The organism is Leclercia sp. M-A074-M (assembly GCF_965195605.1).
Taxonomy (GTDB): Bacteria; Pseudomonadota; Gammaproteobacteria; order Enterobacterales; family Enterobacteriaceae; genus Enterobacter.
Genome location: NZ_CBDAHM010000012.1, coordinates 1 through 57,671 on the forward strand (window position 1 = coordinate 1; position 57,671 = coordinate 57,671).

Consider the following 57,671-nt stretch of genomic DNA (forward strand, 5'->3'; position numbering starts at 1 on the left):
AAAAAACAGGGGCATCAATCTTGGTACTGAATTTGACAGGCAACAATATGCCTTAAAAAGTGGAACCCATCTGAGGTCTTACTCCAGCTTACCGGGTGATGCTTTTCCACCCAACCCCCTTGGTATCTACGACATGGCCGGAAACGGCTTCGAATGGGTCAGTGACTGGTATGATCCTGATTATTATAAAAACTCACCCACAAAGGATCCTCAGGGACCTGAAAAACCTGAGTTCAAATACAAAGGAAAGGGATATCAGAAAGTGGCGAGGTCTTCAGATACCTACAATGGAATAGTTGGTTCAACAGTGGGACGAACCTTTCGTTCACCGCGTGTTCCTGAAGACAGTATAGTTTTACCTAACCAAACAGCACGTTGTGTGGTCAACCTTTCTGAACCAGTCGAGCATTAATTTTGCAGGTAGATTTTTATGCATTCGTATTAATGACAAAACTCCCCTGGCGGAACCGTTCTTGAGCGAGTTCCGGTGTCAGGGACAGATCATTAAAAATTGTTTTATTAAACAGTGGTTTTTCTGGTTTATTAATCAGTTGCGCGAGCTGTGATCTGAGTCAATACCCGACAATCAAAGCGGGGATAAGTACAGGCCGAGTTGGTTTCAAGAAACAAGCGCAATGGGGAAGGCGCAAGGAGTTTAGTTTCGGAAAATCATGGGGAATAAAAACGGATGGTACGATTGGAGAACAACACTCTGATGAATTTAGTAACGCAGATAGAAAAAACCTGTTTTTGAGGTGATTAATAAATCCGGTTGGGGGATCGAAAAAAGCTTTGTTGGTAAGTATTGTTTCAATTTGGCTTGGTCGATTCTTATATTGATAGTCTTATTCGGGACGATGTATTTTCTGGCATAAGGAGGGATTATGCATGGTGTTATTCGTATTTATGATAAAACTACCCATGGTGGCACCGTACTTGAAGGTAGTTCCGGTGTGAAATTTATGGGGCTGGAAGTAGCCTGCCTAATGGATAAAGTATTCTGTCCCGTACATGGCAAGACTTATATTATAGAGGGTGATGAAGGCTCAAAGATTAATGGAAAGCCAGTTGCTCTGCATGGTCATCGTTGTGGCTGTGGTTGTACGTTGATTTCTTCATTACCCAATGCCGGAAAGCGCTAATTTATGCCAGTTGATCTTAAACAAAACCCGAAGATGAAGCAGCTACCTCTTCCTCCGGATAAGTCGCGCTGGTTAATCGTAATTGCATTATGTGTGGTTGCGGGGGCAACACTGGCGCTTTATCTCTGGCCCAGGGGGCTATCCACGCATTCTGCCTGGTTCTGGTACTGTACGCTGGTGACCCCTTTCGCTTTTGGGCTGGCAGGTTACATTATCCGGTTGCGGCACTATGAGAACAAACGCGATGGCATACTTTGGTGGAATCATTTACATCAGAAACAGTATGACGAGCAAATTATTCTGGGTCAACGAGCAGTTGGCGTACTGGGAATGAGCTATGTTACACCGATTGCCAGTAACAAACTTGTTGTAGCGCTTTTACGAGGTGGGACAGCCCTTCAGACACAGTATTCTCTGACCCACCAGTCTGTGCTGACTACGGCCTCACTTTCTCCTCCATTAACAATATTCCTTGAAACAGGATATCAGTCACGGCTTGAGTCATTACTTAAACATGTTGTCAGCCAACTGAATGCTGAGTTGCTTCAGTTTACCGGTAATCTGTCTGTCCGCCTTCTTCATGATGGCACGCTGGACAATGAACATATTCTCGATATCTGGCAAAAGATATTTCCGGCATCAGTTGCTGTACATAGAGTCAATATTGTTAAGCATAACGATGGAGTGATGTGGATAGATGAATGGCTTGACAGGAAAGATGCATCGCTTGTTCTTTCCATTGAGATCAATTTGTTTCTCCAGCCCCGCAATCAACAAGCGGAATCAGTATCTGCCCTATTGCTGGCATCTCCCTCATGGCTGGAGCGGCAGCACACAAAGCCGCAAATTTGGATACATCGTCCGGTTGTTGTTGATAGAAATGACGAATCTGTTACTGATGTGGCTTGCTGGGGAAAGATGACCCCCGATTCACCCTGGTATTTATGGCGCTCGCAGGTAAATGGCGATGTGCTGGTTAACCTTCTTCAATCAATGGATAAGCAGGACTATTTGAAAGGAAAGAAAGGAGAAATGATTTTGGATGATGTTTTTGGCAAACCGGGGACGGCTGTAGGCAACATCATGTTAATTTGCGCTTGTGAGCACGCTACTGTTTCAGGGTTGGCTCAATGGCTGATAGCTGACGCTAAAACCATACAAATGGTGATTGTCCGTCCCGCTTAATCTTACGCAAAGGAAAGCGATGTGAAAAAGAAAAAGCGCCTCAGTTCATGGTTAATTATCCTGCTGATTGTGGTCGTCGGTGGCTTTCTTATCTGGATTGAAAACCCTCTCGTTCATCTTATTACTACAGAGGAAAAACTGGCTTTATCGCTGGCTGTAGCTGGTGCTTGTTTATTTATTCTGTTCTTTGACGATGTATTTGCCCGGCTGGGGCAGTGGTTCATCTCACAGAGCTTTATCCAGCAACTCCGGGAATTGTCAGGCAAAAGACCTCATCGGGACGATTTATTATCTGCTCAAGTGGGCAAATACAATGAGGAGCTCAAGAGTATTCGTCTGTATCTTCGCCATATTTACGGTCGCACATGGTCACGCAAAACCCGTATTTTGCTCGTTACCGGAAGCGTGGCTGATATTGAGCGGCTCACCCCAAAACTCACGCAGGAACTCTGGCAGGAAGATCAGGGAACACTGTTGCTGTGGGGGGGTGATCCGGCGACCCATCTGGATTCCGACTGGCTGATTGCTCTACGTAAACTGCGCCGTCGCCCCGCGGACGGTATGGTTTGGGTGACGTCAGGTCTGGACAGACTGCCAGATATAGAGGGCAGCGCGAGTCCCGCACTCTCACTGGACACCATGGATTTACTATCCCATGCCCTGAGCCGCCGCTATGTAGTCTTGGGCTGGAAACTTCCCCTGTATGTCTGGTCGCTGCATTCCTGTTCCGGTGACCAGCCGGGACGCATCACTCAGCCAGTGGGCTGCCTGTTGCCCGCAAAATGCTCTCCGCAGACGCTCGCCGCACAACTGGCCGGATTGATACCGCACCTGACCGGGCAGGGGATACAGCAGGCATGCACTGACCCACAATATCATTTCCTGCTCAGCCTGGCCGATCAGCTTACCCGTAAACCGGAAACGGTAGCGGAGCCGTTATCAGTGCTGGTTAATCCGTACCGTCCGCTGCCGCTGGCCGGCGTGGTCTTCAGCCCGGCGACTGTCGGCGGTGAACGCAGCGTGAAACATCACTGGGGACGTGATAACCGCTGGGATATCATTCAGGATTCTGTTCTCTCTTTACCCGCTGGACTACAGGCGCAGAAAACGGGGTTTTCCTGGACGAAGGCATATGCCCTCACCGCTGCTGCTCTGCTCCTCCTTTGGGGCGCGTCGATGGCTGTCTCATTTATTGCAAACCGCAGTCTGGTGGCAACTGCACAGGAGCAACTGCAGAAGGCGTCGGCAGAAAAGCAGCCGCCGGTAGCACATTTGCAGGCCCTGACTGAACTACAGAAGACCCTTGCCCGGCTGGAATACCGCTCACGGCACGGCGTACCCTGGTACACCCGTGGCGGCCTGAGCCAGAACAATGCTCTGCTGTCGGCACTCTATCCGCGCTACGGGGAACTGGCACAGCCGCTATTGCGCGATGCGGCTGCAAAGCATCTTCACCAGGAGCTGTATGCATTCGTGCAACTCCCTCCAGAAAGCCCGCTGCGTGAAAGGCTGGCAAAATCCGCTTACGATCAGTTAAAGCTATACCTGATGCTCGCACGTCCGGAAAAAATGGACGCCGCGTGGTTCTCCGCCACGCTGATGCGTAACTGGCCGCAGCCTTCAGGCTCAACCAGCAGTATCTGGCAGGGCAGTGGGCGATCGTTGCTGGAATTTTACGGTGCCAGCCTTGCGTCACATCCTCAGTGGCGTTTGCATGCCGACGATATGCTGGTGAGCCAGGCTCGCACTCTGTTAATAGGCCAGATGGGGAGGCGCAACAGCGAGTCCACGCTCTACCAGAAGATGCTCGCTCAGGTGGCGAACCAGTATGCCGATATGCGTCTGGCGGACATGACCGGTGACACAGACGCCGAGCGCCTGTTCACCACCGATGAGGTGGTACCGGGCATGTTTACCCGACAGGCCTGGGACGAAGCGGTACTGCCCGCCATCGATAAGATAGTAAAGGAACGTCGCGAAGAAATGGACTGGGTGCTGAGTGACAGCCAGCAACGCATGACGCAGCAGGTCTCGCCGGAGGCGCTGAAACAACGCCTGACGGCACGCTATTTCGCGGATTACAGCGGCGCCTGGCTGGATTTTCTCAACAGCCTGCGGCTTCGAAAAGTAGCCACCCTGTCAGATGCTATTGATCAGCTTACTTTGATGGCTGATGTCCGTCAGTCTCCACTGGTGGCGCTGATGAATACTCTTAACGTTCAGGGACGCGCCGGAGAGACCGGTGAAGCGATAGCGGATTCACTGGTGAAATCCGCTAAACACCTTCTGGGCAGTGATAAACAGCCAGTCATTGACCAGAGCGGGGGTACGCACGGTCCACTGGATGCGACTTTCGGCCCCGTACTGGCATTGATGGTTAGCCGGGATGGTGGAACGCAAACCAGTAACCTGAATCTACAGACTTTTCTCACACGCGTTACCCAGGTTCGCCTGCGCCTTCAGCAGGTGACCAATGCTGCTGACCCGCAGGCGATGACCCAGGCACTGGCGCAGACCGTGTTTCAGGGTAAGGCGGTGGATTTAACCGAAACCCGCGATTACGGCAGTCTGGTGGCGGCGGGGCTCGGCCAGGAGTGGAGTGGTTTCGGGCAGACGGTATTTGTGCGTCCGATGGAGCAGGCCTGGCAACAGGTACTGACGCCTGCAGCAGAAAGCCTTAACTCGCAGTGGCAAAGTGCAGTGGTAAATGACTGGAATACGGCTTTTGGTGGACGATATCCGTTTAAAGATGCGAGCGGCGAGGTGTCGCTTCCTTTGTTGGCGAAATACCTTAATGCCGATTCCGGGCGTATCACCCGCTTTTTGCAGACCCGACTTAATGGCGTGCTCCATAAAGAGGGGAGTCACTGGGTACCGGACAGCATCAACGCTCAGGGCCTGACCTTTAATCCGGAATTCTTACAGGCAGTGGATACCCTGAGCCACATTTCTGATGTGGTGTTTACTCGAGGGGAGGCCGGGCTGTCGTTTGAGCTTCGCCCCGGTACGGCCGATGGCATTATGCAAACCACGCTGGTGATCGACAGCCAGAAGCTCACCTATATGAATCAGATGCCCACCTGGAAAAGGATTAACTGGCCTGCTGATACAGAGGGTCCAGGTGCGGCCCTCAGCTGGGTAAGCACCCAGGCCGGAACACGGCAGTATGCTGACATGTCCGGCGTCTGGGGTTGGATTCGCCTGCTTGATCAGGCCACCGTAAGTCGTTATGCCGGATCGGGAAGCAGCTGGAGTCTGAGCTGGCGAGCGCACGACGGCAGGCCGTTGAACTATACCCTGCGAACCGAGGCTGGCGAAGGGCCGTTGGCGCTGCTGAAGTTACGTAACTTCACTCTTCCGAAAGCCATATTCAGCGTCAGGGCATCAGTAACTGGTTTACAGACAGAATGGTAAACTGCCGCGGCAGGATATTTCCAGCCAGGTCACCGGCCCGATTCTGGAGCATCTTCACCATAATTTTGCCACGGCGTGGCGTAAAGAAACCGGTCAGGATCTGCTGACTATCCGTAATGCTGCCGTTGTGGCTAAAAATCTTAAACCAAGACCTGATTACGGCACTCCATTACTGGCACAGTTATTACGAACTCAGGTGCAGGCAGGGAAACAGGATATTGAGACGCTCTATCTGAAGGCGGTGAATAATGCGACACAATTTATCTATATCGAAAATCAGTATTTCCGCTGGCCGCCGCTGGCGGAACTGATTAATCAGATTGCGGAAAGACAGAGTAAAGCGGGACGCGAATTATATCTTTTTGTTGTGACTAACGTAACAGATGAAGGTATTGGCGCCGGAACCGTTAATACCCAGCGCATGCTGGAGACGCTCGGCCAGGCTAATACTATTCCTGAAGTGACCAGACTGCGTAAGGTCGGCCAACTTAGTAAAGAAAGGTTCAGTAGTGCGCCTGGGTATATCGACCCGGGCGAAATACATAAATATAACCGCGAGGTAAGTGAGAGAATTGCTGATTTTAAAAAGAGGGCGGATGAAATTCAAAACAGTGAGATACTGCCTGAAGAACGCCCCGGCTTGAAGGTTCATATCTGTTCATTAGTCGCACCAGACTCGCCGGCGGATGAATGGATGCCTGTTTATATTCATTCCAAATTAATGATTGTGAATGATGTGTTTACCACACATGGCTCAGCCAATATCAATACGCGCAGTATGCAGGTGGACAGTGAAATGAATATTGCTCATGAGTGGGCTAGCGTGACGCGGGATTTACGGCGGCGGTTATGGAATCTGCATACTAATGGGAAAGGGGGGCAGGATAATGCTGAAGATGCGTTTAAGGAATGGCAGAAATTTCTGGATGAAAATGAAAATCTACAGCGAAAAAAGCTGGTACCTGCTGCCTCACTAATTAAATTTTTGTACAAAAAATCGACACTGAGCGATCTGGACTGATGAAACGACTTTTACTTTTGTCCTGCCTGCTGCTGGTTGCCTGTGACCAGAACAATACCCACAAGGATGCACGCATGAACCCGTTGACCGATATTAACACCCGGCTGGCATTTACCTGTAAACACCAGATTATTCCTGAAGCAGATGCTGATGCAGATGTGCTGTTTAACTATGCCCGCTGGTTGCAGAAAAACAATCTGATTGATCGGGATAAAACCGTGGATGCGGAAATTGCGCGTCTGTACCGTATCGCGGCGGAAAACGGGCACTATAGAGCCAGTATCAACCTGCAGAACGGGGCACTGCGCGGGCGATTTTCGCTGAGCAGTCCTGAGCGCCTGCGCCTGAGCCAGCGGCTGATTGATGCAAAAATAGCGACCGGATACTACTTTATTGTCATCTATCTGGAGCACGGTGCGGCAGGACTGGCGCAGGATCCGGAGATGGCGCTGCGCTATTACCGCAAGGCGGCAGATGAGGGGAATCCCCTGGCCCAAGCTTATGTAGGTGAAAAACTGTCTCCGGCAAAAATGGCTCCGCAGGTAGCCATGCAGATGCTCAACTGTGCTGCTAAGCAGGGTGCAGGGAAAGCTGCTAAATCATTAGGAATAATGCTTGCAATTGATGATAAATATCCGGAAGCCGTTGAGGCATTCCAGCTAGGAGTTGCAGCAGGAGATTCAGGTTCAGCCAGTTTCATGGAGCACGGTTTTGCTGGCCCCGAACCAACAAATACTCTGTACTATCTGGGCCTGCCAAAAGACGACGAGCGTGCCCGGCGTTACGAGCAGATAGGCAAAGTGCTGGCAAAATACTCCTGGGCCCACCCTACGGTTCCGGAAATCAATGATATCGTACCTCTCCCCCCTGCGCCGCTCCCTGAGTGGGACGGAAAACTTAAATGGCTGGAAGCGTGGAAGGCCAATGTGCCACCGCCAAAACCCAGCGCGGCGCTGATAGCGGCGCTGGCGAAAGCGAAGCAGCTCAACCCGGAGACGGGCAGGCCGCTGCCCGAATCCCCGGATTTCGAGAAGGACAGCGTGGCGCAGCTGATGTGCCGCAGCGGTGAGCCGTGCCCCAAAAGCGGCTACTGGCAGCCGGCATGGATACCCCATGATGGCTCCGCTGATAACACTATCCGTTACTTCCGCGAGGGTACTGTGATGCCGACACAGGCGGTGGAGATGTTTCGTTCACGCCCCTGGCCGCTGCAGGATAAGTGGCTCCGGGAGGAAAGACCGGTGGACTGGCGTCTGGTGGGCGAGGCGTAAGACTCTTCCGGCAGCGAGTTATCGCTGGCGTTAATGCACTGACATTAGGGAAAGAGAGTGAGAGGGATGAAAAGGACAGTCATACAGACAGTGCTGGGCTGCCTGTTACTGGTCGCCTGTGACCAGAGCATTACCTACAGGAATGCGCCCATGAACCCGCTGACCGATATTAACCCCCGGCTGGCGTTTACCTGTAAACACCAGATTATTCCTGAAGCAGATGCTGATGCAGATGTGCTGTTTAACTATGCCCGCTGGTTGCAGAAAAACAACCTGATCAACCGGGATAAAGATTTGGATACGGAAATTGCGCGCCTGTATCGTATCGCGGCAGAAAACGGGCATTACAAAGCCAGTATCAACCTGCAGAACGGGGCACTGCGCGGGCGTTTTTCGCTGAGCAGTCCTGAGCGTCTGCGCCTGAGCCAGCAACTGATCGATGCAAAAATAGCGACCGGATACTACTTTATTGCCATCTATCTGGAGCACGGTGCGGCAGGACTGGCGCAGGATCCGGAGATGGCGCTGCGCTATTACCGCAAGGCGGCGGATGAGGGTAACCCTCAGGCACAGGCTTATATCGGTGAAAAACTTTCTCCGGCAAAAATGGCACCACAGATAGCCATGCAGATGCTCTACTGTGCTGCTAAGCAGGAAGAGGGGAAAGCGGCTAATTCATTAGGCAATATGCTTGCGATTGAGAAAAAATATCCGGAGGCAGTTGAGGCATTCCAGTTGGGGGTGAGAGCGGGAGACTCAGGTTCTGCGGGTTTCCTGGGGCACGGTTTTGCCGGCCCCGAACCAACGGACAGACTGTTCTATCTGGCGTTAGAAAAAGATTCGGAGCGTGCCCGGCGTTACGAGCAGATAGGCAAAGTGCTGGCAAAATACTCCTGGGCCCACCCTACGGTTCCGGAAATCAATGATATCGTACCTCTCCCCCCTGCGCCGCTCCCTGAGTGGGACGGAAAACTTAAATGGCTGGAAGCGTGGAAGGCCAATGTGCCACCGCCAAAACCCAGCGCGGCGCTGATAGCGGCGCTGGCGAAAGCGAAGCAGCTCAACCCGGAGACGGGCAGGCCGCTGCCCGAATCCCCTGATTTCGACTAAACCAGCCTAGCCCGGCTGCTGTGTCGCAGCGGCAAGTTGAGCTCCATAAGCGGCTATGCGTTTCTGCAGCTAATTGATTTTTATCCAAAACAAATGCATCACTTACTGCTCTTTATTATGAGCAGTAAGCGATCGCAGCGTTGTTAACGCAACTAAGGGGAGTAAACCCATGAAAGGAATCATTCGTATAGGCGATACGCATACCGGTGGAGGTAAAGTGCTAAGTGGCTCCCTTAATATGAAATTTGGGGGCATCGGCGTGGCGCGGTTGGGGGATCCTGTATTTTGCCCAATCATAGGTCATGGACAAAATGTTATTGCTGAAGGGCATCCCACTTTTATGGATCACGGTGTACCCGTTGCATTCCATGGCCACCGGTGCGCTTGTGGCTGCCAGTTAATTTCCAGCTTGCCACAAGCGGCGGTACGTTAAATATGCCTGTAAATCTGAAACAAATTCCTGCACCCGCTCCCCAGCCCGAATTGCCCAAATGGTGGCTATGGCTGTTATTACTGCTGGGCGGATGCCTGGTCGGTACGGCCTGGGCAATTCTGAACAACCAAGGGAAATCTGTAATTGATGCAGCAGAGTTTTGGGAAACGGCGCTTGTATTTCCAGCCCTGATTTGGATGAGCCTGCTGTTGGTACGCATCGTCTGGTATAGAGGAGTACAAGCAACGGCTGATGGGAGTAATGAAGTACGTGAACAAATTCTTCAACACCAAATCCAAAGGGGGCGACGTTGCCTGGCTGTTTTAGATGTCAGTCTGCGCACTGCTCTGCGTGAGCATGGCGATAGAGATGGCCAAATGCAAAGGAAGGCTCTGCAGGGTAAGAATCAGGCTTTAAGAACTCAAGCCTCCTGGCAAAGTGATGAAGGTAAACGTCATAGCCGGCTGGCTCTTATTGATGACGAGACGCCAGAACAGCTTTTGAGTAGAGAATTAAGTGATACCCTCGAGGAAATGAGTCACGCGCTCGCATCTGTTCCAGCCGATATACCCCTCACAGTGCTTGTGGAGAGCAACAGTCGATTGTCTCAACGTCAGATACAGTTAATCTGGCACCGGTGCTGGGCTGCAAGCCAGATCCGGCAACCAGTAACGTATATTGAAGGCAGAGGGCTTGAGGTGGTGGATGAATGGCTGGACGGTAATATGGATAGCCGGGCGATGTTATTGATCGTCGCAGTGCAGGTGGCTCCCGAAGAGATTGAAGGGACAGCAGAGGTTGTGGTTGGTTTATTGCTGAGAAGCCATCCACAGGAAGCTGATAGCCTGAAGCCGCTAGCTCTCTTACATCGCCCGGAGCGTATGCATGGGATGAGTAATGAAGATTTTCATTATGCGCTTGAACGCGCGTTAGATTGGGTTCCGATCCAGGCTAAAGACGTTTCAGTGGGCTGGCTGGTAGGGGTTAATGCGAAGTGGAGTCAGGCTATCGCTACAGGACTGATGGCCATGTCGAGCCCTGTAAACATAGGACAGGATTTGTACAATCTGGACACTAGCCTGGGCTATCCTGGTCCTGCTGCACCCTGGTCAGTGATTGCGTGTGCAGTTGAACACATTTCCGAGGGTAAACCGCAGCTTACTATAAGTGGCGAAGGCGTCGTTGACCGACCATTGTGGGTGACGATGGTGACATCTGCTTCTGAAATAAAGAGCTAAAAAATGGATGTCAGCAATTAATAACTATATCGACAGGCTGGCCTGAAACCACCAGCCTGTCACGGCTCTCTTTAGCCGCTTACTGCTGCAATACCTCAGCAAATTTTGCCAGCCACTGCGGATGGGCAGGCCAGGCGGGCGCAGTAACCAGATTGCCGTCGACGTGCGCCTGGTCGATGCCAATATCGGCATACTCGCCACCGCTGAGGCGGACCTCTGGCGCGCAGGCCGGGTAGGCGCTACAGGTTCGTCCTTTAAGAACGCCAGCGGCAGCCAGCAGCTGTGGGCCGTGGCAAACGGCGGCAATCGGCTTACCTGCCTTGTCAAAGGCCCGCACCAGTTCGAGTACCTTCTCATTCAGGCGTAAATATTCCGGCGCGCGTCCGCCGGGAATTAACAGGGCATCGTAATCTGCCTCTTTCGCCGTAGTAAAATCGGCATTGAGAACAAAGCGGTGGCCGGGCTTTTCGCTGTAGGTCTGGGCACCGTCAAAATCATGGATCGCCGTCATGATAAAATCGCCTTTAGCTTTATCAGGGCAGACCGCATCAACCTGATGGCCAATCATCTGCAAAGCCTGAAAGGGGACCATGGTTTCATAATCTTCCGCGTAATCGCCGACCAGCATCAGGATCTTCTTGCTCATCATCACCACTCCTCAAAAATAAAGTGAAAAACAGAGGACGCCAGCAGGCGCAGTTACGCCGCCAGCACTTTGTTACGACCATCATTTTTGGCGCGATAGAGCGCATCGTCCACGCGCTTAAACAGATCGTCGATACTCTCGTCCGGGTTATGCCGCGCAACGCCAATACTTACAGTAAAGCGGGGTAGACCGGGAATGGCAATGCGGGCGATTGCCGTGCGCAGTGTCTCTGCGATCTGCATGGCCGCATCCAGTGACGTGCGGGGCAGCAGCAGGACAAACTCCTCGCCGCCCCAGCGGAACACGTAATCATCTTTACGGCTACCGCTTTCCAGCATCCGCGCGAGGGCAATCAACACCTCATCGCCTTTCTGATGCCCAAACAGATCGTTGATACGCTTAAAATGATCGGTATCCACCAGCAACAGACTGAACTCCTGCTGTGCCGGCAGATGGTTTGGTGAGGTTTGATCGGTGAGGTGATAAAACTGGCGGCGGTTGAGCAGCCCGGTAAGCGAGTCGCGCAGTGCGGCGTGTTCCAGCTCCTGCTCAAGCCGTTTTTGCTCGGTGATATCATGAATGATGCAGAGCATCAGCTTATCGCCGTAGATCTCAATGGGGCCGGCATAGGTTTGTACGTGCCGGGTCGTTCCGTCGGCAAGGCGATGGATAAAGTTGAGCGGTTTATGGCCGCCGGGCAGGCGCGCGATCTCCATCATCACCGGCATAATATTGCGTCCCAGCGTGTTGATCTCCCAGGTGTGCTTGCTGCACATCTCTTCGTGGCTGTAGCCATAAAAATTGAGGGCTGCGAGATTCGCATCCACAATCAGGCCGTCGCGGGCAGGGTCGATTAACAGCATCGGGGCGCTGTTGGTCTGGAAAAAGCGGGCGTAGAAGCCCTGTTTCTTGCGCTGATAGGTGCCTGAGCGAGTGGCTTTAAGTCCCGTTACCGGCTGTCGGGCGACGCCTTCGAAGACAATCACCTCACCGATCGTGTCAAAAACGGCCAACGAGAGGTGACAGGTAAGGCTGGTTGGCTGGTCATCGACCCGCACGCTCCAGACTTCGACGATCTCCTGACGTGCCTTTAAATCGGGAACATACATCGCAAGCGTCGCCTGCGCATGGGCCGAGCAAACGCCTTTACGCAGGACATCCAGCGTCGCATTCTGCATGAGCATTTTGGCTGCCGTATTGGCGAACAGCACATCCTCCGTTATCGGGGATACCAACCATACGGGCGTTCTAAGCATGTCCAGTGCATCAAACCCTGAAGGCGACATAGGTCAGTCTCATTTATTGGCACTTCAAATACCTGAGGACCACGACGGAGCGGTACGCGTGGGCTTCTCTGAAACATACTCTAGTTCATCCGATCGGACAGGATTTTTTTGTGATATCCGTATGAATTTCGTATTAAATTTACCAACTGGTAAATTTTCATTCGCCGCTGTCACGTGAAACCAACTGTTTAATTCACTATCAGATCGCTGCTGTTAAAAGCATTAATACAATTTTTGTTATTCACGCTACGTTATTTAAGCATAGCTAAATATTCTCTGTCGAAACTGATTTGTGGCTTAAGTATAAAGGTTTAAATAGCGATACCAACCATTTGTAGCGCTAATGGTCATAAGAGCAGGCTGATTTTGAAAGCGTATTTGTTTACAGGAGTGTTTGTGAAATTAAGTTTCTCCCTAACGCAAATTATAAAATGTTAAATATTAAAACTTTGCCTCTGCGAAATCAGAGTGAAAAAATAAAAACTGAATGCTATATAGTGATTACCTTCTGAAAATACCGCTGTAGGATCTATTATGCTTAGAAATATAAGTGTGAGGACTTTTATTCTGAGTTATCTGCTAGTTGTGTTTATCGTTATTGATGGCCTGGTTATATTTTTAGCACCGCAAACATCTTTGTTAATTTTGCTAAACTCTTTATTTCTCGTCGCGTGGGTTTTTCTGTGGGTTTACATGACGCAATATCTGGTTGTGCCAATCAACACCGTGAAAAGGAGCATCGAAGAGGTTATCTCGGGCAACCTGGGGGTGAGCATCCCTGAGTTTGGTAATAACTGTGCAGGCCGGTTGATCCCGGGAATCAATACGTTGTCCAGCAATCTCGCTACGCTGGTGCGGGAGATCCGCTCTTCTTCCCATACCGCAATGACCCTGTCGGAACAGCTCGCCGCCCGCAGCACGGCGCTGGCCGCTAAAACCGAGCTACAGTCGGCGTCCCTGATTCAGACCTCCGCCAGCATGGAACAGATGGCCGCCACCACTAAAAATACGGCAGATAACACCCGACTGGCCAATGAAAAGGCCAGTGCCGCCACGCTTCAGGCAAAAAAAGGTGGCGCGCTGATGGGGCAGGTTGCCAACAACATGCACTCCATTACTGAGTGTGCCCAGCAGATGACGGAGATCATCACGCTGATTGATGGCATCGCCTTCCAGACCAACATTCTGGCGCTGAATGCCGCGGTTGAAGCCGCCCGCGCGGGGGATCATGGTAAAGGCTTCTCCGTCGTGGCGGGTGAGGTTCGTAGCCTGGCGCATCGCAGCGCCGAAGCGGCTAAAAATATCAAGTCACTCATTGACGTCACCAGCAGCAACGTCAGTCAGGGGGCGATGGTGGTAGCGGAGGCTGAGAAAAACATGCACGACATCGTCAGCGGCTCCGGGCAGGTCAGCAAACTGATGGATGAGATCTCCACCTCTACCGACGAGCAGGAAAAGGGCATCGTCCAGATCACCCAGGCGTTGAGCGACCTGGAGCAGATGACCCAGAGTAACGTGGTGATGGTTGAAGAGCTGTCGGGTTCATCAGCCGTGCTGAAAAATCAGGTTGTTGAACTGCAAACCCGTACCCGTAACTTCCGTCTGGAAGCGGCATCCACGGCGCCCCTGTACGAGGGTGGAGCCTTACCCGTACGAGCCTGATAATAAGCCTGGTTCGCCAGGCTTTCTCATCGTGTCCAGGGAACCGGATTAATCTCTTTTATGAATAAATTCAGCGCGATGCCGGGAGAAAATATTGCTTAAGCTGGCAGGGTGGCTAGACTGACAGCAAAGAAAGGCTACTGGCGGAGGCGCTGTGGAAGGCATAAAAGGATCGGAAGTTAACGTTCCTGACGCAGTATTTGCGTGGTTACTGGATGGAAAAGGCGGGGCGCGGCCGCTCACCGACGACGATACTATCGATCAGCAGCATCCCTGCTGGCTACATCTGAACTATACCCACCCGGAGAGCGCCAACTGGCTGGCCTCTACGCCGTTGTTACCCAATAACGTGCGCGACGCGCTGGCCGGGGAGAGCCTGCGGCCTCGCGTCACCCGCATGGGCGAGGGGACACTGATTACGCTGCGCTGCATTAACGGCAGCACCGATGAGCGCCCGGACCAGCTGGTGGCGATGCGCCTCTATATGGACGAGCGGCTTATTGTCTCGACCCGGCAGCGCAAAGTGCTGGCGCTGGATGATGTCGTCGGCGATTTAAAAGAGGGCACCGGTCCGCAAGATTGTGGAGGCTGGCTGGTGGACGTCTGCGACGCGCTGACCGATCATGCCAGCGAGTTTATCGAAGAGCTGCACGATAAGATTATCGATCTGGAAGATAATCTCATCGACCAGCAAATCCCCCCCCGCGGTTTTCTGGCGTTATTAAGAAAGCAGCTGATTGTTATGCGCCGCTATATGGCGCCTCAGCGGGATGTCTATGCCCGGCTGGCGAGCGAACGGTTTCCCTGGATGAGTGACGATCACCGTCGCAGAATGCAGGATATCGCCGAGCGACTGGGGCGCGGGCTGGATGAAATTGACGCCTGTATCGCACGAACGGCAGTCATGACCGATGAAATTTCGCAGGTGATGCAGGAGTCGCTCTCGCGCAGAACCTACACCATGTCGTTGATGGCGATGGTCTTTCTTCCCAGCACCTTCCTGACAGGCCTGTTTGGCGTCAACCTGGGGGGGATCCCCGGCGGCGATTTCCGCTTCGGCTTCTCACTGTTTTGCATCATGTTAGTCGTTTTGATTGGTGGTGTTGCATGGTGGTTGCATCGCAGTAAATGGTTGTAAATTTACATTTTTTCGACGCCATGAATTTCTTAAAACGCTATTTTAATTGAGCGAAGTCAAAAAACGATTTACCCATAAGGTGCAATATCTCTTCCGCAGGTGAATGCAACGTCAAGCGATGGGCGTTGCGCTCCATATTGTCTTACTTCCTTTTTTGAATTACTGCATAGCAAAATTGATTCGTACGACGCCGACTTAAATAAGTCGGCTTTTTTTTGCCTGCAACTCAGCAGCGACTAACCTAAAAGAGACAAACGCGTTCTTCTGGAGGGTTATATGGCCATGCTTTTATCACTGCTGCTGCAACCCCTGCGGCAATCGGACCCGGTGCCTACTGATCCGGTGCCGGTTCCCGATCCGATTCCACGCCCACAACCGATGCCGGATCCACCACCGGACGAAGTGCCGATTAAAATGTCGCATCAGAGGCGGAGATCTGCGAGGATACGCGCCTGCTGACTGTGAGTCTTTTACCGCGAGAATAACTGTGACTGCTTTTTCAACGCTGAACGTACTGCCTGCCGCCCAACTCGATAACCTGAACGAGTTGGGTTATCTGACCATGACCCCTGTACAGGCTGCCGCGCTGCCAGCGATCCTGGAAGGACGCGACGTCCGTGTACAGGCCAAAACCGGCAGCGGTAAAACGGCTGCCTTCGGTCTTGGGCTGTTACAGCAGATTGACGCCACGCTGTTCCAGACGCAGTCGCTGGTACTTTGCCCGACGCGCGAGCTGGCGGATCAGGTCGCAGGAGAGTTACGTCGTCTGGCGCGTTTTCTGCCAAACACCAAAATTTTGACCCTCTGCGGCGGACAGCCGTTCGGGGCACAGCGTGACTCTTTGCAGCATGCCCCGCACATTATTGTTGCTACGCCGGGGCGTTTGCTCGACCACCTGCAGAAAGGCACCGTCTCGCTTGATGCGCTGCAAACTCTGGTGCTGGATGAAGCCGACCGGATGCTCGACATGGGCTTTAGCGACGCCATTGATGAAGTGACCCGATTTGCGCCGCCAACGCGCCAGACGTTGCTCTTCTCCGCTACCTGGCCGGAGGCGATCGCCGCCATTAGCGGACGCGTGCAGCAAAATCCGCTCGCCATTGAAATTGATTCTGTGGACGCGCTGCCCGCCATTGAGCAGCAGTTTTTTGATACCACCCAGCGGGGCAAAATCCCGCTGCTGCAAAAACTGCTCAGCATTCACCAGCCTGCCTCCTGCGTGGTGTTCTGTAACACCAAAAAGGATTGCCAGGCGGTCTGCGATGCGCTGGCCGAGGCGGGACAGAGCGCCCTGGCGCTGCATGGCGATCTTGAGCAGCGCGACCGTGACCAGACCCTGGTACGTTTCGCCAACGGCAGTGCCCGCGTGCTGGTCGCCACCGACGTCGCCGCCCGCGGCCTGGACATTAAATCCCTGGAGCTGGTGGTGAACTTCGAGCTGGCCTGGGACCCGGAAGTACATGTTCATCGTATTGGCCGTACCGCGCGAGCCGGTAACAGCGGCCTGGCGATCAGTTTCTGCGCGCCGGAAGAGGCACAGCGTGCCAACATCCTGGCGGAAATGCTGCAAATCAAACTGAACTGGGTTGATGCCCCGGCTAACGTCACCATTACGCCGCTGGCGGCAGAGATGGCAACGCTCTGTATCGACGGCGGTAAAAAAGCCAAAATGCGTCCCGGCGATATACTGGGGGCGCTGACCGGTGATATCGGGCTGGACGGGGCAGACATTGGTAAAATCGCGGTGCATCCGGCGCACGTGTATGTGGCGGTGCGTCAGTCTGTGGCGCAGAAAGCGTGGAAACAGCTGCAAAACGGCAAGATTAAAGGCAAAAGCTGCCGGGTTCGTCTGCTGAAATAAGCGGGCGGGAAGCGTCTCAGCGCGGATGCTGAGACGCTTAAAAATCATTTCACTTCGATAACGTTCAGGCGCATCTCATCAAGCTGGGTGTCATCCTCTTCAGGCTGCCAGCCCGCCGGTTTCATCGGGATCTCTTCGCGGTCAAACGCCAGATCGCCGCCGTTTACCACTTCAGAACCGTGCTGAATTCCTTTGAAATCAAACAGGTTGATATCGCAGAGGTGCGAAGGCACCACATTCTGCATTGCGCTGAACATGGTTTCGATTCGGCCAGGATAGCGTTTATCCCAGTCACGCAGCATGTCGGCAATCACCTGACGCTGCAGGTTTGGCTGTGAGCCGCACAGGTTGCACGGAATGATCGGGAAGGCTTTGGCCTCGGCAAAACGTTCGATATCCTTTTCGCGGCAGTAGGCGAGCGGGCGGATCACAATGTGCTTCCCGTCGTCGCTCATCAGCTTCGGTGGCATACCCTTCATTTTGCCGCCGTAGAACATGTTCAGGAACAGCGTCTGTAAAATGTCATCGCGGTGGTGACCCAGAGCGATCTTGGTTGCACCCAGCTCGGTCGCGGTACGGTAAAGAATGCCGCGGCGCAGGCGAGAGCAGAGCGAGCAGGTGGTTTTCCCTTCCGGGATCTTCTCTTTAACGATGCCGTAGGTGTTCTCTTCAACAATCTTATATTCGACGCCCAGCTTCTCCAGATATTCCGGCAGGATATGCTCCGGGAAGCCCGGCTGCTTCTGATCCAGATTGACGGCCACTAACGAAAAATTGACCGGCGCGCTTTGCTGAAGATTGCGCAAAATTTCGAGCAAGGTGTAGCTGTCTTTGCCGCCAGACAGGCAGACCATGATGCGGTCGCCTTCTTCAATCATGTTGTAATCGGCAATGGCTTCACCCACATTGCGGCGAAGACGCTTCTGAAGCTTGTTAAGGTTATACTGTTCTTTCTTGGTAATATCTTGATTTTGCGACATTTAATAGTGGCTCAATTCGTTTGTGGCTAAAGCAGCTCAGGCGGCTCCCCCATTAAAAGGGGGGCAGCAGGTCAACATGAAAAAGTATGGCGTGTATGGTACGGATTACGGCGATGAATGTCAGCACGTTTTACAGCGCGTAATCATCCTGTTCCACGCGTTGGGTTTTTTTACCGTTTGCCGCCTGGCTGTATATTGGCAACCAACGCTATAGTAGTAGTCCATCCACAACAACGGGAGGTACTCATGCAGTATGTTGAAAAAGATGACCCGCGCGAGGCGCCGGAATCGGGTGATAAAAAACCCCAACCCGTCAAAAAAATAGCTGACCGTGAGTAATACCCGCGCCACCAGTATTTACTGGTGGCTTTTTTATCGCCTTTCCCCGTCACATACCTTCGCGACATGTCTCACTGCCGCTCAGTAACTCGTACTGTATCTGTGCCGTGCACTCACCAGAAAGAGGCATAGGCCATTAATAATTGACCCTGTACGATTGAGGAGTGCCAGGTAACAGAGACGATGGTGAGCAAAAACAGACTAATACGATGAGGTGATAACGATGGGCAAACAGTGGCAACTGATCGTGAGTATATTCATTTTAATCGCAATGTCTTCATTCGCCCGGGCGAACACCACCGCAATGGGGCTGACGTTAGGTAAAACCACGCTACAACAATTTATTAAAGCCTATCCCTCGTCCCTGCATGAAGGGCGCAGTAAGTGGAGCGACGGCGATATATTCTCCATTCCGAACCGGGAGCTGGGTTTAGAGGGGGTGAAAAATAACGCGGTGATCTTCAATAAGAGCGGAAAAATTACCGCCATTATGCTGGAGCTGGATAAGAGCCGTTTCGATGAAGTCGAAAGTATGCTGGCGCATAAATATGTGGTGGTGAAAAAACAGATCTCTTTCGCCGGTGATAAATACGCCAAATACCAGAATGACGAAGATTTAATAGAACTCGACGCCCCCTATTTATCGTCCGTCATGAAGCTCACCTATTCAGAACAGATTTTTCAGGAGGCGTATCTGAAAAAGAGCGCGGAGGAATATATCCGGCGCTGACGGGAAGCCTGGCGTACACTTAGCCAGGACGCGGCGTGCCGTCACGCCGCCTGTGAGGGCATGGTTAACGCAAGGAGCCTGTAATGTCGAATAGAGTTTCTGCTCAGTGTCACTGCGGTGCGGTCCGGTTCACCGTTGAGCTCTCTGACGGGTTCAATACTATCCGCCGCTGTAATTGTTCATTCTGCCGGATGCGTGGGGCGATTGCGGTCTCGGCGCCGTTATCCGGTATCACGATTATTCAGGGCGAGTCGCTGCTGACCGAGTATCGTTTCAACACCCAGACGGCTGTGCACTATTTTTGTTCTGTCTGCGGGATTTACACTTTCCACCAGCGTCGCTCAAATCCGGATCAGTATGGTGTTAACGTTGCCTGCATTGAAGGCGTCTCGCCGTTTGATTTCCCGGAGGTTCTGGTAATGGAAGGGCGCGTTCATCCCAATGATGGCGGCGGAGGGGTGGCCGGAGTGCTGCGCTATAGCGCAACGGGGAAAGCGGAGAAGTGATCGCTATACAGCAGAGAGGCCATTTATCTTGTCTCAGGTAGCCCGCGCCGTAACGCGGGCTCATTTCATCAGAACTGGTAAACCAGACCTAATGCGACGATGTCATCGGTGCTGATGCCATTGTCTTTGTAGAACTGGTCATCTTCATCCAGCAGGTTGATTTTATAATCCACATAGGTGGACATATTTTTGTTGAAGTAGTAAGTCGCACCCACTTCAGCATATTTAACCAGATCCTGATCGCCCTGGCCGTTATCGAGATCTTTACCTTTCGACTGCAGGTAAGAGACAACCGGACGCAGGCCAGAATCGAACTGGTATTGTGCGGTAACTTCAAAGTTCTGGGTTTTGTTGGCTACCGTGTTGGCTTTTTTACCGTCACCATAAGGGGTCATGTTACGGGTTTCAGAATACATGGCCGCCAGATAGATATTATTGGCGTCATATTTCAGGCCAGTGGTCCAGGCATCCGCTTTGTCGCCGCCCGCAGTCGTATTGCTCACCTGGTCGTTGGTACGGTCAGAAGAGGTGTAGGCCGCCGCTGCGCTGAGGCCCATGCCGAAGTCGTAGGAGGTAGAGATACCGAAGCCGTCACCGTTCTCATAACGCACGTCACGGCCGTTGTTGGTGCCTTCGTTACCGTTATTATCGCCTTCGTTGTTACCCTGGTACTGCAGGGCAAAGTTCAGACCTTCAACCATGCCAAAGAAATCGCTGTTACGGTAGGTTGCAACGCCGTTCGCACGGCCGGTCATGAAGTTATCGGCTTTGGTGTAGGAGTCGCCGCCGAACTCTGGCAGCATATCGGTCCAGCCTTCCACGTCGTACAGCACGCCGTAGTTACGGCCATAATCAAATGAACCGTAATCGCCGACTTTCAGACCGGCAAACGCCAGACGGGTCCAGGACTGATTGCCAGCGTCTTCCGTGTTGTTTGCCTGGACGTTGTATTCCCACTGACCGTAGCCGGTCAGGGTATCGTTAATCTGGGTTTCGCCCTTAATGCCCATACGGATATAGGTCTGGTCGCCGTCAGCACCGCTGTTGTCGGAGAAATAATGCAGACCGTCTACTTTACCGTACAGATCTAATTTATTGCCGTCTTTATTATAAACCTCTGCTGCATTTGCTGCGCCAGCCATTAAAAGAGCTGGAATCATGAGAGCCAGTACTTTTCTTTTCATTGTGACTAATCCTTACGCTATTTTTATTTAAATATTTTTAAACTTTCCACGGAACTTCCTGCGCTGGAAAGATGTCCCATGCTAAATCACTCTCTCTTTTAGCGATAAAACATAATTGTTACCAGGTAAGTAAAATCTAAAGAAATTACTGCTGTAGAAATGGTCATAATTTTGGTGAATGTGTTTAATTAATCCATATAAAACTAAAATTATCCATTCTCCCCTGAAACCAGTAAAATCAGCGGTGTTATATGCCTGTAGTTATTTTTCCGTTTATCGCATAAATAACTTTTTAATATAGGTACTGTTATTTATCGCTAAACAGGAGCCGCCCGCCAGACACTTTCTGGCGGGCTTTTTTTATCGGTAAAGAAAAGCCCGGACAGGCCGGGCTTCGGGTTATTCGCTGGCCGACTTTTCGGCTTTCCCGGCAAGCTGGGCCAGGAAGTCATAGCGTTTTTGCAGATCGGCGGCGGCGTCTTTCCACAGCTGCTCAGCCACCTCGGGCTGCTGAGCATTGAGACGGCGGAACCGCTGCTCCTGCATCAGCGTCTCTGCCAGCGCGTCAGACGGCGGGCGGGAATCCAGCGCCAGCGGCAGTTTGCCCTCGTCGGCACGACGCGGATCAAAGCGGTAGAGCGGCCAGAAGCCCGTCGCGGTCAACTGGCGCATCTGATCGTGGCTCAGCGCCAGATCGTATCCGTGCTCTTCGCAAGGGCTGTAGGCGATAATCAGCGACGGGCCAGGATAGGCCTCCGCCTCCTGAATCGCTTTCACCGTCTGGTTCAGCTGTGCCCCCAGCGAGATCTGCGCCACATAAACATGACCGTACATCATCATGCTGACGCCCAGGTCTTTACGCGCCTTGCGTTTGCCATGCTCGCCAAACTTGGTCACCGCCCCCAGAGGTGTCGCCTTCGAGGCCTGGCCCCCGGTATTGGAGTAACACTGGGTATCCAGCACCAGAATGTTCACGTTCTCGGTCAGGCTGAGAACATGGTCCAGACCGCCAAAGCCAATGTCATAGGCCCAGCCGTCGCCGCCAATCAGCCAGATCGATTTCTCGACCAGCGCATCGGCATCGGTTAACAGCTCTTCTGCACCTTCCACGCCCGCCAGCGCCTGACGCAGCTCGGCCACCTGCTGACGACGTACATCAGGCGTTGCCTCGCTGTGCAGGGCGCTGTTCAGCTCCGCCGGGATCGTATCGGCAAACTGTTCCAGCAGACGCATCACCCGTACGCGGTGTTGATCCACCGTCAGGCGGAAGCCGAGGCCAAATTCGGCGTTATCTTCGAACAGCGAGTTCGCCCACGCCGGGCCGCGCCCGTTGGCATCAGTGGTGTACGGCGTTGACGGCAGGTTGCCGCCATAGATCGACGAACAGCCGGTCGCATTGGCGATCAGCATCCGGTCGCCATAGAGCTGGGTCAGCAGCTTGATGTACGGCGTCTCCCCGCAGCCGGAACAGGCGCCGGAGTACTCGAAGAGCGGAGTAATCAGCTGCGAGGTGCGAATGTCGATGCGCTCGAGGCTGTTGCGATCGATCTCCGGCAGGTCGAGGAAGTAGTCGTAATTCACTTTCTCCTCTTCCACATGCTCAAGGCGCGACATCATGTTAATGGCCTTGATTTCCGGATTCTGTCTGTCTTTCGCCGGGCAGACCTCCACGCAGAGGTTACAGCCGGTGCAGTCTTCCGGGGCGACCTGCAGAACATATTTCTGGCCGCGCATGTCGCGGGATTTCACATCCAGCGAGTGCAGGCTGGCGGGGGCAGCTTCCATGGCCTCAGGGGAGACCACTTTGGCGCGGATAGCGGAGTGCGGGCAGGCCGCCACGCAGTGGTTACACTGGGTGCACAGCTCCTCTTTCCAGATTGGGATCGCTTCAGCGATATTGCGTTTTTCCCAGCGGGTGGTTCCCATCGGCCAGGTGCCGTCCGGCGGCAGGGCGGAGACGGGCAGAGCATCGCCCAGCCCGGCCAGCATCGCGGCGGTGACGGTTTTCACAAAGTCTGGTGCGGCGTCCGACACCACCGGCGGGCGGTTCGGGCTGTGGGCGTTGACCGGCTGCAGTGGCACTTCCGCCAGCGACTCCCGCGCCAGCGCCAGCGCCTGCCAGTTACGCTCCACCAGCTCCTGGCCCTTGCTTCTGTAGCTTTTGGCGATGGCCCCCTGCAGCTCCATCAGGGCGCTGTCGCCGGGCAGGATGTGGGTCAGATGGAAAAAGGCCATCTGCATAACGGTGTTAATCCGCGCCGCCAGGCCGCATTCACGGGCGATTTTCGCCGCATTAACGATCCAGAATTTCGCTTTTTTCTGGTTCAGCACCGCCTGCACTTCCTGCGGCAGGCGCGCCCAGACCTCATCGGCGCTGTAGGGGGTATTGAGCAGGAAAATCCCGCCCGGTTTGAGGCGCTCGGCCATCTGGTATTTGTCGATAAACTGCAGCTGGTGGCAGCCGACGAAATCTGCCTGCGACACCAGATATGCCGAACGGATCGGCTGTTCGCTGACGCGCAGATGGGATACCGTCAGCCCCCCGGCTTTTTTCGAGTCATAGACGAAATAGCCCTGGGCATACCACGGTGTGGAGTTACCGATGATCTTGATGTTGTTCTTGGTCGCCGACACGCTGCCGTCGCTACCCAGCCCGTAAAAGAGGGCTTCCAGCTTCGCGGTTGACGGCAGGGTATTTTCCGGTAACGACAGCGACAGATTGGTCACATCGTCATAGATACCAACGGTAAAGCGCGGCTTCGGCTTCGCGGCGCTCAGCTCGTTAAAGATGGCCAGCACGCAATCCGGGCCAAACTCTTTCGACGACAGCCCGTAGCGCCCGCCAATCACCCGTGGCAACGTCTCGCGCTCGCCGCCGTTAAAGGCTTCCGCCAGGGCGGTCATCACGTCCAGATAGAGCGGTTCGGCCTGCGCGCCGGGCTCTTTGGTACGGTCCAGCACCGCCACAGAACGTGCGCTTTCCGGCAGCACCGCCAGCAGATGTTTGGCCGAGAACGGACGGTAGAGACGCACCTTCAGCACGCCCACCTTCTCGCCCCGGCGCAGCAGTTCATCCACCACCTCTTCACAGGTGCCGATGGCGGACCCCATGATGACGATGACGCGTTCTGCCTGCGGGTGGCCGTAATACTCAAACGGCTTGTACTCACGCCCGGTGGCGGCGGCAAAGTCGGCCATCGCCTGGTCCACATGGTCATACACCGCGTCATACCACGGGTTGGTCGCCTCGCGGGACTGGAAGTAAGTATCCGGGTTAGCGGAGGTGCCGCGGATCACCGGATGCTCCGGGTTCAGCGCCCGGGCGCGGTGGGCATCGATCTCCGCCTGGGGAAGAAGGTTGCGGATCGTCTCATCTGAGAGCGAGACAATTTTATTAATCTCGTGGGAGGTGCGGAAGCCGTCGAAGAAGTGGATAAACGGCACGCGGCTTTTCAGCGTCGCCATATGTGAAATTAGCGCCAGATCCTGCGCCTCCTGCACGCTGCCAGAGCAGAGCAGGGCGCAACCGGTCTGGCGGACGGCCATCACGTCAGAGTGATCGCCAAAAATCGACAGGGCATGGGTGGCGATAGTGCGCGCCGCGACGTGCAGCACGAATGGCGTGAGTTGTCCCGCCAGCTTGTAGAGCGTCGGGATCATCAGCAGCAGACCCTGCGACGACGTAAACGAGGTGGAGAGCGCGCCGGTCTGCAGCGCGCCGTGGACGGTGGCAATCGCCCCGGCCTCCGACTGCATCTCAACCACGCGAGGGGTATCACCCCAGACGTTTTTCAGCCCGTTACCGGCCCAGGCATCGGCCTGTTCCGCCATGGTCGAGCTGGGTGTAATGGGGTAGATGGCGATCACTTCACTGGTGCGAAACGCGACGGACGCGACTGCGCCATTGCCGTCAATAGTTTGCATATGACACCCTTACATTGCGCAAAGAAAGAGGGACCCGTAACGCATCGGCGGGTCCTGTAATTATCTTGTGAGTTTAGCAAAGGGGCGCTGAAACGATTTTCGCTTTTGTGTCCTGCTTATTGACGCTACCAATGGCTCGATCAAACTTTTGCGTAAAAATAGCGAACAAAACGTTTTACAACGTGGAAAATCGTGGTTTCGCTCTCGACGGACGCGGACGGGGTGCCTATTATGCATAGGTTTTGCAATTCAACGAGGGGAGAGATTATGCGCGCAGCATTTTGGGTTGGGTGTGCCGCTTTGTTACTGTCGGCCTGCAGCAATGAACCTGTTCAGCAGGCAACCGCCGCGCACGTCGCGCCGGGGATGAAGACGGCGATGTCCAGTTCCGGCCAGGCGAATTGCGCCATGATTGGCGGTTCGCTGTCCGTTGCGCGTCAGCTGGATGGCTCCGCCATCGGCATGTGCGCGCTGCCCAACGGCAAACGCTGCAGTGAACAGTCGCTTGCCGTGGGATCGTGCGGCAGTTACTGATTATTCTGCGCGTTTGAAGACCAGCGTCGTCTCAGCCGTCGCCAGGGTTAATACATCTTCCGTCAGATCTACCTCTGTGCCGCTGCGCAGCATCGTTCCGATGGCGTGATCCAGTTCATTGAGCTGGGGTTCGGTGCAGAGCTTACGCGTCATGGCGAGATCGTTGACCTTCAGCTCGCCATCGGAGAGCTTGCCCTGGCCGCTGAAGCGGTTGCACATCACCCCTGAGACCGCCATTTTTTCGCCGAAGGTGATTTCCGGCGGCGTGGTGACCGGGGCGACGGCGGCGCCGTTGATGCTTTGCAGCACAAAGCGGTGCTGCTGGAGCTGTTCTTCCTGGACAGAGGCTTTCCCTGGGTTAACACAGCCTGTCAGCGCCATGCTGAGGAGCGTTACTGCGACGAACGTTTTCATGTTTCTTCTCAATATATTCACTTCGTAAATAGCTATTGGATAGTGTATTGCGGGGGATGAGATTGTCTTGCGGGTTAATCTGAAATGTGGGGGCTGGGTTTGGGGTTTGGGTTTTGTAGGCCCGTGCAAGCGAAGCGCCGCCGGGCGTGGCTCGGTGCCACCTGTGGCAGGTAACATGAGGCGGTGGAGGTGTTTCCGTTCACCTTGCGTTCGCTGCTTCTCTGTAAACCACGTCACCGGTGAACGTGTTAAGGGGGCTATCGCCGCCCCCTTAACAATCCCGGCTCCCGGCAAGAAAATCGCCGCTTCGCGGATTGTTCGCCCCATCCCTGGGGCTCATCCCTCCGGGGCCAGCGCAAGCGCTGTCCAAAATTGCTCCCGGCAATTTTGTCCTCAGCTTATTCCTCCAGGCTTTCGGGTCGGGCACCAGCCTGCATCCATGCAGGCTATGCCCTCTCGGCGCGTCCATGCGCCTCGCCCCGGCCTTCCGGAAACGCTTCGGCGATTTTCAGCCGGACCAGGGAGCCGCTGTAGGCTAATTATTCCCTTAAGGATATGAGCTGCTTTAAGTTAAAGGCTCTTTCCTCAGAACAACGCGTTCGGGCAGGCTTCGCCTTTCTCCAGCTGACTCAGGTTACCCAGCGTCGTCTCCGAAATGCTGATCAGCGCCTCGGCGGTCAGGAACGCCTGATGCCCGGTGAATAGCACGTTGTGGCAGGCGGAGAGGCGGCGGAAGACGTCATCCTGAATCACATCGTTGGATTTGTCTTCAAAGAAGAGATCGCGTTCGTTCTCGTAGACGTCCATCCCCAGCGCGCCGATTTTTTGCGTTTTCAGGGCTTCGATGGCGGCCTGAGAGTCAATCAGCCCACCGCGACTGGTGTTGATAATCATCACGCCATCTTTCATCTGGTCGAAGGCGCTCTGGTTCAGCAGATGGTAGTTGTCAGCGGTTAACGGGCAGTGCAGGGAGATCACGTCTGACTCTGCGTACAAGGTTGCCAGGTCAACATACTCTACCCCCAGATCCAGCGCGGCGGCGCTTGGGTACGGGTCAAACGCCAGCAGGCGCATACCAAACCCTTTCAGGATCCGCAGGGCCGCTACGCCAATTTTACCGGTGCCGATCACCCCGGCGGTTTTGCCGTACATGGTAAAACCGGTCAGCCCTTCCAGGGAGAAGTTGGCATCACGGGTGCGCTGATAAGCACGGTGAATACGGCGGTTTAAGGACATCATCATGCCGATGGCGTGTTCAGCCACCGCTTCCGGGGAGTAGGCGGGCACGCGCACCACCTGCAGACCCAGCTCTTTTGCCGCATCCAGATCCACATTATTAAAGCCCGCGCAGCGCAGGGCGATGTACTTCACACCCTGTTTTTTCAGCTCTTCCAGCACCGGACGACTGCCGTCGTCGTTAACGAAAATACAGACCGCGTCACACCCGTGGGCGGTTTTGGCTGTTTTTTCATTAAGCAGAAAGTCGAAAAATTCAAGTTCGAAGCCATACTCCTCGTTAACGTGCTGCAGATACTTTTTGTCGTATTGCTTTGTACTGTATACCGCGAGTTTCATAAGACTTTCTCCAGTGTGTTTTCAATTACGGTAGCATGATTAAAATAATCTTACAATTTATAAAATTTTATTGAATTCAATAAGTTCTATGGATAATTATGTAGCAACTATCCTTAAAAGTGGCGTTCGCTTCAACTGATCGGCTAAACATGCCACAATATTCGATACTGTCGGCTATTTTTTTCGCTAAATCAGGATATTAACTGCCCATGAGGGGTACATACAAAGCCGCGATCGCGCTACTGCTTCTGATCGTCCTTTTGCCGCTGACGCTACTACTGACGCTTGCGCAGTGGGTGCCTACGCTTGCCGGGATCTGGCTCCCCGCCGGGACCCGCATCGCCTTTGAAGAGAGCCCGCGCCTGACCCGCAGCGCGCTGGTCATCCCCGATCTGCGCTATCTGGTGGAGGAGTGCGAAATCGCCCGCGTCAAAGACGCTACCCTCAGCCACCCAAGCCGCTGGAAGCTTGACATCGGCGCGCTGGATCTCAACAGCGCCTGCCTGAGCAAAATCCCCGCCAGCGAGCCCACGCCCACCGCGCCGCGCTCCCTGGCCGAATGGCAAGCCCTGCTACCCAACACCTGGCTTAACATCGACCGCCTGACACTCTCCCCCTGGCAGGTGTGGGAGGGGAAATTAACCGCTTCGTTGACACCGTCCCTGCAAGAAATTGTCTACCACGGAGATAAGTTTAGCCTGCGGGGAAAACTACGCGGCCGCTCGCTGACGGTAAGCGATGTCACGCTTAACCTCCCCGATAATCCCCAGCCGGTAAAACTGGTGGGGGAATTTACTCTGCCGCTGGTGCCGGATGGCCTGCCGGTGCAGGGGCACACGGTGGCGACCTTTACCGTGCCGCAGATCTCAACCCTTGTGGATGCCGAGCTTGAGTGGCAGGACAACCAGGGCCAGCTGGTGATGATTGCCCGGGAGAGCGGCGAGCCGCTGCTGGATCTCCCCTGGCAGATCACCCCGGAACAGTTCACCATCAGCGACGGGCGCTGGCGTTGGGTTCAGGCCGGTGTTCCCCTGAGCGGACGGCTGGGGCTTAAGATCGATAACTGGCAACAGGGCACGGAGAAGGCTATCGTCAGCGGGCGAATGAACGTGCTGACTCAGGGCGATGCCGGGAAGGGCAACGCGGTGCTCACCTTCGGCCCCGGCAAGCTAAGCATGGACAACACCGCCATGCCGATGCAGCTCACCGGCATTGCCAAACAGAACGACCTGACGCTCTACGCGAAGCTACCCGCCACGCTGACCGGCAGCCTTGCCGAGCCCCGGCTGGCATTTGCCCCGGGGGCGCTGCTGCGCTCCCGGGGGCGGGTTATCGACTCCCTGAATATCGACGAGGTGCGCTGGCCGCTGGCTGGCGTGGCGCTCACCCTTAACGGCATCGATGGCCGCCTGCAGGCCATCTTACGCGCCCATGAACAGGAGATGGGGGATTTCACCCTGCACCTGGATGGCCGGGCCAGCAATTTTCTGCCGGATTACGGATTGTGGCAATGGCGCTACTGGGGGGAGGGCAACTTTACCCCGATGCAGGCCCGCTGGGACGTGGCGGGCAGGGGGGAGTGGCGCGACAGCGTGATTGAGCTGAGCGCGCTTTCCACCGGCTTCGATCAGCTGAAATATGGCACCCTGCATGCCAGCGCACCGCGCATGGTGCTTGAGCGCCCAATCCGCTGGCAGCGCGACCCTGCCGATCCGCACTTCAGCGGCGCGCTCTCCTTCGATGCCGGAGAGACCACCTTTACCGGCGGCAGTGTATTACCCCCCTCAACGATCAAATTCAGCGTGGAGGGTAGCGATCCAACATTTTTCCAGTACAAAGGCACCCTTAACGCCAGAGCCATCGGCCCGGTGCAGCTGAACGGGCGCTGGGACGGGGAGCGTCTGCGCGGCCAGGCCTGGTGGCCGAAGCAATCCCTGACCGTTTTTCAGCCGCTGATCCCACCGGACTGGAAGATGACCCTCAGGGAGGGGGAGCTTTATGCCCAGGTGGCTTATTCCGCAGCGGCGGATCAGGGCTTTGAGGCCGGAGGCCACGGCGTGCTGAAGAGCGGTAGCGTCTGGATGCCGGACAACAAAATCAACGGGGTCGACTTTGTCCTGCCGTTCCGCTTCAGCCAGGGCACCTGGTCGCTGGGAACCCGCGGTCCGGTGACGCTGCGCATTGGCGAGGTGAAAAACCAGGTCACGGCCCGCAACATCACCGCCGATCTGCAGGGCGATTACCCCTGGAGCGATGCCAGTCCGCTGCTGCTGAGCGACGTCAGCGTCGATCTGTTGGGCGGTAAAGTGACCCTGCAGCAGCTGCGCATGCCCCAGCACGATGCGGCCCTGCTGCGGGTGCAGAATCTCTCCGCCAGCGAGCTTATCAGTGCGATAAATCCCAAACAGTTTGCCCTGTCCGGGCCGTTCAGCGGGGCGCTGCCCTTGTGGCTGGACAACGACAAGTGGATCATCAAAGATGGCTGGCTGACCAACGCGGGTCCGATGACGTTGCGTCTCGATAAAGAGACTGCCGATGCGCTGGTGAAAGAGAACGGGGCGGCGGGCGGCGCGATTAACTGGCTTCGCTATATGGAAATTTCGCAGTCGTGGACGAAACTCAATTTAGATAATCTGGGTGAATTAACCCTGGCGTCGACCTTGCGTGGCGCCAGCCGCGTGGAGGGCCAGACACAGGCCGTCAACCTCAACTATACCCATCAGGAGAACGTGTTTACCCTCTGGCGCAGCCTGCGTTTTGGCGACAAGCTGCAGACGTGGCTGGAGGAGCACGCGGCACTACCGGATAACCGCTGTCCGACAGGCAAGGAATGTAAGGAACAACCATGAAAAAGCTGGCCGGTGGCTTCACCGCGATTGTGATACTGACGCTGACAGGCTGCACGCCGAGGATAGAAGTGGCGGCGTCGAAGGAGCCCATCACCATCAACATGAACGTCAAAATTGAACATGAAATCCACATCAAAGTGGATAAAGATGTGGAATCGCTGCTGAAATCGCGCAGCGATCTCTTCTGAGGCCGCCATGAGAAAATACTTCACGCTCATTCTGCTGACGCTGGGGCTTTGTGCGCCCGCGTTCGCCCTGACCCTCAACGAAGCCCGCACCGAGGGGCGCGTGGGGGAAACGCTGAGCGGCTATATCGCCCCGCGCAGCCAGGATCGCGAAACCCTGGCGCTGGTGGAGCAGATCAACAAGGCTCGTACCGAGAGTTATCAGCGGCTTGCTGACAGCAATAACCTTCCGGTCGATGAGGTGGCCAAAATGGCGGGAAGCAAACTGGTTGCCCGCGCCCGCCCCGGCGAGTATGTCCAGGGCGTCAACGGCAGATGGTTACAGAAGTGATTAGCGGTGGCGTTTGCGGTATTCGCCAGGGGAGATCCCAAAGCGCTGCTTAAATGCCGTGGAGAAGTGGCTATGGTCGGTAAAGCCCCAGCTGTAGCCAATGCCCGCCAGTTTCTCATCGTCACGAGCGCTACGTAGCATCTGCGCGCAGAGATCCAGCCGACGGTTCTTGATGTACTGCGCCACCACCAGCCCTTTCTCGGCAAACATCCGGTACAGGCTACGCACCGACATCCCGCACTCCGCCGCAATCCACTCCGGTCGCAAATGTTCCGCCTGAATATGATCGTCGATGAGCGTCAGAACGTGGCTGAACTGGCGCGCCTTGCGCGGCTGCACGCTTTCACGCTGCTGCAATACCGGGCGCAGCAGACAGACCATCGCCTCCAGCGCGGCTTCGCTCTCGGTTTCACTCAATCGCGGATTGTTCATGCTCTCCTGCAGCAGACGATAGCTGAGCTGGACGGTAGGCAGGCTGTGGGAGAGTTTTTGCGCGCAGCTCACTTCCTGAAAACGAAAGTGCTGCTCAAGGATCTGGCGCGGGAGCAGCAATGAGATCTGCCGGGATTTTTCCGGCCAGTAGATCGAGCAGGGGCGGGAGGCGTCGATCAGGGTGATATCTCCCGCGTTGAGCATAATTTGCCGGTCGTCCTGCTCCAGTCCCGCTTCACCTTCCAGCTGAAAGACAGTGTAGAACCAGGCATCGTTGCTGGTCTTAATCTCCTGGCGGGTACGAAACAGATTCACGCCGCCAGCGGTGACGGTGCTGAGCTTCAGGGTGCCGGTCCAGGTGGATTCCAGCTCGCCGTAAAACTCGCCGCTCATGGGCCGGGCCGCAAAACTTCCGCAAGCCTGATTAATCTGCGCCAGCCACTGCTGATAATTGTCCGTTTCCTTTGCACTCGCCATCGTCTGACCTGCTACGTCGTGAATGTTTAAACATTGTTGCATTTATGTTTCTAATTACCCGTGACATGGGGCGAAATATAGGCAAGAACACCACGGTGTAACAGAGCGAAACGGCACTATTGTCGCGTTTTGCGGCACCTGTCACAGGGGGCAAAGCGAATGTCACAGAGATAAAAGCGCACTGCGCAAACCCATCTTAGACTGCGATGACACCCTGCGAATAATAAGGAATCGCTATGTCTGATACACAGGTCGCAGTACTGCACAGCGTGCAGCAATTTCTGGATCGCCAACATGGCCTCTGGATCGAGGGACAACCGTCCGCCTCCGACAGCGAAAAGCGTCTGGATATCTTTAACCCGGCAACCGGTCAGGTGATTGCCTCTACCGCCGATGCCAGCGCGAAAGATGTGGATCGCGCGGTGATGTCCGGCTGGCGCGCCTTTGTGGCCCGCAGCTGGTCCGGCAAACTGCCGGCGGAGCGCGAACGTATTCTGCTGCGCTTCGCCGATCTGGTGGAGCAGCACACCGAGGAGCTGGCCCAGCTCGAAACCCTGGAGCAGGGTAAATCCATTAACATCTCCCGCGCCTTTGAAGTGGGCTGCACTCTGAACTGGATGCGCTACACCGCGGGGCTGACCACCAAAATCGCCGGTAAGACGCTGGATCTCTCTATTCCGATGCCGCAGGGAGCGCGCTACCAGGCGTGGACGCGCAAAGAGCCGATTGGCGTGGTGGCCGGGATCGTGCCGTGGAACTTCCCGCTGCTGATTGGCATGTGGAAAGTGATGCCCGCCCTGGCGGCCGGCTGCTCTATCGTGATCAAACCGTCCGAAACCACGCCCCTGACCCTGCTGCGCGTGGCGGAGCTGGCAACCGAGGCCGGGGTCCCGGACGGCGTCTTTAACGTAGTGACCGGCAGCGGGGCGGTGTGTGGCGCTGCGCTCACCAACCATCCGCATATCGCCAGGGTGAGCTTTACCGGTTCTACCGCCACCGGGAAACAGATTGCGCGCGCCGCCGCCGATCGCCTGATGGGGGTGACGCTGGAGCTGGGCGGTAAAAACCCGGCGATTGTCCTGAAAGATGCCGATCCGGCATGGGTGATCGAAGGCCTGATGACCGGCAGCTTCCTGAACCAGGGCCAGGTGTGCGCCGCCAGCTCGCGTATTTACGTCGAAGCGCCGCTGTTTGATACCGTGGTGAGCGGTTTTGAGCAGGCGGTGAAATCCCTCAGCGTCGGGCCGGGGATGTCCCAGGAGGCGCACATCAACCCGCTGGTTTCCCGCGCCCACTGCGACAAAGTGCAGACCTTCCTTGATGAAGCGCAGTCGCGCCAGGCGGAGCTGATTACCGGCAACCGTGGTCCGAACGATCAGGGTTACTACGTGTCGCCGACGCTGGTGGTGAACCCGGACGCCAGCCTGCGCCTGACCCGCGAAGAGGTGTTTGGTCCGGTGGTCAACCTGGTGCGCGTCGCTGACGGCGAAGAGGCGCTGCGCCTGGCGAACGATACCGAATATGGCCTGACCGCCAGCGTCTGGACGCAAAACATCAGCAAAGCGCTGGAGTACACCGACCGCCTGCAGGCGGGAACCGTGTGGGTGAACAGCCATACCCTGATCGACGCCAACCTGCCGTTTGGCGGGATGAAGCAGTCCGGCACAGGCCGTGATTTCGGCCCGGACTGGCTGGATGGCTGGTGTGAAACCAAATCGGTGTGCGTGCGCTACTGACGCCCGGCGGCGCTGCGCTTGCACGGGCCTACGGTCTGGTCGGTTTGCCGCACCGCACCGTAGGTCCGGTTAAGCAGAGCCGCCACCCGACATCAGACCGCACCGTGCCAACAAAACCGCACCCTTAGCAGGACCAGCGATTTCGTCCTGCATTTTTTGCCCGGTAGAGCGCGGCATCGGCCTGGGCGATCACCTCGCTGGCCGTCTGACCAGCGGTCAGCGAGGCGATCCCCATGCTGACCGTAACGCTGTCGCTGACCGTTGAGGCAGCATGCGGAATAGCCGCAGCGCGCAGGCTCTCCTGAATGCGCGCCGCCACCTGTTCCGCCACTTTTTCCGTCGCATCAAACAGGATCAGCAGAAACTCCTCGCCACCGTAGCGTGAGACCACATCGTCCGGGCTGCGCACCACCTGTTTCAGCGCCTGCGCCACCGCCGCCAGACACTCATCCCCGGCCTGATGCCCGTAACGATCGTTGTAGCGTTTGAACTCATCGACATCGAGCATAATCAGCGCAAAATTGTTCCCCTGTTTGACCGCGTTTTCCAGCACGTTCTCCATCGCCCGGCGGTTAGCGGTACCGGTGAGCGGATCCTGGTGCGCAAGGGCATCCAGCCGGGCAATCAGCGCCTGGTTCTGCTGCTGACGCAGCCAGGCTTCATCAAACCAGCGCACTAAAATAAACCGCCCGTAAACCAGCACTACCGTAAAGATAAGCCACACCACGACGAAACGCAGGCTGATGCCCTCGTTCAGCACCAGGCTGGCAGCCGGCATCGCCGCCCACAGCGGCAGCGCATAGCTCATCAGCCCAACCGGAAAAAAATAGAGCCCTGCCAGCGCCGTCAGGAGCAGGGTGGTGCAGAGCGGCCAGGCGAAGGGCAGTTTCAGATGGGCGATAAACCAGACGGCGCAGCAGGCCCAGATCAGGCCTGCCAGCAGCAACAGCAGGCTCAGCCCGCGTTTTTTTTGCCAGACCAGCAGCAGGGAGAGGCTAAACAGAACAATGACCGCCAGCATCAGCCAATCGATCATCCTGGCGCTGAAGGCGTTCACCTGATACAGCGCGTCAATGCCGTCGAACAGCCCATTACGCAATAAGACCATCAGCGCAAAGCCGATGTTGACGAGCGCCAGCCACGGCATGCTGAGAGTCAGTCCGCGGGTGACCATATCCCTGCGGGCGAAAGGCTCCGCCCGCAGGCTGGTGGGTTTACGGTGTAACAATGTTGAACCAGAACTCAAATTTATCCATATAGCCCAGCATGGTATCAAGTTTTGCCCCGTCACCGGTAACCTTCACCGCGCCGCTCTCCTCAGCCTGTTTCAGGGTGGTTTCCTTGAGGATGATTTTATTCAGCGTGTCGCGGCTCAGGGTGATGGTGGCGTCGGCGTCGGTCGCTTCGGCATTGGCGGTGTGGTTCAGCACCCCATTTTCCAGCTCGAGCTTGTACTTGCCGCCGTCGCTGCCGAGGTCGATGTTAAACACCGATTTCGCGGTTCCGGCTTTTTCACCGTTAATGTGAACCGCCAGATAGTCGAAGAACATCTCCGGGGTCATCGCCCGCACCGTATCCGGGCTGGCGGTGTTCGGGGTCGGCCCTTTCACCACGCCGTTACGCAGCTCCTGCGCGCCGGTGAGGTAGAAGTTACGCCACGGGCCCGATTCCGCCTGATAGCCTAACTGCTCAAGCGCGTCCGCCTCCAGGTTACGGGCCGCCTGGTTGTTCGGATCGGCAAAGACCACCTTGCTCACCACCTGCGCCACCCAGCGATAGTTACCCTGGTCGAAGTCGGTTTTGGCCTTCTGCAGAATGGCGTCGGCGCCGCCCATATAGTCTACATATTTCTTCGCAGCCTCTTCCGGCGGCAGCTCATCCAGGGTCGCCGGGTTGCCGTCGAACCAGCCGAGATAGAGCACGTAGGTGGCTTTCACGTCGTGACTTACCGACCCGTAGTAGCCCCGGTTAGCCCAGGTGTGCGCCAGCGAATCCGGCAGCCTGAAGTTTGCCGCAATTTCATCCCGGGTCATGCCCTGGTTCGCCATGCGCAGGGTCTGGTCGTTGATGTAGCGATACAGGTCTCGCTGGCTTTTCAACAATTTATTGACGTTTTCATTGCCCCAGGTTGGCCAGTGGTGCTGAGCCATCAGCACTTCGGCTTTATCACCCCAGCGCACAATGGCTTCGTTGATATATTTTGACCACGGCAGCGGCTCGCGGATCTTCGCCCCGCGCAGGGAGTAGGTGTTATGCAGGGTGTGGGTGACATCCTCGGCGGATTCGATCAGTTTTTTCTCTTCGATGTACCAGAGCATTTCGGACGGCGCTTCTGAGCCCGGCGCCAGCATAAAGTCATAGGTCAGGCCGTCGATGGTCTCTTTCTGTCCATCTTTTTCGATGATATTGGTCGGCGCAAGCAGGGTTACGGTCCCGGCGGAGGTCGTGGTGCCAAGCCCCGCGCCCACCTGACCTTTAGGATCCGGCTTCAGCAGGTTGCCATACATATAGCTGGCGCGGCGGCTCATGACGTTCCCGGCCATAATGTTTTCTGCCACGGCGGCTTCCATAAAGCCGGCCGGGGCGTAGATTTTGACTTTCCCGGCTTTGACATCGGCCTCATCCACCACGCCGCGCACGCCGCCGTAGTGGTCAACGTGGCTGTGGGTGTAGATCACCGCTACCACCGGTTTCTGCCCGCGGTTTTTGTAATAGAGATCCATCCCGACTTTTGCCGTTTCAGCAGAGACCAGCGGGTCGACCACGGTGATACCGGTCGCCCCTTCGATAATGGTCATGTTTGACAGGTCAAGGTTTCGGATCTGATAGACCCCATCCGTGACCTCAAACAGACCGCTGATATTAATCAGCTGCGCCTGACGCCATAAGCTTGGGTTGACGGTATCCGGCGCTTTGTCCCCCTCTTTAATAAAGGCGTACTGCTGGGGATCCCAGACCACATTGCCCTGTTCGCCTTTGATCACCTCGGTCGGAAGTGCAGCGATAAAGCCTTTATGGGCATCGGTGAAATCGGCATTGTCGGAGAAGGGCAGCTGGCTGAAGAGGGCATTATTGGCTTGCTGAGTGGCGGCGGCAGCCTCTTTTGGCGCTTCTGCGGCAAATGCAGGAGTGCCGGCAGAGATAAAAACGCCTGCAAGCGCAAGGCTTCTTGCTATCAAGTTGAATCTCATCCTAAAAACCTCTCAATGTTCATACAACGACGTAAGGGAGAACTTCGTGTGATGTCCATAAAAAACGTTTTAAGAAAGGCAACCCGGACGGCATGGGTATGATTAACTATAAGCAAGGAAAGCTGTTCAGAAAATAAACGACTTAAACTAAATTCAATAGCGGTGTAGGTCGGGTAAGCGCAGCGCCACCCGACAATGCCCGGCGGCGCTGCGCTTGCACGGGCCTACGGTCCCGTAGGTCGGGTAAGGCGCAGCCGCCACCCGACATCAAACCGCACCGACAAGAAAAAGCCGGGCAATATGCCCGGCTGTTTATCACTGCCCCTCTTTCTTCTTGCCGAGCGACGGCGTCTCGTCAAAGAAGTTCCACGGTTTGAGCAGGGCATGCACCCACTCGGTTGGCATGATCGGCCACTCTTCGGCGCGGGCCACGTGGGTGGTACCGGTGGTGATCCACACCACGTTATCCTGGTTATTCAGCGACTCGTTATCCTTACTGAACTGGCCCAGCCCCTGGTCATGGGAGGAGCGGTTCGGGAATTTGCCCTCCGGGTACATCTCGTTCGGATGGTAGCGGGTCACCCACAGCTGTTTATCCATAAAGCTCAGGCGGTGATAGATCCACTCATCCGGGGCGAATTTCGCGCCGGTTGCCACCGGGTGCGTACCGCCCGCATAGGGGATGATCTGGTAAGAGACCGGGTTGCCCATGCGGTTCTCTTTGCTGGTGTTGCTCAGTAGACGAATGGTGCCCGGGTCAAATTTCTGTGCCGCCTGCTGCTCGCTGTCGATGTTGTACTGGTTAACCTGCATGGTGCTGGTGCGCGGGCCGCCAGCGGTGTTCGGCTTCACCTCCGGATCCATCGCCACCAGGCTGTTGCTGGTGCCATCCACATCCAGATCCAGACGGAAGTTGTAGATGTGCTGGTGGGTGGTGCCGACAATGTTGTGATCAATCAGGGTGCCGTACTTCGTATCCTCTTTGGCGCTCGGGTCATGCATGGTTTTCGCCATCACCCCTTTTACCGCTTCGATACCGGTTGCCCCAGCATCGATGCCGATGGTGCCGTTTTCGTGGAAGATCCAGTCGAAGATGTAGTCATAGTTGCCCACGGTGCTGATCCAGCGCACCACCAGCTCGCGGCGTTCGGTGCTGACGTTCGGCTGATTCATCTCCTGGTGCTTATACTCCGGCCCGGCGTAGCGTTCAAAAATCGCCATCGCCCGCGGGATTTCCATCGGCGCACCGGTGTAATCCGGGATGGTCTGATTCAGCAGCACGGCGTTGGAGGGCACATCTTTACCGCGCACCAGCGGCGAGGTGAGGGTGCCCATGCCGTAGTCGCCGGAGTCCAGATAGGCTTTGAAGTACCAGCCCACGTCCGGGTCGCCGTAAGGGACAATCATCCCGCCCAGCGATCCCTCGTACATCACCTGGCGTTTTTTGCCGTTGTCGTTAAAGGTGACGGTGGAGATGATCGGCCCGACGCGGGAGTCGAGGCTCAGGTGGAAATCCCAGTTCTGCCAGTGGATCATATTGCCGGTAATGGTGTAGTTCTTGCCTTCCGGCTCCACAATCTCCAGCGGTTTGTGCACCACCGGTTCGCGGTCGCGGCCATCATAGGGGCGGGACTGCATCGGCACCGGTACGACAGCGCCTTCTTCAATTTTGACGATCTTCTTCTCGATCAGATCGACCACCGCCACCAGGTTCTCAATCGGGTGCGCCCAGTAGTTGCCGTCGCCGGTATCCAGGTAGCTCACCACCTTCAGCAGGCGATCTTCCTGCTTCAGACCATCCTTACCGTCAAAGTAGCCGACGGTCAGCGGGGTGGTCATCACCTTTGCCGGGTCGTTGATGCCGCGTTTTTTCAGCGCCTCGGCATACTCCGGGCTGCCGGTGACGATCTTCTGCACCGCCATAAAGTCATCCAGCAGCACCATGCCGTGGGCGTCTTTGATCGGCTCCCAGTGCAGGATTTTCTTCTCCTGCAGATCCACTAGCGCTTCAACGATAAATTTGCCGTCCAGCAGGGTGATATTGGCCTGACGCGGCGCATCTACCGCCGTGCCGTTCAGCACGAAATCCCACACTTTGGCTTTGTCCGGCTCGGCCAGCGCGATCTGCGTGAAGCGGGTATTCGGTTTAAAGTCCGGCGAGGCTTTCACAATCCCGACGGCCTCTTTGATCTCATCCGCGGAGAGGGCGTTCAGCGGGTGCGGGGTCTTCTCGACCTGGAAGGTCTGGTCAAGGCCGGACTGGAACACATCGTTAACAAAGGTATCGGCGATCCAGGCCTTATTGTCTTTCATGACCACCGGCGCCTGCAGGGTGAGCGGTTTACCGTTGACCATAGCGGTTGTGGCACCCGGCTTCACTTTGATAAAGGCCCCATCTTTGCTGATGGTGAACATCTGGGCATAGTCGTCCCATTTCACATCAGCGCCAAATTCGGTCAGGGTTTTATCCATTTCGACCATATGTGCTGCACCACCGTGCGCCAGCACCTGGCCGGAAAAGAGACAGGCAACGGCCAACGCCAGCACCGTTTTACGTGGAGAAAAAATGGAGGAGCTTCCCATGATTAACCTCTGTTGTATGTGTTGTTATCCACTCGGGACCGCTGTTCTGCGCGCGGTTTATTCATTGCCAACATAGCAATAACGCGTTAAGTACCGTTTGCCTGCATTTGCCAGATGTTTTGTCAGATGTGCCAGAAGCCGGGTAACGTGCGCGACGTTACCCGGATGGAGGGGGATCAGGCGTCAAAATCTCCGCGCTGACGGGAGACGAGGGTCAGGATCGAGTAGAGCGCCACCGGCTGCTGGTGCTGGTTGAAAATCTCAACCGCCCATTCCACCACGCCGGTCGGTTTCTCGTCCGCCGTGCGCTGTTTCTTCAGCGTCTTGCGCTTACAGGTCAGACGCACCTGGATGGTGTCGCCCGGCTTCACCGGCTCAATAAAGCGCAGGTTCTCCATACCGTAGTTGGCAATCACCGGCCCGACGCCCGCATCGACGAACAGACCCGCCGCAGCGGAGATCAGGAAGTAGCCGTGCACCACGCGTTCGCCGAAAATCGACTCCGCCGCGCCGATCTTGTCCATATGGGCGTAGAAATGATCCCCGCTCAGGCAGGCAAAGTTAACGATGTCGGTTTCGGTCAGGGTACGGCGCGGGGTCAGGAGGCTGTCGCCCGGCTGTAACTCCTCGAAGTATTTGCGGAACGGATGAACGCGATCCTCCTGCACCTGCGCGCCGCGTACCCACTGCTGGCTGATGGCGGCCAGCATGCTCGGGCTGCCCTGGATGGCGGTGCGTTGCAGGTAGTGTTTTACCGCCCGCAGGCCGCCCAGCTCCTCACCACCCCCGGCGCGGCCCGGGCCGCCGTGCACCAGCTGCGGCAGCGGGGAGCCGTGGCCGGTGGACTCTTTGGCCGACTCTTCGTTGAGGATCTGGATACGGCCGTGGGCGCGGGCGGCGTCGGCGATAAACTGACGCGCAAGGCGCAGATCGGCGGTGACCAGCGTCCCGGCGAGACTGCCTTCCCCGGCGCGGGCAAGGGCCATGGCGTGCTCGCGATCCTGATACGGCATCAGAGTGGCGACCGGGCCAAAGGCTTCGGTGGCATGGACGGCAGGGGTTTCATCCGGCTGCGGGCAGAACAGCAGCGTCGGCGGGAAGAAGGCCCCGGCAGCGTTCAGGTCGGCTTTCCCGCCCAGACGAATCTGGCAGCCCGCCGTGACTAAAGTATCCACTTTCTCCTGCACGTCAGCGCGCTGCTCGGCGTTGACCAGTGAGCCCATTTTGATCCCTTCCTGAGCCGGGTCGCCGACAGCCACTTTTTCCAGCCGGGCGATCAGCGCCTGGCTGACAGCCTCCACCTGCGCCTGCGGAACGATGATGCGGCGGATCGCGGTACATTTCTGCCCGGCTTTCGCGGTCATCTCCCGCACCACTTCGCGAATGAAAAGGGCAAACTCCGGCTGCTCCGGGGTGACGTCATCCCCCAGCACGCAGCAGTTCAGGGAGTCCGCTTCCATGGTGAAGGGAATTGATTTTGCCACGATGTTCGGATGGACGCGCAGCTTCTGGCCAGTGTCGGCGGAGCCGGTAAAGGTCACCACGTCCTGGCTGTCGAGCTGGTCGAGCAGATCCCCCGCGCCGCCGCAGATCAGGCTGATGGCGCCCTCCGGCACCAGGCCGCTGTCGACGATCGCTTTCACCATCGCCTGGGTCACCTGGGCGGTGGCGGTGGCCGGTTTAATAATGGCAGGCATCCCCGCCAGCCAGGTCGGGGCCAGCTTTTCCAGCATTCCCCAGCAGGGGAAGTTGAACGCATTGATGTGGACGGCCACGCCGGACTTCGAGGTCAGCACGTGGCGCGCGGCAAATCCGCCCTCTTTTGAAAGCGGGATCAGCTCATCTTCCGGCCACAGGGTATCGTCCGGCAGTTCGCGGCTGCCCAGGCTGGCGAAGGTAAAGAGGGTGCCGATCCCGCCCTCGATATCCACCCAGCTGTCGGCGCGGGTCGCCCCGGTCTGTGCCGACAGCGCATAAAAGGTCTCTTTCTGGCTCAGCAGATGTTTCGCCACCGCTTTCAGCATGGCGGCACGTTCGATAAAGGTCATGGCATGAAGCGCTTCGCCGCCTTTCTCAATGGCGTAGCGACGTGCGGCGGCCATATCCAGCCCTTCGCTGGTAACGGACCAGAGGGATTCACCGCTGATGGCGTGTTGAATGGTGCGCTCACGGCCCCGGCCTGACTGCCAGGTACCGGACAAGAAGCTGGCTAACTGCTGCATCTTTCTCTCCAGATGGTTCGTGATTTCACTATAAATAGTTCGTTTGTGAATCATAAAAAGCAAGTGACTTGTTAATGTTTTATTAACATTGTGATCTCGCTTAATCTTCTTAACTCCCGGAGGCCGCGTCGTATCTGGGGTGTGGAAATCTCTTGCGAGCCTCATCACAAAACGAATAAACGATTCTTGGGTTATCCATTAACCTTTGTGTAACTTTTATAAAACAAAGTGATTCATCATTGAATGATATTTAGCAGTTAAACGAATCAAAAGGGTGATGACGTGACGGAAGAACAACGCTTTGAGCAGCGCATCGCGCAAGAGACGGCCATCGAGCCGCAGGACTGGATGCCTGACGCGTACCGTAAAACGCTGATCCGCCAGATTGGTCAGCATGCGCACTCCGAAATTGTCGGCATGCTGCCGGAAGGGAACTGGATCACCCGCGCCCCGACGCTGCGCCGTAAGGCCATCCTGCTGGCGAAAGTGCAGGACGAGGCGGGGCACGGGCTCTACCTCTACAGCGCGGCGGAAACGCTGGGCTGCGCCCGGGAAGATATCTACCAGAAGATGCTCGACGGCAAGATGAAATACTCCTCCATCTTCAACTACCCGACCCTGAGCTGGGCGGATATCGGCGTGATCGGCTGGCTGGTGGATGGCGCGGCCATCGTTAACCAGGTGGCGCTGTGCCGGACCTCCTACGGCCCCTATGCCCGGGCGATGGTGAAAATCTGTAAAGAAGAGAGCTTCCACCAGCGTCAGGGCTTTGAGGCCTGCATGGCCCTGGCCCAGGGTAGCGAAGCCCAGCGCCAGATGTTGCAGGACGCCATCAACCGCTTCTGGTGGCCAGCGCTGATGATGTTTGGCCCGAACGACGACAACTCACCGAACAGCGCCCGCAGCCTGGCCTGGAAGATCAAACGTTTTGGCAATGACGAGCTGCGTCAGCGCTTTGTCGACAACACCGTGCCGCAGGTGGAAATGCTCGGCATGACTGTGCCGGATGCGGATCTACAGTTCGATGCCGAAAGCGGTCACTACCGTTTTGGCGAGATCGACTGGCAGGAGTTTGACGAGGTGATTAACGGGCGCGGCGTCTGCAATCACGAACGTCTGGCCGCCAAGCGTAAAGCCTGGGAAGAGGGAACGTGGGTGCGCGAAGCCGCACTGGCGCACGCCGAAAAACAACACGCCCGCAAGGTCGCATAAGGGGAATCAAGATGAGCAAAACATACTGGCCGTTGTACGAAGTCTTTGTCCGCAGCAAGCAGGGATTATCCCACCGTCACGTGGGCAGCCTGCATGCCGCCGATGACCGTATGGCGCTGGAAAACGCGCGCGACGCCTACACCCGCCGTAATGAAGGCTGTTCCATCTGGGTGGTGAAGGCGAGCGAAATCGTCGCCTCCCAGCCAGAAGAGCGCGGTGAGTTTTTCGACCCGGCGGAGAGCAAGGTCTACCGCCATCCGACCTTCTACACCATCCCTGATGGCATCGAGCACATGTGAGGCCACGGATGAAAACGTTAACGCAATATGCTCTGCGCCTAGGTGATAACGGGCTGGTGCTCTCCCAGCGTCTGGGAGCGTGGTGTGGTCACGCCCCGGAGCTGGAGATTGACCTCGCGCTGGCCAATATCGGCCTCGACCTGCTGGGCCAGGCGCGCAACTTCTTAACCTACGCCGCCGAGCTGGAAGGCGAGGGCGACGAAGACACGCTGGCCTTTCAGCGCGACGAGCGCCAGTTCAGCAACCTTCTGCTGGTGGAGCAGCCCAACGGCAACTTCGCCGACACCATCGCCCGTCAGTACTTTATCGACGCCTGGCACGTGGCGCTCTTTACCCGTCTGACCCAGAGCCGCGACGGTCAGCTTGCCGCCATCGCCGCGAAATCCATCAAAGAAGCCCGCTACCACCTGCGCTTCAGCCGCGGCTGGCTGGAACGCCTGGGCAACGGCACGGAGATCTCTGCGCAAAAAATGCAGCAGGCGGTCAATGACCTGTGGCGTTTCACCGCCGAGCTGTTCGAGGCGGACGAGATTGACCTGACGTTGGCTGCCGAAGGTATCGCCGTCGATCCGCGCAGCCTGCGCGACGCGTGGGAAGCGGAAGTCTTCTCTGGGCTGAACGAGGCGACGCTGAGCGTGCCGGGCGAGTCCGCCTACCGCACCGGTGGCCGTAAAGGGCTGCACACCGAACATCTGGGTCCGATGCTGGCAGAGATGCAATATCTGCAGCGCGTCTATCCCGGCCAGCAGTGGTAATCCAGGAGAGCGCCATGCAACACGCCGTCCAACTCACCCCCGCCGCCGTCCCGCAGATCTGGTCTCTGTTAAGCCAGATCCCGGACCCGGAGATCCCGGTACTGACCATCACCGACTTAGGGATGGTGCGCAGCGTGACGCCGCAGGATGAGGGCTGGGCCATCGGTTTTACGCCGACCTATTCCGGCTGTCCGGCCACCGATCATCTGATGGGGGCGATCCGCGACACCCTGACCGCCCACGGCTACGGACCGGTGCAGATCACCCTTCAGCTCGACCCGGCGTGGACCACCGACTGGATGACCCCGGACGCCCGGGAGCGTCTGCGCCAGTACGGCATCAGCCCACCGGCCGGGCACAGCTGCCATGCGCATCTGCCGGCTGAAGTGACCTGTCCGCGCTGCGCCAGTACCCGCACCACGCTGATCAGTGAATTTGGTTCCACGGCCTGCAAAGCGCTCTGGCGCTGCGACAGCTGCCGCGAACCCTTCGACTATTTCAAATGTATCTGAGGTCGCCATGACAACGTTTCATTCCTTAACGGTGGCAAAAGTGGAACCCGAAACCCGCGATGCGGTGACCATTACCTTCGCGGTTCCCCAGCCTTTGCAGGAAGCGTATCGCTTCCGTCCGGGCCAGCATCTGACCCTGAAAGCCCATTTAGCGGGCGAAGAGCTGCGCCGCTGCTACTCCATCTGCCGCAGCGTTCAGCCGGGCGAAATCAGCGTGGCGGTAAAAGCCATCGACGGCGGGCGCTTCTCGCGCTATGCCCGGGATGAGATCAAGCAGGGGATGGCGCTCGAAGTGATGGTGCCGCAGGGGCATTTTGGCTATCAGCCGCTGGCAGAGCGGGAAGGCTGCTATCTGGCGATTGCCGCCGGTTCCGGCATCACCCCGATGCTGGCGATCATCTCCAGCACTCTGAAAACCGAACCGAAAAGCCAGTTCACCCTCATCTACGGCAACCGCAGCAGCCAGAGCATGATGTTCCGCCAGGCGCTGGCCGATCTGAAAGACAGCTATCCGACCCGCCTGCAGGTGGTCAACATCTTCAGCCAGGAGACGCTGGACAGCGAGCTACTGCACGGGCGCATCGACGGCGAAAAACTGCAGGCGCTGGCGAAGCACTTAATTGACTTCAGCCAGTTTGATGAAGCCTTTATCTGCGGCCCGGCGGCGATGATGGACCAGGCGGAACAGACCCTTAAGGCGCTGGGGATGCCGGAGAAATCGCTGCATCTTGAGCGCTTCAACACGCCGGGCACAACCATTAAACGCACCCATTCGGTACAGACCGGGGGGCAAAAGGTGACGGTGCGCCAGGACGGGCGCGACCGCGAGATCACCCTCACCGCCGAAGACGAAAGCATTCTGGATGCCGCGCTGCGCCAGGGGGCGGACCTGCCTTACGCCTGTAAAGGCGGGGTCTGCGCCACCTGCAAATGCAAAGTGGTGCGCGGCAAGGTGGATATGGTGACCAACTACAGTCTGGAGCCGGATGAACTGGCGGCAGGCTACGTGCTGAGCTGCCAGGCCCTGCCGCTGACCGGCGACGTGGTGGTGGACTTTGATGCGAAGGGGATGGCATGAGCGACCTGATTGTCACCCGTCACGGTCGGGTATTGCTCCTGACCCTTAACCGCCCGGCGGCCCGTAACGCCCTGAACAATGGCCTGCTGAGCGAGCTGGCAACCGCCCTGGAAGCTGCCGCCGTAGACAGCGAGATTTCGGTGTGCGTGATTACCGGCAACGCACGCTTCTTTGCCGCCGGGGCCGATCTGAACGAGATGGCGGAAAAAGATCTGGCCGCCACCCTCAACGACATTCGCCCGCAGCTGTGGGCGCGCATCAACGCCTTCAGTAAGCCGCTTATTGCCGCCGTCAATGGCTACGCCCTGGGCGCAGGGTGCGAGCTGGCGCTGCTCTGCGATGTGGCGATTGCCGGGGAAAACGCCCGCTTCGGCCTGCCGGAAATCAACTTAGGCATTATGCCGGGCGCGGGCGGCACGCAACGGCTGATCCGCAGCGTCGGCAAATCCCTTGCCAGCAAAATGGTGCTGACCGGGGAAAGTATCACCGCCCGTCAGGCGCTGGCGGCCGGGGTGGTAAGCGATGTACATCCCGAAGACCTGACCCTCGAATATGCTCTCAAGCAGGCGGCGCTGATGGCGCGCCACTCCCCGCTGGCGTTGCAGGCGGCGAAGCAGGCGCTACGCCAGTCCCAGGAGGTGGCCCTCACCGCCGGGCTGGCCCAGGAGCGTCAGCTCTTCACCCTGCTGGCGGCCACCGAGGATCGCCGGGAAGGGATCGACGCCTTCCTGCAAAAACGCACCCCTGAATTTAAAGGACGCTAACCATGGATTTTATTCTGAGTCACGTTGAGCAGGGGGTCATGACCCTAACCCTGAACCGCCCGGAGCGGCTCAACAGCTTCAATGAGGAGATGCACCAGCAGCTGGCGGCGTGCCTGACCCAGGCCGAGCGCGACGAGAGCGTGCGTTGTCTGCTGATTACCGGCGCCGGACGCGGTTTTTGTGCCGGGCAGGATCTTAACGACCGTAACGTCGACCCGAACAGCCCGGCGCCGGATCTCGGCATGTCGGTGGAGAAATTTTACAACCCGCTGGTACGCCGTCTGGCAAAACTGCCCAAGCCGGTGATCTGCGCGGTGAACGGCGTGGCCGCCGGAGCGGGGGCGACCCTGGCGCTGGGCTGCGATATCGTTATCGCCGCCCGTTCGGTGAACTTTGTGATGGCCTTCAGCAAGCTCGGTCTGGTGCCGGATTCCGGCGGTACCTGGCTGCTGCCGCGTCTGACCGGGCGCGCCCGGGCGATGGGCCTGGCCCTGCTGGGGGAGAAGATCAGCGCTGAGCAGGCACACGCCTGGGGGATGATCTGGCAGGTCGTGGATGATGCCGAACTGACCGACACCGCCCGTCAGCTGGCCGTGCATCTCGCCTCCCAGCCGACCTTTGGCCTGGGGTTGATTAAGCAGGCGATCAATGCCGCCGAAACCAATACCCTGGACGCGCAGCTGGATCTGGAGCGCGACTATCAGCGTCTGGCCGGGCGCAGCGCCGACTACCGGGAAGGGGTCAGCGCCTTCCTCAACAAACGCGCGCCGCAGTTTACGGGGAAATAAGATGACGACAATTCATACCGTGGCGGTGATTGGCAGCGGCATCATGGGAGCCGGGATCGCCGAAGTGGCGGCGAGCAACGGCCACCCGGTGCTGATCTATGACATCAACGCTGAGGCCATCTCCCGCGCCATTGACGCCATTCGCAGCCGTCTCGAATCCCGCGTGGCGCGCGGCAAGCTCGCCCCGCATGACGCCGAACAGACGCTCCAGCGCCTGGTGCCCGTTACCGACATCCACGCGCTGGCGAAGGCTGATCTGGTGATTGAAGCCGCCTCTGAGCAGATGGCCGTTAAAAAGGCGCTCTTCGCCCAGCTGGCGGAGATCTGCCCGGCTAACACGCTTTTAACCAGCAACACATCCTCAATTTCTATTACCGCCATTGCCGCCGACCTGCGCCATCCTGAGCGCGTGGCGGGGCTGCACTTCTTTAACCCGGCCCCGGTGATGAAGCTGGTGGAAGTGGTAAGCGGCCTGGCGACCTCCGGGGAAGTGGTCGAACAGCTGAGCGAACTGGCGACGCGCTGGGGCAAACAGCCGGTGCGCTGCCAGTCAACGCCGGGCTTTATCGTTAACCGCGTGGCGCGTCCGTACTATGCCGAAGCCTGGCGGGCGCTGGAAGAGCAGGTTGCCGCCCCGGAAGTCATCGACGCGGCGCTGCGCGAAGGCGCAGGCTTCCCGATGGGGCCGCTGGAGCTGACCGATATGATCGGCCAGGACGTCAACTTCGCCGTGACCTGCTCAGTATTTAACGCCTTCTGGCAGGAGCGACGTTTCCTGCCGTCACTGGTGCAGCAGGAGCTGGTGCTGGGTGGGCGTCTCGGCAAGAAGAGCGGGCAGGGCGTTTACAACTGGCGTAACGAAAAGCCAGCGGTGAGCTGGCTGGCAGAGGTGAACGATAGTTACAGTGTCACGCATCAGCAGAAAAAAAGTGACGGTGTCACTGAAATTGACGGCGTACTGCTGATCGAAACCCGGGGTGAGACCGCCCAGGCGCTGGCGAACCGCTACGCACAGCCGGTGGTGGTGTTCGACAGACAGGAGAGCGATGTGGCGGTGATTGCCGCCGCGGCCAGCAACCCGACAGCCGCGACACGGAAAGCGGTGCGCTACTTCCAACAGCAGGGCAAGCGCGTGCTGCAGGTGGCGGATTATCCCGGCCTGCTGATCTGGCGCACGGTGGCGATGATTATCAACGAAGCCCTCGACGCCCTGCAAAAAGGGGTCGCCAGTGAAGAGGATATCGATACCGCCATGCGCCTCGGGGTGAACTACCCGCGCGGCCCGCTGGCCTGGGGAGAACAGCTTGGCTGGCAGCGTCTGCTGTGCCTGCTGGAAAACCTGCAACGCCATTACGGCGAAGAGCGTTACCGTCCTTCATCCCTGCTGCGCCAGCGCGCGCTTCTGGAGAGTAGCTATGAGTCATAACGCCTGGCGCAACGCCCGCGCCATGTATGAAAACGATGCCTGCGCCCAGGCTTATGGCATCGACATTATTGAGATGGATGACGGCGTCGCCGTGTTGACCATGACCGTCACGCCGCAGATGCTCAACGGCCACAAGAGCTGTCACGGCGGACAGCTGTTTACCCTCGCCGATACCGCTTTCGCCTACGCCTGCAACAGCCAGGGGCTGGCGGCGGTGGCCTCGGGCTGCACCATTGATTTTGTCCGTCCGGCGTTTGCCCACGATAAGCTCACCGCCACGGCGCAGGTGCGCCATCAGGGGAAACAGACCGGCGTATACGACATTGAAATCGTTAATCAACAACAGAAAACGGTTGCCCTGTTCCGTGGGAAATCCCACCGCATCGGCGGCACTGTGACAGGAGAAGCATGATGCGTGACGCCTTTATCTGTGACGGGATCAGAACCCCAATCGGTCGCTATGCCGGTGCGCTGTCCGGTGTGCGCGCGGACGACCTGGGCGCCATCCCGCTGCGCGAACTGCTGGCGCGTAACCCGGGTCTGGATGCGGAGCGCATCGACGATGTGATCTTTGGCTGCGCGAACCAGGCGGGGGAAGACAACCGTAACGTGGCGCGAATGTCCCTGCTGTTAGCCGGGCTGCCGCAGACCGTCTCCGGCACTACCCTGAACCGCCTTTGCGGCTCCGGTCTGGATGCGCTGGGCTTTGCTGCCCGCGCGATTCGCGCCGGTGATGGCGACCTGATGATTGCCGGGGGTGTGGAGTCGATGTCCCGCGCGCCTTTCGTGATGGGCAAAGCGACCAGCGCCTTCCAGCGGCAGAATGAAATTTTCGATACCACTATCGGCTGGCGTTTTGTGAACCCGCTCATGGCGCAGCAATTTGGTTCTGACAGCATGCCGGAAACGGCAGAGAATGTAGCGGAATTGTTAAAGATTTCCCGTGAGGATCAGGACGCCTTCGCCCTGCGCAGCCAGCAGCGTACCGCTCAGGCCCAGGCTAACGGTATTCTGGCGCAGGAGATCGTGCCGGTCGTCATTAAAGGCAAAAAAGGGGAGGTCACCGAAGTGGTGCATGACGAGCATCTGCGCCCGGACACCACCCTCGAAATGCTGGCCGGGCTGAAAGCCCCTTTCCGGGCGGGCGGTGTGGTTACCGCCGGTAACGCTTCCGGCGTGAACGATGGCGCTGCGGCGCTGATTGTCGCCAGCGAGAAGATGGCGGCAGCCCAGGGCCTGATCCCGCGTACCCGCATCGTGGCGATGGCGACCGCTGGCGTTGAGCCGCGTCTGATGGGGCTGGGCCCGGTGCCTGCCACCCGTCGGGTGCTGGAGCGCGCCGGGCTGAGCATCAACGACATGGACGTTATCGAGCTGAACGAAGCCTTCGCCTCCCAGGCGCTGGGGGTGCTGCGTGAGCTGGGGCTGCCGGATGATGCGCCGCACGTTAACCCCAACGGCGGGGCAATTGCCTTAGGCCATCCGCTGGGTATGAGCGGGGCCCGCCTGGCGCTGGCCGCCAGCAACGAGCTGCATCGTCGTAAAGGGCGCTATGCGCTCTGTACGATGTGCATTGGTGTCGGTCAGGGCATTGCCATGATCCTTGAGCGTGTCTGAACAATTATAAAAAGCGAGTACCCTACGATGACTACGACAATGATAAATACAGCGACAACCGCAACGTCAACTGCAACCACGACGGCAACGCATCTTGACCCCATCGAAACTGCCTCCCTTGATGAGCTGCAGGCCCTGCAAACCGAGCGTATGAAGTGGACGTTAGAACACGCTTATAACAACGTCCCCATGTACAAACGCAAGTTTGATGCGGCGGGCGTGCATCCTGACGATTTCAAAGAGTTAGCGGATATCCGCAAGTTCCCGTGCACCACCAAGCAGGATCTGCGTGACAACTATCCGTTTGATACCTTTGCGGTGCCGATGGAACAGGTGGTGCGTATTCACGCCTCTTCGGGCACCACCGGTAAACCCACCGTGGTCGGCTACACGCAGAACGACATTGATAACTGGGCCAACATCGTGGCCCGCTCGCTGCGCGCCGCGGGGGGCAGCGCGAAGGACAAAATTCATGTCGCCTACGGCTATGGCCTGTTCACTGGCGGGCTGGGCGCCCACTACGGCGCCGAGCGTTTAGGCGCCACGGTGATCCCGATGTCCGGCGGCCAGACCGAAAAACAGGCCCAGCTGATCCGCGATTTTCAGCCAGACATGATCATGGTGACGCCTTCTTACTGCCTCAACCTGATCGAAGAGCTTGAGCGCCAGATGGGGGGTGATGCCAGCCAGTGCTCCCTGCGCGTGGGCGTTTTTGGCGCTGAGCCCTGGACCCTGGCGATGCGCCGGGAAATTGAAAAACGCCTCGGTATTACCGCTCTGGATATCTATGGGCTCTCCGAAGTGATGGGGCCGGGGGTGGCGATGGAGTGCATCGAAACCGCCGACGGACCGACCATCTGGGAAGATCACTTCTACCCGGAGATCGTCAACCCGAACGACGGCACGCCGCTGGCCGATGGTGAGCAGGGGGAACTGCTCTTCACCACCCTCACCAAAGAGGCGCTGCCGGTGATCCGCTACCGCACCCGCGACCTGACCCGCCTGCTGCCGGGCACCGCCCGCACCATGCGCCGCATGGACAGGATCAGCGGCCGCAGCGACGATATGCTGATTATCCGCGGCGTCAACGTCTTCCCGTCCCAGCTGGAAGAGGAGATCGTCAAGTTTGAGCACCTGTCGCCGCACTACCAGCTGGAGGTGAACCGTCGGGGCCATCTTGATTCACTTTCGGTGAAGGTGGAGCTGAAAGAGAGCAGCCTGTCGCTGACCCACGAACAGCGCTGCAACGTCTGCCACCAGCTGCGCCACCGCATTAAGTCGATGGTGGGGATCTCTACCGACGTGACGATCGTCAACTGCGGTAGCATTCCGCGTTCCGAAGGCAAAGCCTGCCGCGTCTTCGATCTGCGTAAGGCCGCAGCCAACAGCTAAGGCCGTCCGCGACCCTCTGCGTATTAGGGAGGGTCGCGCTTTTAGCGCTATGCTATGATTCATCCGCGAAAATAATCACAACAGAATGAATCACATGAGTAAACTCGACGCCTTTATCCAGCACGCTGTCAGCTCCGTTCCCGTCAGCGGCACCTCGCTGATCTCCTCCCTGTACGGTGATGCCCTGTCCCATCGCGGCGGTGAAGTCTGGCTGGGAAGCCTGGCGGCCCTGCTGGAGGGGATGGGATTCGGCGAGCGCTTCGTGCGTACCGCGCTGTTCCGTCTTAATAAAGAGGGCTGGCTGGATGTGGTTCGCATCGGCAGACGCAGCTTCTACCGCCTGAGCGACAAAGGATTGCGTTTAACCCGCCGGGCCGAAACCAAAATTTATCGCGCAGAGCTACCGGCCTGGGACGGCAAATGGCTGCTGCTGCTCTCTGAAGGAATGGACAAAACCACGCTGGCGGATGTGAAAAAGCAGCTGATCTGGCAGGGCTTCGGCACCCTGGCGCCGAGCCTGATGGCCTCGCCGTCGCAACAGCTGGCAGACGTACAGACCCTGTTGCATGAAGCGGGCGTGGCGGAAAACGTCATCTGCTTTGAGGCGCATTCGCCGCTGGCGCTTTCCCGCGCCGCGCTGCGCGCCCGGGTGGAGGAGTGCTGGCAGCTCAGCGAGCAGAACCTGATGTATGAAACCTTTATCGACTCGTTCCGGCCCCTGCTGCCCCTGCTGCGGGAGGCCACGCCGGAGGAGCTGACGCCGGCGCGCTGTTTCCATATCCAGCTCTTGCTGATCCATTTTTATCGCCGGGTGGTGCTTAAGGATCCGCTCCTGCCGGAAGAGTTACTCCCGTCGCACTGGGCAGGCCAGACGGCCCGCCAGCTGTGCATTAACATTTATCAGCGCGTCGCGCCGGGTGCGCTGGCGTTTGTCAGTGAGAAAGGGGAGACCTCGGTCGGCGAACTGCCGTCGCCGGGCTCCTCCTACTGGCAGCGCTTCGGCGGCCTGACGCCCGCGTAACGGAGGTTATGTGCCTGTATATCAAATTGATGGTCTGACACCGGTTGTTCCTGAGGAGAGTTATGTCCACCCGACAGCGGTCCTGATTGGCGACGTGATCCTCGGTAAGGGCGTCTATGTGGGCCCCAACGCCAGCCTGCGTGGGGATTTTGGCCGTATCGTGGTGAAAGACGGGGCCAATATTCAGGATAACTGCATCATGCATGGCTTCCCCGAGCAGGACACGGTGGTGGAAGAAGAGGGACATATCGGGCACGGCGCCATTCTGCACGGCTGCGTGATCCGCCGCAATGCGCTGGTGGGGATGAATGCGGTGATCATGGATGGCGCCGTGATCGGCGAGAACAGCATCGTCGGCGCGGCGGCATTTGTGAAAGCGAAAGCGGAAATGCCTGCCGACCATCTGATTATCGGCAGCCCGGCGAAAGCGATCCGCGTGTTGAGCGAGCAGGAGATGGCGTGGAAAAAGCAGGGCACCCGCGAGTACCAGACGCTGGTGGAGCGCTGCAAACAGACGATGCATCAGGTGGAGCCGTTACACGAGGTGGAACCGGATCGCAAGCGGCTGGTGTTTGAAGAGAATCTGCGGCCCAAGTCGGCCCGCTGAGCGGCAAACCCCTTAATCCTGCGTGAGGCCATCTTTGTGTAGATTGAAGGATGTTAAGGATTAATTTAGTGGCACCCTAAAAGCCCCGGCACGCTGTCGCTGGGGCTTTGTTTCTGCGTTTTTATTTTACCTGTCGCTGTTGGCATCCCCAATACGACCTATTAATGCGCAGCCAGTTCGTAAAAGAATGCCGGGTTCGCCTTAATCGTGGCCAGCACTTTTGCTGCCAGGCCGGTGGGGTTACGTCTTCTGGATTCCCAGCTTTTGATGGTATCCACGCTGGTGCCCAGCGCTTTTGCCATTTCTGCCTGGGAGACGTTGAGCTGCTCTCTGATCGCTTTGACATCGGCAATCTCATAGCGGGTAACTCGGGAAGGGGCTTTGGTCCCGTTTTTGATGTCGACCGCCTCTTCCAGGGACGTTTTGAGTTCGTCAAAAAAATGCATTTCACACCTCGTTTTTCAGTAAGGTTGTCAGTTTTTTTAGTTCAACCTTTTCCGCATCAGTGAGATTCTCTTTGGCGCTTTTCGGATAAGCGAGCACCAGCCAGATAATCTCCCGTGTTGCCAGAAGGTAAATTACCCTGGCGCTGCTGCTTTTACCCTGGCCACCCGTGGCCATCCTGACTTTTCGCAGCCCGCCGGTATTCTGAATAACATCACCTTTGTCCGGAAAGGCAATGAGCTCTCTTTGTAACGTCAGGAGTTCATCATCAGTCGCGATCTGTTTGATTTGCCGCGTAAACAGTGACGTCTCGATAAATTCTATCGCATGGCACACGATTCTCTCTCCATGTAAGGTACCATGTACACCTTAAGGTGTACATAGTACAGATCCAGAATTATTTTGCTGCCAGAGAACGCGTGAACTGAAATGCGCGCTGGCACTGGTCGGCATTGTAAGGAGCATGGCGAGAGTGTGCTGAAACGCGTGCTGACGCTACGAGGCGTCTCGTAAAATTGCAGGGTTTATCAGAAGGTAAACCCTCTAAGAGGAGAGGGTTATCAGGAAATTTATGCTTTACTTCCCGGCGGACGACGCCTCGACAGACTCTTCACGCCGGTTTTTGCCCACCGTTTCTCGCGCGTTATTCTCAATGCGATACTCAATGGTCACTCGTTCAACGCTGGTCGGCGTGACGGTAATCTCCTTTACCCTGGTCCCCGAGTCGGGCGGCAGGGTCATGATCGTCTCGCCTTCAGCAAGCCGTTTTCCGCTCTGCTTCACCTGCCACGTCAGGCGGCAATCCTCGCAGGCTGACCAGGTATCGTTGATCGCCCACAGGCGGACCGTCGCCTCGCGTCCCTGACGCCAGACGTCGGTTACGGGTTCGATGGAGGGGAGGATCGGCTGGTAGGCGCGCTTCAGGGCGTAGTAACCCGCCTTCGGTTTGCGCAGGTAATCCACCACCCCCCAGTTAATCGAGGGCCAGGTTTCGACAAACATAAAGTGGAAGAGGGCCGTCACCGGCTGATAGCGCTGTCGGCGATAGCTCTCCGCCGCCGTCGCCACCAGCTGCGCCTGATACGCCTGGGTATTGGCAATCATCTCCTGGATAGTATTGCCCCGGGGAATATTGGCGAATTTAAAGGTCTGGAAGGGCTGGAAGTTATGGTACTTCCAGTGCGTCCAGCCGGGATCGTCCGCCGCCGTACTCTTCGGCCACATCAGGCTCTCAGGGATGAAGGTTTTCAGGGTGGAGAGCCTCGGCAGCGCCTGGGCGCCAAACTCGGTGATAATCCCGGTTTTGGCGGGCGCCAGCAGATCGCGTATCGTGCCGAAGTACCAGCCCGCCCAGTAGTGCTCCTCCACGGCGGAAAAACGGTGCACGATGCGGGAGCTATCTTCCGCGAGCGTGTCGCCCACCCGTTTCGTCAGGGACTGGTTTAAGCTTTTGTTCCAGTCCGGGAAGCGTTTTTCCATCCACGGTGAGTTCCAGGGCGGCTCGTTGTGCCCGCCCCAGACGATGATGGCCGGCGAGTTACCGAACTGCTCAACCATCTGACGGGTCTGGCGAACCGCATTATCGGCAAAGGCGACGCTGTCATCATAGCCCCACTGCAGGGGCACATCCTGCCAGATCATCAGCCCCATCTCATCCGCTACATCATAGAGCGCGCGGCCTGCCACATGCCCGTGGACGCGAATGGCGTTGGCGTTCATCGCCTCCACCAGTTCGAAATCCCGGCGGTATTTTGCCCGCGTCATGGTGCCGAGCCAGGGGGAGCCAATATAGTTACTGCCCTTGATGAACAGCCGACGGTCGTTGATGAGCCAGCCTTTATTGTCCGGCTGCTCCTCCAGCTTGCGTAACCCGGTTCGGGTGAGGGCGGTATCCATCAGCCCCTGGTCATCCCGCAGCGAGGCTCGCACCCGGTAGAGGTTCGGCTTGCCGACGCCCACCGGCCACCAGAGCCTGGCGGAGCGCATTGGTAGCGAGACGTTCAGGGTGCCGGCGGTGCTGTTGAGCGTGACCGGGAAGTCCTGCTGAAAGTCCGGGCCGCTGAAATTGTCCGGCGCGGCGGAGAGGCGCAGGGTGGCGTGCCCATCCGCCAGCGCCCGGTAGCGAATCTCGGCGCGCAAGATGGGGTTTTGCAGCCCCTCGCGCCAGTCCGGGCGCAGGATCACCTCGTCAATCGTCACGCCGCGGCTCAGGTGCAGCTTCACCGGCGCCCAGATGCCGCCGGAGTTGGCATCCTGACCGTGCTCGGACCAGGCGCCGCCGGGGCGGGTGTCGTGCTGGTTAAGCACCCCTTTGACCAGGGTTTTGTGCAGCGGCCAGATGGTTTTCGGATCTTCGAACGGGCTCTCCACCCGAACGGCGAGCCGGTTATGGCGGCGCAGGGCGTCGCTTATATCCACCGGGAAGCGCTGGAAATAGCCTTCGTGGCGGGCAAGCGCCTTGCCGTTGAGCGTCACGTCGGCGAAATAATCCACGCCGTCAAACACCAGGGTAGCCATGGTATCCGGCGCGCGCTCCGGCAGGGTAAATTCGTGACGGTACCAGAGCGCGCCCTGATGATCGTATCCGGCGCTGTACCAGTTGGCGGGCACCTGGAGCGTGCGCCAGCTGCTGTCAGGGGCGCTGGCCCCGTTAAAAGTGTTGTCGTTGGCATCATGCACGCGCCACTGCCCGGCCAGCGACCAGGTGACCGGCACAGGCGCCGCTTGCGCCAGCGGAAGCCAGACGACCAGCGGCAGAATAAGTTTAGGGATCATGATTTATCTCCTGCGCCCGGTGGTGCAGCCAGGCGGCACCGCGTCCGGCCTCGTTGAAGAGCTCGCCGCGCAGCGCCTTAAGCCCGGCCGGGTCCAGCGTTGTCGCCTGGCTCTCTAACTGCTGGAGCCGCTCTGCCAGTCCGGTAAAGCCGAGGGTGGCGGCTTCGCCGCGAAGCCGGTGCGCCGCCCGGCCCAGAGCCTCGCGGTCGTCACTGTCGATCGCCCGGGCTATTGTTGCTACCGCCTCGTCGAGCCCCTCGCCGAACAGATCCAGCAGCTCCTGTACCAGAGCGGGATCGTCCGCGCACTGTTTTAATAGCCGGGCTTCGTCCGGCAGCCCTTTATCACTCTGCGGGTTATGACTCTCCGGGCCGACGCGCGCAATCTCTTGCTGCAACGCCTCCTGGCTCACCGGCTTGGCAATATAGCCGTCGAACCCCATCGCCAGGCAGCGTTCTTTATCTCCCTGCATGGCGTGGGCGGTCATGGCGATGGCGGGCTGGTGGGCGCCCCCCCTGTCCTGCGTCTCTTCCCGCAGCAGGCGGATAGCGGTTTCGCCGTCCATCTCCGGCATTTGCAGGTCGATCAGCAGAATGTCCCAGGCGTGTTCCCGCCAGCGCTCCAGCGCCTCGCGCCCGTTATTGACCACTTCGCACCGGTGGCCGAGCCGCTCCAGCAGGCGCCGGGCGACTTTCTGGTTCACCAGATTATCCTCGGCCAGCAGAATGCGCAGCCCGGCCTGCGGCACGGCGGGCGCCGCTACGGGGGCCGGGGTCAGGACTGGGGCAGGTTCAAGCACGCTGGCAATCACCTGATGCAGCTCGCGCTGGGCAATGGGCTTATGCAGATAGTGGGCAATGCCGATGCGCTTAAGCATGTTGGCGTCAAAATGGCGGCTCATGGAGCTGAGCATAATGATATGGCTTTGCTCGGTCTGGGGCAGCACGGAGAGTTCGAGCGCCAGCGAAACGCCGTCCATATCCGGCATTTGCGCGTCCAGCAGGATCAGCGCCCAGCGCCTCTCTTCGGCTGCGCGCCGCAGCGCCTCGGCGGCGTTATTAACGCAGGTTGGCGCCAGCCCCATCTGGTGAAGCATGGTATCAAGCAGGCGCAGGTTGGTGCTGTTGTCATCCACCACCAGCACCCGTTCGCCATTGAAGCGCCCCACAGGCGCGGCGGCCTGCTGGCTCTCCAGCGGCAGGGTGAAAGCAAATTCGCTCCCCACGCCGGGCTGGCTCTCAACCGTCAGCTCCCCACCCATCAGGCTCACCAGCCGGGCCGAGATGGTCAGCCCCAGTCCGGTGCCGCCGTAACGGCGGGTGGTGGAGCTGTCGGCCTGGCTGAAGGCCTCGAAGATCGCTTTTTGCTTATCCGTCGGAATG

50 protein-coding genes (1 of these 50 running past the window's edge) are annotated in these 57,671 nt (G+C 57.4%); 34 read left to right on the plus strand and 16 right to left on the minus strand.

Annotation, left to right across the window (positions count from 1 at the left end; genetic code table 11):
- From ACOKCT_RS20095 to ACOKCT_RS20135, 9 genes are all read left to right on the plus strand, one after another.
- Positions 1–412: formylglycine-generating enzyme family protein (locus tag ACOKCT_RS20095; protein WP_420193810.1), on the plus strand; the 412-nt coding region annotated here is incomplete at its 5' end.
- Positions 413–884: 472 nt separating this feature from the next.
- Positions 885–1,142: a PAAR domain-containing protein gene (locus ACOKCT_RS20100; protein WP_214422072.1), complete on the plus strand. Its 258-nt coding sequence runs from the start codon at positions 885–887 to the stop codon at positions 1,140–1,142.
- Positions 1,143–1,145: 3 nt separating this feature from the next.
- Entirely contained in the window at positions 1,146–2,327 is a 1,182-nt protein-coding gene (locus tag ACOKCT_RS20105; protein WP_420193811.1) for a hypothetical protein, read from the plus strand.
- A 21-nt stretch (positions 2,328–2,348) separates the two neighbouring features.
- Positions 2,349–5,741 carry an ImcF-related family protein gene (locus ACOKCT_RS20110; RefSeq protein WP_420193812.1) on the plus strand — a complete coding sequence of 1,131 codons (3,393 nt, stop codon included), beginning with the start codon at positions 2,349–2,351 and terminating at the stop codon, positions 5,739–5,741.
- Between the two features lie 127 nt (positions 5,742–5,868).
- Entirely contained in the window at positions 5,869–6,762 is an 894-nt protein-coding gene (locus tag ACOKCT_RS20115) for a phospholipase D-like domain-containing protein (RefSeq protein ID WP_420193813.1), read from the plus strand.
- On the plus strand, positions 6,762–8,033 hold the full coding sequence (locus ACOKCT_RS20120) for a sel1 repeat family protein (RefSeq protein ID WP_420193814.1): 1,272 nt from the start codon (positions 6,762–6,764) through the stop codon (positions 8,031–8,033). Before ACOKCT_RS20115 ends, ACOKCT_RS20120 begins: the two co-directional genes overlap by 1 nt.
- Before the next feature lie 150 nt (positions 8,034–8,183).
- On the plus strand, positions 8,184–9,143 hold the full coding sequence (locus ACOKCT_RS20125) for a sel1 repeat family protein (protein WP_236560454.1): 960 nt from the start codon (positions 8,184–8,186) through the stop codon (positions 9,141–9,143).
- Between the two features lie 169 nt (positions 9,144–9,312).
- Complete coding sequence (locus ACOKCT_RS20130) at positions 9,313–9,576, plus strand: PAAR domain-containing protein (protein WP_103179835.1); 264 nt, start codon at positions 9,313–9,315, stop codon at positions 9,574–9,576.
- 2 nt (positions 9,577–9,578) lie between these two features.
- Positions 9,579–10,814 (plus strand): hypothetical protein, encoded by a 1,236-nt coding sequence (locus ACOKCT_RS20135; RefSeq protein WP_231736498.1) that lies wholly within the window; start codon positions 9,579–9,581, stop codon positions 10,812–10,814.
- A 79-nt stretch (positions 10,815–10,893) separates the two neighbouring features.
- On the opposite strand, the gene ACOKCT_RS20140 is transcribed toward ACOKCT_RS20135, so the two are convergent.
- Together ACOKCT_RS20140 and ACOKCT_RS20145 are read right to left on the minus strand one after the other, a co-directional pair.
- A complete protein-coding gene (locus ACOKCT_RS20140) occupies positions 10,894–11,460 on the minus strand; it encodes a DJ-1/PfpI family protein (protein ID WP_103181091.1) in 567 nt (188 codons plus the stop codon).
- 53 nt (positions 11,461–11,513) lie between these two features.
- Positions 11,514–12,746 (minus strand): sensor domain-containing diguanylate cyclase, encoded by a 1,233-nt coding sequence (locus ACOKCT_RS20145; RefSeq protein ID WP_263950727.1) that lies wholly within the window; start codon positions 12,744–12,746, stop codon positions 11,514–11,516.
- A gap of 693 nt (positions 12,747–13,439) precedes the next feature.
- Between ACOKCT_RS20145 and ACOKCT_RS20150 the strand changes: the two genes are divergently transcribed.
- From ACOKCT_RS20150 to dbpA, 4 genes are all read left to right on the plus strand, one after another.
- Entirely contained in the window at positions 13,440–14,408 is a 969-nt protein-coding gene (locus tag ACOKCT_RS20150; RefSeq protein WP_420193815.1) for a methyl-accepting chemotaxis protein, read from the plus strand.
- 154 nt (positions 14,409–14,562) lie between these two features.
- Complete coding sequence (gene zntB, locus ACOKCT_RS20155; protein ID WP_103179832.1) at positions 14,563–15,546, plus strand: zinc transporter ZntB; 984 nt, start codon at positions 14,563–14,565, stop codon at positions 15,544–15,546.
- A 282-nt stretch (positions 15,547–15,828) separates the two neighbouring features.
- A complete protein-coding gene (locus ACOKCT_RS20160) occupies positions 15,829–16,005 on the plus strand; it encodes a hypothetical protein (RefSeq protein ID WP_269776161.1) in 177 nt (58 codons plus the stop codon).
- A 28-nt stretch (positions 16,006–16,033) separates the two neighbouring features.
- Positions 16,034–17,407, plus strand: coding sequence for an ATP-dependent RNA helicase DbpA (gene dbpA, locus ACOKCT_RS20165; RefSeq protein WP_420193816.1), 1,374 nt, complete (start codon positions 16,034–16,036; stop codon positions 17,405–17,407).
- Positions 17,408–17,451: 44 nt separating this feature from the next.
- Here the strand turns inward: dbpA and ttcA are convergent, their stop codons facing one another.
- A complete protein-coding gene (ttcA, locus tag ACOKCT_RS20170) occupies positions 17,452–18,387 on the minus strand; it encodes a tRNA 2-thiocytidine(32) synthetase TtcA (protein WP_103822179.1) in 936 nt (311 codons plus the stop codon).
- 246 nt (positions 18,388–18,633) lie between these two features.
- Here ttcA and ACOKCT_RS20175 point away from each other — a divergent pair, with 246 nt between their 5' ends.
- From ACOKCT_RS20175 to ACOKCT_RS20185, 3 genes are all read left to right on the plus strand, one after another.
- A complete protein-coding gene (locus tag ACOKCT_RS20175) occupies positions 18,634–18,726 on the plus strand; it encodes a hypothetical protein (protein WP_420193817.1) in 93 nt (30 codons plus the stop codon).
- Between the two features lie 247 nt (positions 18,727–18,973).
- The gene (locus ACOKCT_RS20180; protein WP_214422066.1) at positions 18,974–19,456 is read left to right on the plus strand and encodes a hypothetical protein; all 483 of its coding nucleotides are present in this window, start codon (positions 18,974–18,976) and stop codon (positions 19,454–19,456) included.
- Between the two features lie 83 nt (positions 19,457–19,539).
- Positions 19,540–19,962, plus strand: a complete 423-nt coding sequence (locus ACOKCT_RS20185) for a GFA family protein (RefSeq protein WP_420193818.1) — start codon at positions 19,540–19,542, stop codon at positions 19,960–19,962.
- A gap of 68 nt (positions 19,963–20,030) precedes the next feature.
- Here ACOKCT_RS20185 and ompC read toward each other — a convergent pair whose 3' ends face one another.
- Positions 20,031–21,146, minus strand: a complete 1,116-nt coding sequence (ompC, locus tag ACOKCT_RS20190) for a porin OmpC (RefSeq protein WP_420193819.1) — start codon at positions 21,144–21,146, stop codon at positions 20,031–20,033.
- A 399-nt stretch (positions 21,147–21,545) separates the two neighbouring features.
- Positions 21,546–25,070 carry a pyruvate:ferredoxin (flavodoxin) oxidoreductase gene (gene nifJ / locus ACOKCT_RS20195; protein ID WP_420193820.1) on the minus strand — a complete coding sequence of 1,175 codons (3,525 nt, stop codon included), beginning with the start codon at positions 25,068–25,070 and terminating at the stop codon, positions 21,546–21,548.
- Between the two features lie 267 nt (positions 25,071–25,337).
- Here nifJ and ACOKCT_RS20200 point away from each other — a divergent pair, with 267 nt between their 5' ends.
- Positions 25,338–25,604 carry a DUF333 domain-containing protein gene (locus tag ACOKCT_RS20200; protein WP_420193821.1) on the plus strand — a complete coding sequence of 89 codons (267 nt, stop codon included), beginning with the start codon at positions 25,338–25,340 and terminating at the stop codon, positions 25,602–25,604.
- Here ACOKCT_RS20200 and hslJ read toward each other — a convergent pair whose 3' ends face one another.
- Positions 25,605–26,018 (minus strand): heat shock protein HslJ, encoded by a 414-nt coding sequence (gene hslJ, locus ACOKCT_RS20205; RefSeq protein ID WP_103179823.1) that lies wholly within the window; start codon positions 26,016–26,018, stop codon positions 25,605–25,607.
- Positions 26,019–26,603: 585 nt separating this feature from the next.
- A complete protein-coding gene (locus ACOKCT_RS20210) occupies positions 26,604–27,593 on the minus strand; it encodes a 2-hydroxyacid dehydrogenase (RefSeq protein ID WP_103179822.1) in 990 nt (329 codons plus the stop codon).
- Positions 27,594–27,802: 209 nt separating this feature from the next.
- On the opposite strand from ACOKCT_RS20210, the gene ACOKCT_RS20215 reads away from it, so the two are divergent.
- Genes ACOKCT_RS20215 through ACOKCT_RS20225 form a run of 3 tightly spaced genes read left to right on the plus strand, consistent with a single transcriptional unit; the run spans position 27,803 to position 30,958 of the window.
- The gene (locus tag ACOKCT_RS20215) at positions 27,803–30,442 is read left to right on the plus strand and encodes a YdbH family protein (protein ID WP_420193822.1); all 2,640 of its coding nucleotides are present in this window, start codon (positions 27,803–27,805) and stop codon (positions 30,440–30,442) included.
- The gene (locus ACOKCT_RS20220) at positions 30,439–30,630 is read left to right on the plus strand and encodes a YnbE family lipoprotein (protein WP_039028506.1); all 192 of its coding nucleotides are present in this window, start codon (positions 30,439–30,441) and stop codon (positions 30,628–30,630) included. The genes ACOKCT_RS20215 and ACOKCT_RS20220 overlap by 4 nt, the downstream gene beginning before the upstream one ends.
- Before the next feature lie 7 nt (positions 30,631–30,637).
- Positions 30,638–30,958 (plus strand): YdbL family protein, encoded by a 321-nt coding sequence (locus ACOKCT_RS20225; protein ID WP_103179820.1) that lies wholly within the window; start codon positions 30,638–30,640, stop codon positions 30,956–30,958.
- Here the strand turns inward: ACOKCT_RS20225 and feaR are convergent, their stop codons facing one another.
- Positions 30,959–31,867: a transcriptional regulator FeaR gene (gene feaR, locus ACOKCT_RS20230; protein WP_159339410.1), complete on the minus strand. Its 909-nt coding sequence runs from the start codon at positions 31,865–31,867 to the stop codon at positions 30,959–30,961.
- 236 nt (positions 31,868–32,103) lie between these two features.
- Between feaR and ACOKCT_RS20235 the strand changes: the two genes are divergently transcribed.
- Entirely contained in the window at positions 32,104–33,603 is a 1,500-nt protein-coding gene (locus tag ACOKCT_RS20235; RefSeq protein ID WP_159339409.1) for an aldehyde dehydrogenase family protein, read from the plus strand.
- Between the two features lie 124 nt (positions 33,604–33,727).
- On the opposite strand, the gene ACOKCT_RS20240 is transcribed toward ACOKCT_RS20235, so the two are convergent.
- The 4 genes from ACOKCT_RS20240 to paaZ form a co-directional block, all read right to left on the minus strand.
- Entirely contained in the window at positions 33,728–34,777 is a 1,050-nt protein-coding gene (locus ACOKCT_RS20240) for a diguanylate cyclase (protein ID WP_159339651.1), read from the minus strand.
- A 40-nt stretch (positions 34,778–34,817) separates the two neighbouring features.
- A complete protein-coding gene (locus ACOKCT_RS20245; protein ID WP_180210942.1) occupies positions 34,818–36,794 on the minus strand; it encodes an alkyl/aryl-sulfatase in 1,977 nt (658 codons plus the stop codon).
- Positions 36,795–37,109: 315 nt separating this feature from the next.
- Positions 37,110–39,377: a primary-amine oxidase gene (gene tynA, locus ACOKCT_RS20250; protein WP_156654617.1), complete on the minus strand. Its 2,268-nt coding sequence runs from the start codon at positions 39,375–39,377 to the stop codon at positions 37,110–37,112.
- Between the two features lie 176 nt (positions 39,378–39,553).
- On the minus strand, positions 39,554–41,599 hold the full coding sequence (paaZ, locus tag ACOKCT_RS20255) for a phenylacetic acid degradation bifunctional protein PaaZ (RefSeq protein WP_420193823.1): 2,046 nt from the start codon (positions 41,597–41,599) through the stop codon (positions 39,554–39,556).
- Positions 41,600–41,881: 282 nt separating this feature from the next.
- Here paaZ and paaA point away from each other — a divergent pair, with 282 nt between their 5' ends.
- From paaA to paaY, 13 genes are all read left to right on the plus strand, one after another.
- The gene (paaA, locus tag ACOKCT_RS20260; protein WP_103179813.1) at positions 41,882–42,811 is read left to right on the plus strand and encodes a 1,2-phenylacetyl-CoA epoxidase subunit PaaA; all 930 of its coding nucleotides are present in this window, start codon (positions 41,882–41,884) and stop codon (positions 42,809–42,811) included.
- Positions 42,812–42,822: 11 nt separating this feature from the next.
- Complete coding sequence (gene paaB / locus ACOKCT_RS20265; RefSeq protein ID WP_103179812.1) at positions 42,823–43,110, plus strand: 1,2-phenylacetyl-CoA epoxidase subunit PaaB; 288 nt, start codon at positions 42,823–42,825, stop codon at positions 43,108–43,110.
- A gap of 8 nt (positions 43,111–43,118) precedes the next feature.
- Positions 43,119–43,865 carry a 1,2-phenylacetyl-CoA epoxidase subunit PaaC gene (gene paaC, locus ACOKCT_RS20270; RefSeq protein ID WP_420193824.1) on the plus strand — a complete coding sequence of 249 codons (747 nt, stop codon included), beginning with the start codon at positions 43,119–43,121 and terminating at the stop codon, positions 43,863–43,865.
- A gap of 14 nt (positions 43,866–43,879) precedes the next feature.
- Positions 43,880–44,377 (plus strand): 1,2-phenylacetyl-CoA epoxidase subunit PaaD, encoded by a 498-nt coding sequence (paaD, locus tag ACOKCT_RS20275; RefSeq protein WP_103179810.1) that lies wholly within the window; start codon positions 43,880–43,882, stop codon positions 44,375–44,377.
- Between the two features lie 7 nt (positions 44,378–44,384).
- The gene (gene paaE / locus ACOKCT_RS20280) at positions 44,385–45,455 is read left to right on the plus strand and encodes a 1,2-phenylacetyl-CoA epoxidase subunit PaaE (RefSeq protein ID WP_159339404.1); all 1,071 of its coding nucleotides are present in this window, start codon (positions 44,385–44,387) and stop codon (positions 45,453–45,455) included.
- Positions 45,452–46,219 (plus strand): 2,3-dehydroadipyl-CoA hydratase PaaF, encoded by a 768-nt coding sequence (gene paaF, locus ACOKCT_RS20285; RefSeq protein ID WP_214422056.1) that lies wholly within the window; start codon positions 45,452–45,454, stop codon positions 46,217–46,219. The genes paaE and paaF overlap by 4 nt, the downstream gene beginning before the upstream one ends.
- Positions 46,220–46,221: 2 nt before the next feature.
- Complete coding sequence (gene paaG, locus ACOKCT_RS20290; RefSeq protein WP_420193825.1) at positions 46,222–47,007, plus strand: 2-(1,2-epoxy-1,2-dihydrophenyl)acetyl-CoA isomerase PaaG; 786 nt, start codon at positions 46,222–46,224, stop codon at positions 47,005–47,007.
- Between the two features lies 1 nt (position 47,008).
- Positions 47,009–48,433, plus strand: coding sequence for a 3-hydroxyacyl-CoA dehydrogenase (locus tag ACOKCT_RS20295; RefSeq protein ID WP_420193826.1), 1,425 nt, complete (start codon positions 47,009–47,011; stop codon positions 48,431–48,433).
- The gene (gene paaI, locus ACOKCT_RS20300; RefSeq protein ID WP_114314799.1) at positions 48,423–48,845 is read left to right on the plus strand and encodes a hydroxyphenylacetyl-CoA thioesterase PaaI; all 423 of its coding nucleotides are present in this window, start codon (positions 48,423–48,425) and stop codon (positions 48,843–48,845) included. Before ACOKCT_RS20295 ends, paaI begins: the two co-directional genes overlap by 11 nt.
- The gene (pcaF, locus tag ACOKCT_RS20305) at positions 48,845–50,050 is read left to right on the plus strand and encodes a 3-oxoadipyl-CoA thiolase (protein WP_325941031.1); all 1,206 of its coding nucleotides are present in this window, start codon (positions 48,845–48,847) and stop codon (positions 50,048–50,050) included. Before paaI ends, pcaF begins: the two co-directional genes overlap by 1 nt.
- A gap of 39 nt (positions 50,051–50,089) precedes the next feature.
- On the plus strand, positions 50,090–51,442 hold the full coding sequence (paaK, locus tag ACOKCT_RS20310; protein WP_103179803.1) for a phenylacetate--CoA ligase PaaK: 1,353 nt from the start codon (positions 50,090–50,092) through the stop codon (positions 51,440–51,442).
- Between the two features lie 85 nt (positions 51,443–51,527).
- Complete coding sequence (gene paaX, locus ACOKCT_RS20315; protein WP_103179802.1) at positions 51,528–52,463, plus strand: phenylacetic acid degradation operon negative regulatory protein PaaX; 936 nt, start codon at positions 51,528–51,530, stop codon at positions 52,461–52,463.
- A gap of 10 nt (positions 52,464–52,473) precedes the next feature.
- Positions 52,474–53,070, plus strand: a complete 597-nt coding sequence (gene paaY / locus ACOKCT_RS20320; RefSeq protein WP_420193827.1) for a phenylacetic acid degradation protein PaaY — start codon at positions 52,474–52,476, stop codon at positions 53,068–53,070.
- Between the two features lie 161 nt (positions 53,071–53,231).
- Here the strand turns inward: paaY and nadS are convergent, their stop codons facing one another.
- The 4 genes from nadS to ACOKCT_RS20340 all read right to left on the minus strand — a co-directional run.
- A complete protein-coding gene (gene nadS, locus ACOKCT_RS20325) occupies positions 53,232–53,516 on the minus strand; it encodes a NadS family protein (protein ID WP_103179800.1) in 285 nt (94 codons plus the stop codon).
- 1 nt (position 53,517) lies between these two features.
- Positions 53,518–53,850 carry a type II toxin-antitoxin system RelE/ParE family toxin gene (locus ACOKCT_RS20330; protein WP_180210163.1) on the minus strand — a complete coding sequence of 111 codons (333 nt, stop codon included), beginning with the start codon at positions 53,848–53,850 and terminating at the stop codon, positions 53,518–53,520.
- A 240-nt stretch (positions 53,851–54,090) separates the two neighbouring features.
- A complete protein-coding gene (locus ACOKCT_RS20335) occupies positions 54,091–56,289 on the minus strand; it encodes a glycosyl hydrolase 2 galactose-binding domain-containing protein (protein ID WP_420193828.1) in 2,199 nt (732 codons plus the stop codon).
- A protein-coding gene (locus tag ACOKCT_RS20340; RefSeq protein WP_420193829.1) for a response regulator crosses the window boundary here: on the minus strand, positions 56,279–57,671 show its 3' portion. It continues 1,280 nt past the right edge of the window; only the last 1,393 of its 2,673 coding nucleotides appear in the window; its start codon lies off the right edge, out of view; its stop codon occupies positions 56,279–56,281. The genes ACOKCT_RS20335 and ACOKCT_RS20340 overlap by 11 nt, the downstream gene beginning before the upstream one ends.

Coding starts and splice junctions, on each gene's coding strand:
- ACOKCT_RS20100 (WP_214422072.1), top strand. CDS start 885: ATGCATGGTGTTATTCGTATTTATGATAAAACTACCCATGGTGGCACC.
- ACOKCT_RS20105 (WP_420193811.1), top strand. CDS start 1,146: ATGCCAGTTGATCTTAAACAAAACCCGAAGATGAAGCAGCTACCTCTT.
- ACOKCT_RS20120 (WP_420193814.1), top strand. CDS start 6,762: ATGAAACGACTTTTACTTTTGTCCTGCCTGCTGCTGGTTGCCTGTGAC.
- ACOKCT_RS20125 (WP_236560454.1), top strand. CDS start 8,184: ATGAACCCGCTGACCGATATTAACCCCCGGCTGGCGTTTACCTGTAAA.
- ACOKCT_RS20130 (WP_103179835.1), top strand. CDS start 9,313: ATGAAAGGAATCATTCGTATAGGCGATACGCATACCGGTGGAGGTAAA.
- ACOKCT_RS20135 (WP_231736498.1), top strand. CDS start 9,579: ATGCCTGTAAATCTGAAACAAATTCCTGCACCCGCTCCCCAGCCCGAA.
- ACOKCT_RS20140 (WP_103181091.1), bottom strand. CDS start 11,460: ATGAGCAAGAAGATCCTGATGCTGGTCGGCGATTACGCGGAAGATTAT.
- ACOKCT_RS20145 (WP_263950727.1), bottom strand. CDS start 12,746: ATGTCGCCTTCAGGGTTTGATGCACTGGACATGCTTAGAACGCCCGTA.
- ACOKCT_RS20150 (WP_420193815.1), top strand. CDS start 13,440: ATGACGCAATATCTGGTTGTGCCAATCAACACCGTGAAAAGGAGCATC.
- ACOKCT_RS20160 (WP_269776161.1), top strand. CDS start 15,829: ATGCTTTTATCACTGCTGCTGCAACCCCTGCGGCAATCGGACCCGGTG.
- ttcA (WP_103822179.1), bottom strand. CDS start 18,387: ATGTCGCAAAATCAAGATATTACCAAGAAAGAACAGTATAACCTTAAC.
- ACOKCT_RS20175 (WP_420193817.1), top strand. CDS start 18,634: ATGCAGTATGTTGAAAAAGATGACCCGCGCGAGGCGCCGGAATCGGGT.
- ACOKCT_RS20185 (WP_420193818.1), top strand. CDS start 19,540: ATGTCGAATAGAGTTTCTGCTCAGTGTCACTGCGGTGCGGTCCGGTTC.
- ompC (WP_420193819.1), bottom strand. CDS start 21,146: ATGAAAAGAAAAGTACTGGCTCTCATGATTCCAGCTCTTTTAATGGCT.
- nifJ (WP_420193820.1), bottom strand. CDS start 25,070: ATGCAAACTATTGACGGCAATGGCGCAGTCGCGTCCGTCGCGTTTCGC.
- ACOKCT_RS20200 (WP_420193821.1), top strand. CDS start 25,338: ATGCGCGCAGCATTTTGGGTTGGGTGTGCCGCTTTGTTACTGTCGGCC.
- hslJ (WP_103179823.1), bottom strand. CDS start 26,018: ATGAAAACGTTCGTCGCAGTAACGCTCCTCAGCATGGCGCTGACAGGC.
- ACOKCT_RS20210 (WP_103179822.1), bottom strand. CDS start 27,593: ATGAAACTCGCGGTATACAGTACAAAGCAATACGACAAAAAGTATCTG.
- ACOKCT_RS20215 (WP_420193822.1), top strand. CDS start 27,803: ATGAGGGGTACATACAAAGCCGCGATCGCGCTACTGCTTCTGATCGTC.
- ACOKCT_RS20220 (WP_039028506.1), top strand. CDS start 30,439: ATGAAAAAGCTGGCCGGTGGCTTCACCGCGATTGTGATACTGACGCTG.
- ACOKCT_RS20225 (WP_103179820.1), top strand. CDS start 30,638: ATGAGAAAATACTTCACGCTCATTCTGCTGACGCTGGGGCTTTGTGCG.
- feaR (WP_159339410.1), bottom strand. CDS start 31,867: ATGGCGAGTGCAAAGGAAACGGACAATTATCAGCAGTGGCTGGCGCAG.
- ACOKCT_RS20235 (WP_159339409.1), top strand. CDS start 32,104: ATGTCTGATACACAGGTCGCAGTACTGCACAGCGTGCAGCAATTTCTG.
- ACOKCT_RS20240 (WP_159339651.1), bottom strand. CDS start 34,777: ATGGTCACCCGCGGACTGACTCTCAGCATGCCGTGGCTGGCGCTCGTC.
- ACOKCT_RS20245 (WP_180210942.1), bottom strand. CDS start 36,794: ATGAGATTCAACTTGATAGCAAGAAGCCTTGCGCTTGCAGGCGTTTTT.
- tynA (WP_156654617.1), bottom strand. CDS start 39,377: ATGGGAAGCTCCTCCATTTTTTCTCCACGTAAAACGGTGCTGGCGTTG.
- paaZ (WP_420193823.1), bottom strand. CDS start 41,599: ATGCAGCAGTTAGCCAGCTTCTTGTCCGGTACCTGGCAGTCAGGCCGG.
- paaB (WP_103179812.1), top strand. CDS start 42,823: ATGAGCAAAACATACTGGCCGTTGTACGAAGTCTTTGTCCGCAGCAAG.
- paaC (WP_420193824.1), top strand. CDS start 43,119: ATGAAAACGTTAACGCAATATGCTCTGCGCCTAGGTGATAACGGGCTG.
- paaD (WP_103179810.1), top strand. CDS start 43,880: ATGCAACACGCCGTCCAACTCACCCCCGCCGCCGTCCCGCAGATCTGG.
- paaE (WP_159339404.1), top strand. CDS start 44,385: ATGACAACGTTTCATTCCTTAACGGTGGCAAAAGTGGAACCCGAAACC.
- paaF (WP_214422056.1), top strand. CDS start 45,452: ATGAGCGACCTGATTGTCACCCGTCACGGTCGGGTATTGCTCCTGACC.
- paaG (WP_420193825.1), top strand. CDS start 46,222: ATGGATTTTATTCTGAGTCACGTTGAGCAGGGGGTCATGACCCTAACC.
- ACOKCT_RS20295 (WP_420193826.1), top strand. CDS start 47,009: ATGACGACAATTCATACCGTGGCGGTGATTGGCAGCGGCATCATGGGA.
- paaI (WP_114314799.1), top strand. CDS start 48,423: ATGAGTCATAACGCCTGGCGCAACGCCCGCGCCATGTATGAAAACGAT.
- pcaF (WP_325941031.1), top strand. CDS start 48,845: ATGCGTGACGCCTTTATCTGTGACGGGATCAGAACCCCAATCGGTCGC.
- paaK (WP_103179803.1), top strand. CDS start 50,090: ATGATAAATACAGCGACAACCGCAACGTCAACTGCAACCACGACGGCA.
- paaX (WP_103179802.1), top strand. CDS start 51,528: ATGAATCACATGAGTAAACTCGACGCCTTTATCCAGCACGCTGTCAGC.
- nadS (WP_103179800.1), bottom strand. CDS start 53,516: ATGCATTTTTTTGACGAACTCAAAACGTCCCTGGAAGAGGCGGTCGAC.
- ACOKCT_RS20335 (WP_420193828.1), bottom strand. CDS start 56,289: ATGATCCCTAAACTTATTCTGCCGCTGGTCGTCTGGCTTCCGCTGGCG.